The organism is Aeromonas sp. R9-2 (genome assembly GCF_040908025.1).
Classification (GTDB): Bacteria; Pseudomonadota; Gammaproteobacteria; order Enterobacterales; family Aeromonadaceae; genus Aeromonas; species Aeromonas veronii.
The window spans coordinates 285,508-342,767 of record NZ_JBFOCX010000020.1; the positions used below are offsets into that span (position 1 = coordinate 285,508).

General features: G+C 59.5%; 55 protein-coding genes. 33 read left to right on the forward strand and 22 right to left on the reverse strand.

The window, feature by feature from the left end:
- Positions 1-5: 5 nt before the first annotated feature.
- From AB5Y71_RS07360 to lnt, 4 genes are all read left to right on the forward strand, one after another.
- Complete coding sequence (locus AB5Y71_RS07360) at positions 6-1,055, forward strand: PhoH family protein (RefSeq protein ID WP_368171301.1); 1,050 nt, start codon at positions 6-8, stop codon at positions 1,053-1,055.
- Positions 1,052-1,516, forward strand: coding sequence for an rRNA maturation RNase YbeY (ybeY, locus tag AB5Y71_RS07365; RefSeq protein ID WP_005354089.1), 465 nt, complete (start codon positions 1,052-1,054; stop codon positions 1,514-1,516). The genes AB5Y71_RS07360 and ybeY overlap by 4 nt, the downstream gene beginning before the upstream one ends.
- A 95-nt stretch (positions 1,517-1,611) precedes the next feature.
- Positions 1,612-2,496, forward strand: coding sequence for a CNNM family magnesium/cobalt transport protein CorC (gene corC, locus AB5Y71_RS07370; RefSeq protein ID WP_005354092.1), 885 nt, complete (start codon positions 1,612-1,614; stop codon positions 2,494-2,496).
- A gap of 148 nt (positions 2,497-2,644) precedes the next feature.
- Positions 2,645-4,189 carry an apolipoprotein N-acyltransferase gene (gene lnt, locus AB5Y71_RS07375; protein WP_204482716.1) on the forward strand — a complete coding sequence of 515 codons (1,545 nt, stop codon included), beginning with the start codon at positions 2,645-2,647 and terminating at the stop codon, positions 4,187-4,189.
- 66 nt (positions 4,190-4,255) lie between these two features.
- On the opposite strand, the gene AB5Y71_RS07380 is transcribed toward lnt, so the two are convergent.
- The 3 genes from AB5Y71_RS07380 to AB5Y71_RS07390 all read right to left on the reverse strand — a co-directional run bounded on the left by AB5Y71_RS07380 (position 4,256) and on the right by AB5Y71_RS07390 (position 7,961).
- Entirely contained in the window at positions 4,256-5,440 is a 1,185-nt protein-coding gene (locus AB5Y71_RS07380; RefSeq protein WP_368171302.1) for a MerR family transcriptional regulator, read from the reverse strand.
- A gap of 177 nt (positions 5,441-5,617) precedes the next feature.
- Positions 5,618-7,348: a single-stranded-DNA-specific exonuclease RecJ gene (gene recJ / locus AB5Y71_RS07385; protein WP_368171303.1), complete on the reverse strand. Its 1,731-nt coding sequence runs from the start codon at positions 7,346-7,348 to the stop codon at positions 5,618-5,620.
- Entirely contained in the window at positions 7,314-7,961 is a 648-nt protein-coding gene (locus AB5Y71_RS07390; RefSeq protein WP_005335146.1) for a disulfide isomerase DsbC N-terminal domain-containing protein, read from the reverse strand. Before AB5Y71_RS07390 ends, recJ begins: the two co-directional genes overlap by 35 nt.
- Positions 7,962-8,277: 316 nt before the next feature.
- Between AB5Y71_RS07390 and mscL the strand changes: the two genes are divergently transcribed.
- Both mscL and AB5Y71_RS07400 read left to right on the forward strand, forming a co-directional pair.
- Positions 8,278-8,688, forward strand: coding sequence for a large-conductance mechanosensitive channel protein MscL (gene mscL, locus AB5Y71_RS07395; protein WP_005354103.1), 411 nt, complete (start codon positions 8,278-8,280; stop codon positions 8,686-8,688).
- A gap of 86 nt (positions 8,689-8,774) precedes the next feature.
- A complete protein-coding gene (locus tag AB5Y71_RS07400) occupies positions 8,775-10,310 on the forward strand; it encodes a diguanylate cyclase (protein ID WP_139460536.1) in 1,536 nt (511 codons plus the stop codon).
- Here AB5Y71_RS07400 and xerD read toward each other — a convergent pair.
- Positions 10,307-11,206 carry a site-specific tyrosine recombinase XerD gene (xerD, locus tag AB5Y71_RS07405; protein ID WP_368171304.1) on the reverse strand — a complete coding sequence of 300 codons (900 nt, stop codon included), beginning with the start codon at positions 11,204-11,206 and terminating at the stop codon, positions 10,307-10,309. The genes AB5Y71_RS07400 and xerD overlap by 4 nt on opposite strands.
- A 250-nt stretch (positions 11,207-11,456) precedes the next feature.
- On the opposite strand from xerD, the gene fldB reads away from it, so the two are divergent.
- The 3 genes from fldB to AB5Y71_RS07420 all read left to right on the forward strand — a co-directional run bounded on the left by fldB (position 11,457) and on the right by AB5Y71_RS07420 (position 14,918).
- Positions 11,457-11,975, forward strand: coding sequence for a flavodoxin FldB (gene fldB, locus AB5Y71_RS07410; protein ID WP_005335151.1), 519 nt, complete (start codon positions 11,457-11,459; stop codon positions 11,973-11,975).
- A 202-nt stretch (positions 11,976-12,177) separates the two neighbouring features.
- Positions 12,178-13,578, forward strand: a complete 1,401-nt coding sequence (locus AB5Y71_RS07415) for a TldD/PmbA family protein (protein WP_368171305.1) — start codon at positions 12,178-12,180, stop codon at positions 13,576-13,578.
- Positions 13,578-14,918: a TldD/PmbA family protein gene (locus AB5Y71_RS07420; RefSeq protein WP_201942430.1), complete on the forward strand. Its 1,341-nt coding sequence runs from the start codon at positions 13,578-13,580 to the stop codon at positions 14,916-14,918. The genes AB5Y71_RS07415 and AB5Y71_RS07420 overlap by 1 nt, the downstream gene beginning before the upstream one ends.
- 84 nt (positions 14,919-15,002) lie before the next feature.
- Here AB5Y71_RS07420 and AB5Y71_RS07425 read toward each other — a convergent pair whose 3' ends face one another.
- On the reverse strand, positions 15,003-15,497 hold the full coding sequence (locus AB5Y71_RS07425) for a zinc ribbon-containing protein (RefSeq protein WP_058059281.1): 495 nt from the start codon (positions 15,495-15,497) through the stop codon (positions 15,003-15,005).
- Between the two features lie 145 nt (positions 15,498-15,642).
- On the opposite strand from AB5Y71_RS07425, the gene leuS reads away from it, so the two are divergent.
- The 14 genes from leuS (at position 15,643) to lipA (ending at position 30,111) form a co-directional block, all read left to right on the forward strand.
- A complete protein-coding gene (gene leuS, locus AB5Y71_RS07430) occupies positions 15,643-18,219 on the forward strand; it encodes a leucine--tRNA ligase (protein WP_236293657.1) in 2,577 nt (858 codons plus the stop codon).
- A 113-nt stretch (positions 18,220-18,332) separates the two neighbouring features.
- Complete coding sequence (lptE, locus tag AB5Y71_RS07435; RefSeq protein WP_005335160.1) at positions 18,333-18,815, forward strand: LPS assembly lipoprotein LptE; 483 nt, start codon at positions 18,333-18,335, stop codon at positions 18,813-18,815.
- A complete protein-coding gene (gene holA, locus AB5Y71_RS07440; protein WP_042054737.1) occupies positions 18,815-19,852 on the forward strand; it encodes a DNA polymerase III subunit delta in 1,038 nt (345 codons plus the stop codon). The genes lptE and holA overlap by 1 nt, the downstream gene beginning before the upstream one ends.
- Positions 19,846-20,496, forward strand: a complete 651-nt coding sequence (gene nadD, locus AB5Y71_RS07445) for a nicotinate-nucleotide adenylyltransferase (protein ID WP_368171306.1) — start codon at positions 19,846-19,848, stop codon at positions 20,494-20,496. The genes holA and nadD overlap by 7 nt, the downstream gene beginning before the upstream one ends.
- Before the next feature lie 103 nt (positions 20,497-20,599).
- Positions 20,600-20,941: a ribosome silencing factor gene (rsfS, locus tag AB5Y71_RS07450; protein ID WP_005335165.1), complete on the forward strand. Its 342-nt coding sequence runs from the start codon at positions 20,600-20,602 to the stop codon at positions 20,939-20,941.
- A 19-nt stretch (positions 20,942-20,960) separates the two neighbouring features.
- Entirely contained in the window at positions 20,961-21,428 is a 468-nt protein-coding gene (gene rlmH, locus AB5Y71_RS07455; protein ID WP_005335166.1) for a 23S rRNA (pseudouridine(1915)-N(3))-methyltransferase RlmH, read from the forward strand.
- Between the two features lie 103 nt (positions 21,429-21,531).
- Entirely contained in the window at positions 21,532-23,454 is a 1,923-nt protein-coding gene (mrdA, locus tag AB5Y71_RS07460; RefSeq protein WP_005335168.1) for a penicillin-binding protein 2, read from the forward strand.
- Positions 23,447-24,550 (forward strand): rod shape-determining protein RodA, encoded by a 1,104-nt coding sequence (gene rodA / locus AB5Y71_RS07465; RefSeq protein ID WP_005335170.1) that lies wholly within the window; start codon positions 23,447-23,449, stop codon positions 24,548-24,550. Before mrdA ends, rodA begins: the two co-directional genes overlap by 8 nt.
- Positions 24,550-25,548, forward strand: a complete 999-nt coding sequence (mltB, locus tag AB5Y71_RS07470; protein WP_368171307.1) for a lytic murein transglycosylase B — start codon at positions 24,550-24,552, stop codon at positions 25,546-25,548. The genes rodA and mltB overlap by 1 nt, the downstream gene beginning before the upstream one ends.
- Positions 25,490-26,470 carry a septal ring lytic transglycosylase RlpA family protein gene (locus tag AB5Y71_RS07475; RefSeq protein ID WP_064339576.1) on the forward strand — a complete coding sequence of 327 codons (981 nt, stop codon included), beginning with the start codon at positions 25,490-25,492 and terminating at the stop codon, positions 26,468-26,470. Before mltB ends, AB5Y71_RS07475 begins: the two co-directional genes overlap by 59 nt.
- Positions 26,471-26,656: 186 nt before the next feature.
- Positions 26,657-27,853, forward strand: coding sequence for a D-alanyl-D-alanine carboxypeptidase family protein (locus AB5Y71_RS07480; protein WP_005335176.1), 1,197 nt, complete (start codon positions 26,657-26,659; stop codon positions 27,851-27,853).
- Between the two features lie 292 nt (positions 27,854-28,145).
- Entirely contained in the window at positions 28,146-28,409 is a 264-nt protein-coding gene (gene ybeD, locus AB5Y71_RS07485) for a DUF493 family protein YbeD (protein WP_005335178.1), read from the forward strand.
- 62 nt (positions 28,410-28,471) lie between these two features.
- On the forward strand, positions 28,472-29,149 hold the full coding sequence (gene lipB / locus AB5Y71_RS07490; protein WP_368171308.1) for a lipoyl(octanoyl) transferase LipB: 678 nt from the start codon (positions 28,472-28,474) through the stop codon (positions 29,147-29,149).
- On the forward strand, positions 29,146-30,111 hold the full coding sequence (lipA, locus tag AB5Y71_RS07495) for a lipoyl synthase (protein ID WP_005335190.1): 966 nt from the start codon (positions 29,146-29,148) through the stop codon (positions 30,109-30,111). Before lipB ends, lipA begins: the two co-directional genes overlap by 4 nt.
- 105 nt (positions 30,112-30,216) lie before the next feature.
- On the opposite strand, the gene AB5Y71_RS07500 is transcribed toward lipA, so the two are convergent.
- Both AB5Y71_RS07500 and AB5Y71_RS07505 read right to left on the reverse strand, forming a co-directional pair.
- A complete protein-coding gene (locus AB5Y71_RS07500) occupies positions 30,217-30,780 on the reverse strand; it encodes an NUDIX domain-containing protein (protein WP_139409040.1) in 564 nt (187 codons plus the stop codon).
- A 7-nt stretch (positions 30,781-30,787) separates the two neighbouring features.
- A complete protein-coding gene (locus AB5Y71_RS07505; RefSeq protein ID WP_040066801.1) occupies positions 30,788-31,588 on the reverse strand; it encodes a DUF2989 domain-containing protein in 801 nt (266 codons plus the stop codon).
- Between the two features lie 211 nt (positions 31,589-31,799).
- Between AB5Y71_RS07505 and AB5Y71_RS07510 the strand changes: the two genes are divergently transcribed.
- Together AB5Y71_RS07510 and AB5Y71_RS07515 are read left to right on the forward strand one after the other, a co-directional pair.
- Positions 31,800-33,233: a glyceraldehyde-3-phosphate dehydrogenase gene (locus AB5Y71_RS07510; RefSeq protein ID WP_139460546.1), complete on the forward strand. Its 1,434-nt coding sequence runs from the start codon at positions 31,800-31,802 to the stop codon at positions 33,231-33,233.
- A gap of 89 nt (positions 33,234-33,322) precedes the next feature.
- Entirely contained in the window at positions 33,323-33,616 is a 294-nt protein-coding gene (locus AB5Y71_RS07515; RefSeq protein ID WP_160881379.1) for a YeaC family protein, read from the forward strand.
- A 135-nt stretch (positions 33,617-33,751) separates the two neighbouring features.
- On the opposite strand, the gene ansA is transcribed toward AB5Y71_RS07515, so the two are convergent.
- The gene (gene ansA, locus AB5Y71_RS07520; RefSeq protein ID WP_005335195.1) at positions 33,752-34,759 is read right to left on the reverse strand and encodes an asparaginase; all 1,008 of its coding nucleotides are present in this window, start codon (positions 34,757-34,759) and stop codon (positions 33,752-33,754) included.
- A gap of 446 nt (positions 34,760-35,205) precedes the next feature.
- On the opposite strand from ansA, the gene gltS reads away from it, so the two are divergent.
- A complete protein-coding gene (gltS, locus tag AB5Y71_RS07525; protein ID WP_005348115.1) occupies positions 35,206-36,405 on the forward strand; it encodes a sodium/glutamate symporter in 1,200 nt (399 codons plus the stop codon).
- A gap of 240 nt (positions 36,406-36,645) precedes the next feature.
- Here the strand turns inward: gltS and AB5Y71_RS07530 are convergent, their stop codons facing one another.
- Complete coding sequence (locus AB5Y71_RS07530) at positions 36,646-38,517, reverse strand: methyl-accepting chemotaxis protein (protein ID WP_368171341.1); 1,872 nt, start codon at positions 38,515-38,517, stop codon at positions 36,646-36,648.
- Between the two features lie 256 nt (positions 38,518-38,773).
- Here AB5Y71_RS07530 and prfB point away from each other — a divergent pair.
- From prfB to AB5Y71_RS07555, 5 genes are all read left to right on the forward strand, one after another.
- A protein-coding gene (gene prfB, locus AB5Y71_RS07535) for a peptide chain release factor 2 (RefSeq protein WP_368171309.1) occupies positions 38,774-39,872 on the forward strand; the annotation gives its coding sequence in 2 pieces (ribosomal slippage) (positions 38,774-38,848 and positions 38,850-39,872; 1,098 coding nt in all).
- A gap of 16 nt (positions 39,873-39,888) precedes the next feature.
- Positions 39,889-41,424, forward strand: a complete 1,536-nt coding sequence (gene lysS / locus AB5Y71_RS07540) for a lysine--tRNA ligase (protein ID WP_005335201.1) — start codon at positions 39,889-39,891, stop codon at positions 41,422-41,424.
- A gap of 211 nt (positions 41,425-41,635) precedes the next feature.
- Entirely contained in the window at positions 41,636-43,423 is a 1,788-nt protein-coding gene (locus AB5Y71_RS07545; RefSeq protein ID WP_368171310.1) for an assimilatory sulfite reductase (NADPH) flavoprotein subunit, read from the forward strand.
- Positions 43,423-45,147, forward strand: a complete 1,725-nt coding sequence (gene cysI / locus AB5Y71_RS07550) for an assimilatory sulfite reductase (NADPH) hemoprotein subunit (RefSeq protein ID WP_120415549.1) — start codon at positions 43,423-43,425, stop codon at positions 45,145-45,147. The genes AB5Y71_RS07545 and cysI overlap by 1 nt, the downstream gene beginning before the upstream one ends.
- On the forward strand, positions 45,137-45,931 hold the full coding sequence (locus tag AB5Y71_RS07555) for a phosphoadenylyl-sulfate reductase (RefSeq protein ID WP_120415548.1): 795 nt from the start codon (positions 45,137-45,139) through the stop codon (positions 45,929-45,931). The genes cysI and AB5Y71_RS07555 overlap by 11 nt, the downstream gene beginning before the upstream one ends.
- 79 nt (positions 45,932-46,010) lie before the next feature.
- Here AB5Y71_RS07555 and folA read toward each other — a convergent pair whose 3' ends face one another.
- The 5 genes from folA to AB5Y71_RS07580 form a co-directional block, all read right to left on the reverse strand.
- On the reverse strand, positions 46,011-46,502 hold the full coding sequence (folA, locus tag AB5Y71_RS07560) for a type 3 dihydrofolate reductase (RefSeq protein ID WP_041235107.1): 492 nt from the start codon (positions 46,500-46,502) through the stop codon (positions 46,011-46,013).
- 24 nt (positions 46,503-46,526) lie between these two features.
- Positions 46,527-46,994 (reverse strand): threonine/serine exporter family protein, encoded by a 468-nt coding sequence (locus tag AB5Y71_RS07565; RefSeq protein ID WP_026035076.1) that lies wholly within the window; start codon positions 46,992-46,994, stop codon positions 46,527-46,529.
- Positions 46,991-47,116 (reverse strand): hypothetical protein, encoded by a 126-nt coding sequence (locus tag AB5Y71_RS07570; protein ID WP_005335209.1) that lies wholly within the window; start codon positions 47,114-47,116, stop codon positions 46,991-46,993. The genes AB5Y71_RS07565 and AB5Y71_RS07570 overlap by 4 nt, the downstream gene beginning before the upstream one ends.
- Positions 47,113-47,910, reverse strand: coding sequence for a threonine/serine exporter family protein (locus AB5Y71_RS07575; protein WP_005348133.1), 798 nt, complete (start codon positions 47,908-47,910; stop codon positions 47,113-47,115). The genes AB5Y71_RS07570 and AB5Y71_RS07575 overlap by 4 nt, the downstream gene beginning before the upstream one ends.
- 235 nt (positions 47,911-48,145) lie before the next feature.
- Positions 48,146-48,481: a DUF3135 domain-containing protein gene (locus AB5Y71_RS07580; RefSeq protein WP_005335213.1), complete on the reverse strand. Its 336-nt coding sequence runs from the start codon at positions 48,479-48,481 to the stop codon at positions 48,146-48,148.
- Positions 48,482-48,874: 393 nt separating this feature from the next.
- Between AB5Y71_RS07580 and mog the strand changes: the two genes are divergently transcribed.
- Positions 48,875-49,405, forward strand: coding sequence for a molybdopterin adenylyltransferase (gene mog, locus AB5Y71_RS07585; RefSeq protein ID WP_120415546.1), 531 nt, complete (start codon positions 48,875-48,877; stop codon positions 49,403-49,405).
- An 83-nt stretch (positions 49,406-49,488) separates the two neighbouring features.
- Here the strand turns inward: mog and AB5Y71_RS07590 are convergent, their stop codons facing one another.
- From AB5Y71_RS07590 to trmB, 6 genes are all read right to left on the reverse strand, one after another.
- Positions 49,489-49,890, reverse strand: a complete 402-nt coding sequence (locus AB5Y71_RS07590; protein ID WP_040066783.1) for a DUF2541 family protein — start codon at positions 49,888-49,890, stop codon at positions 49,489-49,491.
- A 167-nt stretch (positions 49,891-50,057) separates the two neighbouring features.
- Positions 50,058-50,267, reverse strand: a complete 210-nt coding sequence (locus AB5Y71_RS07595; protein ID WP_005335219.1) for a YgdI/YgdR family lipoprotein — start codon at positions 50,265-50,267, stop codon at positions 50,058-50,060.
- A gap of 211 nt (positions 50,268-50,478) precedes the next feature.
- Positions 50,479-51,774, reverse strand: coding sequence for a sulfurtransferase (locus tag AB5Y71_RS07600; RefSeq protein WP_368171311.1), 1,296 nt, complete (start codon positions 51,772-51,774; stop codon positions 50,479-50,481).
- A gap of 29 nt (positions 51,775-51,803) precedes the next feature.
- Positions 51,804-52,724: a glutaminase B gene (glsB, locus tag AB5Y71_RS07605; protein WP_005348151.1), complete on the reverse strand. Its 921-nt coding sequence runs from the start codon at positions 52,722-52,724 to the stop codon at positions 51,804-51,806.
- Positions 52,725-52,846: 122 nt separating this feature from the next.
- Positions 52,847-53,179: a YggL family protein gene (locus AB5Y71_RS07610; protein WP_005348158.1), complete on the reverse strand. Its 333-nt coding sequence runs from the start codon at positions 53,177-53,179 to the stop codon at positions 52,847-52,849.
- A gap of 48 nt (positions 53,180-53,227) precedes the next feature.
- Entirely contained in the window at positions 53,228-53,941 is a 714-nt protein-coding gene (gene trmB, locus AB5Y71_RS07615) for a tRNA (guanosine(46)-N7)-methyltransferase TrmB (protein WP_005335228.1), read from the reverse strand.
- A 349-nt stretch (positions 53,942-54,290) separates the two neighbouring features.
- Here trmB and AB5Y71_RS07620 point away from each other — a divergent pair, with 349 nt between their 5' ends.
- Positions 54,291-55,472 (forward strand): PLP-dependent aminotransferase family protein, encoded by a 1,182-nt coding sequence (locus tag AB5Y71_RS07620; protein WP_120415545.1) that lies wholly within the window; start codon positions 54,291-54,293, stop codon positions 55,470-55,472.
- A 73-nt stretch (positions 55,473-55,545) separates the two neighbouring features.
- Here the strand turns inward: AB5Y71_RS07620 and AB5Y71_RS07625 are convergent, their stop codons facing one another.
- Both AB5Y71_RS07625 and AB5Y71_RS07630 read right to left on the reverse strand, forming a co-directional pair.
- Entirely contained in the window at positions 55,546-56,844 is a 1,299-nt protein-coding gene (locus AB5Y71_RS07625) for an EAL domain-containing protein (protein ID WP_368171342.1), read from the reverse strand.
- Positions 56,769-57,155, reverse strand: coding sequence for a hypothetical protein (locus tag AB5Y71_RS07630; RefSeq protein ID WP_368171312.1), 387 nt, complete (start codon positions 57,153-57,155; stop codon positions 56,769-56,771). Before AB5Y71_RS07630 ends, AB5Y71_RS07625 begins: the two co-directional genes overlap by 76 nt.
- Between the last annotated feature and the right edge of the window lie 105 nt (positions 57,156-57,260).

Genomic DNA, 57,260 nt, shown 5'->3' on the forward strand with positions numbered 1-57,260 from the left:
ATATTTTGAGCCGACACATCTCGACCCTGAATCTGCATCTGGAGCCCGCCGACAACCAGCGCCTTGCCAGCCTGTGCGGCCCCTTCGATGACAACATCAAGCAGCTGGAGCGCCGCCTCGGCGTCGAGATCAGCTACCGTGACAGCCACTTCCAGCTGGTGGGCAAACCGGCCCAGCTGGATGCCGCCGCCGTCATCCTCAAACACCTCTATGTGGAAACCCAGCCCCTCAAGGGTGGCAAGGTGACCGACATCACTCCCGACATGGTCCATCTGGCTATTCAGGAGTCGCGAGTGCTGGAGCAGGATGACGAACCGGCGCCGAGCATCCCCTATGGCAAGGAGGTGACGGTCAAGACCAAGCGCGGTCTCATCAAGCCACGCAGCCCAAATCAGGCCCAGTACATTGCCAATATCGTGCGCCACGATATCTGCTTCGGCATAGGCCCGGCCGGTACCGGCAAGACCTATCTGGCGGTCGCGGCAGCAGTGGATGCGCTGGAGCGTCAGGAAATTCGCCGCATTCTGCTGACCCGTCCGGCGGTGGAAGCGGGGGAGAAGCTGGGCTTCCTGCCCGGGGATCTCTCCCAGAAGGTGGATCCTTACCTGCGCCCGCTCTACGACGCCCTGTTCGAGATGCTGGGCTTTGAGCGGGTCGAGAAGCTGATGGAGCGCAATATCATCGAGGTGGCGCCGCTCGCCTATATGCGCGGAAGAACCCTCAATGACGCCTTTATCATTCTCGATGAGGCCCAGAACACCACCACCGAGCAGATGAAGATGTTCCTCACCCGCATCGGCTTCAACTCCAAGGCCGTGGTCACCGGCGACATCACCCAGGTAGACCTGCCGCGCAACGCCAAATCCGGCCTGCGCCACGCGCTGGAAGTGCTGCCAGGGGTCGATGGTCTGTCGTTCAACTTCTTCGAGTCCAAAGACGTGGTGCGCCACCCGGTGGTGGCCCGTATCGTGCAGGCTTACGAGGCATTCGATGCCAAACAGGCAACCGAGAAGGTGGCCGGCCAAACAAACTCCAGCAAAGAGAGTGAGCAATGAGCGTAACCCTGGATCTGCAACTGGCCAGTGCCAGCACTGACGGCCTGCCCACCGAAGCCCAGCTGCAAGGCTGGCTCGACGGCACCATTCTCGGCTTCCAGCAGGAGGCAGAAGTGACGGTGCGTATCGTCGACGAGGCGGAGAGCAACGAGCTCAACCTCACCTATCGCGGCAAGGACAAGCCCACCAACGTGCTCTCCTTCCCGTTCGAGGCGCCACCCGGTCTGGAGCTGCCGCTGCTCGGCGATCTGGTGATCTGCCGTCAGGTGGTAGAGCGCGAGGCCGAGGAGCAGGGCAAGCCCCTCATGGCCCACTGGGCCCACATGGTTGTGCACGGCAGTCTGCATCTGCTAGGTTATGACCATATCGAGGATGAGGAAGCCGAAGAGATGGAAGCGCTTGAGCGCGACATCATGCAGGAGCTCGGTTTTGCCGATCCTTATCTGAACGACGAAGAGTAAAGAACCGGATGGTCATCGTCTTGAAACAGCAGATGGCCATCCTTATATAACCCGAACTATTTCAAGTGTGTTTAAGCGAGTAACCAAGAGAAAAAATGACCGACGATCACCCTAGTACCGGCTCGCCGAAGAAAACCTGGCTCGACAAACTCAGCCAACTCTTCCAGGGCGAGCCAAAAGACCGCAATGATTTGGTAGACGTGATAGCCGATGCCGAAGAGCGCGACCTCATCGATCAGGACACCAAGGACATGATCGAGGGGGTGCTGGAGATCGCCGATCTTCGCGTGCGCGATATCATGATCCCCCGCTCCCAGATGGTGACCATCGAGAAGTCCCAGCCGGTGGATGCAATCCTGCCGGTGATTATCGAGTCCGGCCACTCCCGCTTCCCGGTGATCAACGAGGACAAGGATCATGTGGAGGGGATTCTGCTCGCCAAGGATCTGCTTCCCTTCGGGTTTGGCGGCCATCACGCCAGCGAGCCGCTGCAGCTCGAGAAAATCTTGCGCCCCACGGTGATCGTACCGGAAAGCAAACGGGTTGACCGTCTGCTCAAGGAGTTCCGTGAAGAGCGCTACCACATGGCCATCGTGGTCGACGAATTTGGTGGCGTCTCCGGTCTGGTGACCATCGAAGACATACTGGAACTGATCGTTGGCGAGATCGACGACGAGTTTGACGACATCGAGGATGAGCCGGACGAGATCCGCCGCCTCAGCAAGCGGGTCTTCTCCATCAGCGCCCTGACCGAGATCGAGGATTTCAACGACTTCTTCGGCACCAAATTCAGCGATGAAGAGGTGGATACGGTAGGCGGTCTGGTGATGCACGCCTTCAGCCACCTGCCAAAGAAGGGCGAGGAGATCGAGCTGGACGGCTACCTGTTCAAGGTGATGCATGCCGACCGGCGCCGTCTGCAGCAGCTGCAGGTGAAGATCCCCGAGCACCACGCGGCGGCGCAATCCGAGCCGCAATAAGCAGATCCGCTCGATGTGTGAAACAACGCCCCGACCTCGGGGCGTTGTGCTCTCTGCCACCGGCATCGAGGCTCGCCGTTGCCCCGCTTACAGGTTAAGATACCGGCCATTCGACCCCAGTTTCACACCAAGACGAGCACCATCGCCCGTGAGATTATCCCCTGTTACTTCCAAAATTCTGTTAAGCCTCAGTGCATTGGCCTCTGGTGCCATCGCCGTGCTGGCCTTCTCCCCCTTCGGCTACTGGCCGCTGGTGATCCCCTCCCTGCTTGGCCTCTACGCCCTGCTGGACAAAGCCACGCCGAAACAGGCCGCCTGGCGCGGTTTTGGCTACGCCATGGGACTCTTTTTACCGGGGCTGTGGTGGATCCATGTCAGCATGACCGAGTTTGGCGGCATCCCGCTGCCGGTCGCCTTTGTGCTGCTGGCCGGGCTCTCCGCCTATCTGGCACTCTACCCGACGCTCGCCTGCTGGGTCTTTGCCCGCTTCTTTGGCGGCCGTCACTGGAGCCGCTGGCTGCTCGCCTTCCCGGCACTGTGGTTGGTAGCTGACTGGCTGCGCGGCTGGGTGATGACCGGCTTCCCCTGGCTCTGGTTTGGCTACAGCCAGATCGACGGCCCGCTCAAGGGATTTGCTCCCATTCTCGGGGTACAGGGCATCACCCTAGCACTGCTATTCTCCGCCTCCGCCATTTGGCTGGTGTGGAAATCCCGCTCGCCACTGTGGCTGGCGGTGCCCGCCCTGCTGGTGGCCGGTGCCCACGGTCTGATGCAGCTCAACTGGGTGACCCGTGGCGAGCCGGTCAAGGTGGCGCTGGTGCAGGGCAATATCGCCCAATCCCTCAAATGGGATCCGGAGGCGCTGGCCCCCACGGTGCGCACCTATCAGGACTTGAGCCGCGAGAATCAGGATGCCGACATCATCATCTGGCCGGAGTCGGCGATCCCGGCCATCGAGAAGGCGATGGGCCCCTATCTGGAGAATCTGGACAAGGCGATGAAGGTGAACGATACCGGCCTGCTGGCTGGGATCATCCACTACGACGAGCAGCAACAGCGCTTCTACAATACCGTGCTCGGCATGGGGGTGCAGGATGCGGATGGCAAGGAGTCCTACTTCTACAACCACCCCAACCGCTACAACAAATACCACCTGCTGCCCATCGGCGAGTTCGTGCCCTTTGAAGATCTGCTGCGCCCCATCGCCCCCTTCTTCAACCTGCCGATGTCCTCCTTCAGCCGGGGTGACGAGGTGCAGCCCAACCTGATCGCCAAGGGGCTCAAGTTTGCCGCCGCCATCTGCTACGAGATCATCTTCCCGGAGGAGGTACGCCGCAACGTCAATGCCGATACCGACTTCCTGCTGACCGTCTCCAACGATGCCTGGTTCGGCACCAGCATCGGCCCGTGGCAACATATGGAGATCGCTCGGATGCGCGCGCTGGAGCTGGCTCGTCCGCTGCTGCGGGACACCAACACCGGCATCACCATCGTGACCGAGATCGATGGCAGCATCATCGGCCAAATCCCGCAGTTTGAAGCGGGCGTGCTGCGCAGCGAGGTACGTCCCGCCCACGGCGAGACCCCCTACATGCGCTTTGGCAGCTGGCCCCTCTATGGCCTGACCGTGCTGCTGCTGGGTCTGGCGCTGGCGCTGCGCCCCAAGGCGCACCCCTGGGCCCGCGAGCTGTAATGGCCATCCGCAATCCCTGATAAACAACGAGGCGCCCGCAGGCGCCTCGTTGTTTACGACAACTTATCACGCATCTTTTTGCAGGCAGCAGATCACATAGCCGTAACTGCCCAGATATTGGCGGTGGATGGCCACTTCCCGGTTCAAGTCCTGCCAGGCGGCACTCTCCCCCAGCTCGTCTCGATAGCGCACCAGATTGACCTCGATAGGGTCCAGATAGTTGTTCCAGGCGCTCATCGGCAACGGAGTGTGTGACAGGCAGCGGTAGCCTGCCGCTTGTATCGTCTCAAGCAGGCCCGCCAGCGTCTGCATGGCGGGATAATCTTGCTGCCAGAATGCCAACGCCTCCTCGGGCGGGTTATCGGTCAGCCAGACCGCCTCACTGAGCACGATGCAAGCCTGCGGGCTCGCGAGCAGCGGGCGCCACGCCTTCAGTGCATTGGCAACCCCCATCACATAAGCGCTCCCCTCTGCCCAGATGAGGTCGGCCGGGGCCAGCTCGTCCGGCAGTGCCGCCATGTTGGCGCAGAGGGTGGAGACATGCTCAAAGCCCGCTGCACGGGCGGAGTGCGCCACGGCGGCCAGTGCCTCCTCTTCCAGATCGATGGCTACGATGGCGGCATCGGTCACCTGAGCCAGCGCCATGGTCGAGGCACCGCGCCCGCAGCCCATGTCGAGGATCCGGCGCGGCCGGATGGGCAAGGCGGCAAACTGCTGCTGGGTGAAGGAGCGATCCCCCGGCCCCCAGTAACTCATGCCATCCAGCAGCTGGATAAAGTCCTTGATGTAACGCTCATGTTCATTCATGTCTTTGCTCAACCATTGCAAGTGGTAGCGATCTTTCTCGCTAAAACCCTGTTTCATCACCCACGCGAAGTAGGCCTCCGGTGCCTCGCGCTGCAGTTGCAGCTGCCAGACCTTGAATTCCTCACCGGAGCGCGGGCGCAGCCCTGCCAGATCCGCCAACAGATCCCGGGCACGCTGCATCCGCGCCAGCTCCTCATCCAGCTCCCTGACCCGGGCCTGCAATGCCGCTTGATCTATCTCGCCAGCCAGACAGGCGAGGCACTGCTTGAGGCTGAGACCACCCGCCTGCAGGGCCTGCACCATATGCAGTCGTTGCAGATCCCCCTCGTCATAGTGGCGATAGCCGTTGGCGGCCCGGGTGCCGGCAATCACCCCCAGCTTCTCGCAATAGAGCAGGGTGGAGCGGGCGAGGCCGCAGCGGCGGGCCAGTTCGGATATTTTCATGGCAATTACTCACGGTGCGGGCCCTCAGGTGACCCGATAGAGACGAGCTTAAACTGTGAAGCTATAGACGGGTCAACGCCCTTTTCCAGAAATCCGCCAACAAAAACGGCCACCCGAGGGTGGCCGTTGTCAGCGCTATCTGTGATAAAGCGGCGATAGAGCAGCTATGCTACCGGCTCAGAGACCGGCTGCCTCCAAATGCTCCACCAGCAGCTGCACGCTGCGGTTGCCACGCCACTCGTTGACGTCAAGCCGGTAGACAAGCCGCACCCGCTTGACCGAGGCATCGGGCCAGCGCTTGAGATCGACGCCAAAGGCGATGGCATCCACCGCGTGACCGGAATCGGTTGTCAGCATCATCTTGAGGTGCTTCTCCCCCACCAGCCGCTGCTGCACCAGCACGAACTCGCCGTCAAACAGTGGCTCGGGGAAGGCCTGACCCCAGGGGCCGGAGGCGCGAATCAGCTCCGCCAGCTCGATATTGAGTTCGTCCGGCAACAACTCGCCATCGGTGAGCAACACCCCGGTCAAAAGCTCCGGTGTCACCAGCTCGCTGATGACCGCCTCAAAGGCCCGACCGAACGCCTCGATATTGGCCTTGGGGAGGGTCAGCCCCGCGGCCATGGCGTGGCCGCCAAACTTGCCCATCAGGCCTGGATGACGGGTATCGAGCAGTTCCAGCGCATCGCGCAGGTGCACCCCGGGAATGGAGCGGCCGGAGCCCTTGAGCTCGGTCTCGCTGCTCTCGGCAAAGGCAATGACCGGGCGGTAGTACTTCTCCTTCACCTTGGAGGCCACCAGCCCCACCACCCCCTGATGCCACTCATTGCGGTGCAGCACTATGCCCGACGGCACCTCGCCATCGCGAAACCGGATCTGCTCCAGAGTGGCGAGGGCCTCCTGCTGCATCCCCTGCTCAATCTCCTTGCGCTCCTGATTGAGGCTGTCCATCTCGGCCGCAAGCTGGCGTGCCAGATTGAGATCATCGCAGAGCAGACAGGCGACCCCAAGGGACATATCATCGAGGCGCCCTACCGCATTGAGGCGTGGCCCCAGCGCAAAACCGAGGTCGGCGGCGGTGAGGCGGCGACCATCGCGGCCCGACACATCCACCAGCGCCTGAATGCCGGGGCGACAGCGGCCGGCCCGGATCCGCTGCAAGCCCTGATGGACCAGGATGCGGTTGTTGCCATCGAGCGCCACCACGTCGGCGACCGTACCAAGAGCCACCAGATCGAGGTAATCCGCCACATTGGGGGCTCGCAACCCTTGCCGTTCGTACCAGCCGAGCTGACGCAGATGGGTGTTGAGGGCCGCCATCAGGTAGAAGGCCACCCCCACCCCGGCCAGCGACTTGGAGGGGAAATCGCAACCGCGCTGGTTAGGGTTGACGATGGCATCGGCATCAGGCAGCTCCTGACCCGGCAAATGGTGATCGGTAACCAGTACCTGCATACCAGCCGCCTTGGCAGCCGCCACCCCGGCGATGCTGGAGATGCCGTTATCCACCGTGATCAGGAACTCGGCGCCGCGCGCCACCGCCAGCTCGACAATTTCGGGGGTAAGGCCGTAGCCAAACTCGAAGCGGTTGGGCACCAGAAAATCGATGTGGCGACCGCCCATGGCGCGCAGGGCCAGCACACACAGGGCGGAGCTGGTGGCACCATCGCAGTCGAAGTCGCCGACGATAAGGATCCGTTTCTGGGCAGTCAGGGCATCGGCCAGCAGCGGCACCGCCTGCTCCATCCCATAGAGGCGCTGGGGCGGCAACAGCTGGCTGGCGCTGCGCTCCAGCAGGGCGGGATCCTCTACGCCACGGCTGGCGAAGATTTGGCGAAGCAGGGGATGCAGGGTGGCAGGCAGATGGGAATCATCAACTCGCGGACGACGACGGATTTGCAGGGACATCAATATGATCCAGTATCTTGAGCAGCTGTTCGGGGCTCTGATACCCGCGCACCAGATCCCCGTCGGAGGAGACCCAGGCCGGCAGTACCTTGACCCCCAACCATTGGCTCAGGCCAATATTTTGGATAAGGGTCTCACTACATGCCGTTTGAGGCAAATAGGCTTTTAACGGATCATTTTGCAGCAGGGGATCGCTGCACCAGTCGGCGGCCCGTTCGGCGTGATCAATCACCGGATAGAGAGCCACGCTCACCCCGGATGCCTGCAGGTGTTGCAAGGTGCCGGAGAGCTGACGACGCTTTGCGTCCTGCTCGCCGAGAAACAGCGCGACCCGGTGACGCTCATCCCGAGCCTTGAGCACGATGGGGGCATGGGCCACCTGTGCCAAGCCAAGTCGGCGCTGCTCGCGCATACCCGAGATGGTCAGGTTCTTCATGTCGCGGGTCATATCCAGCATGACCCCCTGCACCACATAATCCCCTTTGGCATCGCTGTAGAGCACCCCCTGCGAGGTGCCCAGCATATACAACCCTGCGATCGGGGTCGGTTCAACCAGATAGACGGGGACCCCCAGCCGGGCCGTGATGGTCTGTTTCAAGGCTTGGGTATCCATCCCCGCTCTGGCAGCAAATGTGCACAAAAGCATCATTCCCAGTAGTAAATACTTCACTTGTTTACTCACGTGGTATGAATGAATCGACCCAGCAAACTACAGCAGCACAGCTCATCATTCAACCAGCTACTTACCAAAAAATTAATATCACTTTGTACCAAAAAAATGGCTCCCCCCGATTGCCAAGGACTCATAACGCCCGCAAGCTAGTCAGGACGACAGGAACAACGCGGCTTAGCCTCTGTTTTTCCTGACGAGAGTTCGCCCTTTGGCAAGGGTAATCAACGCGCTATCTTGTTTAATTTCGGAGGAAATAATGAGTCTGATTCAAGAGTTCAAAGCCTTTGCCGCCCGCGGCAACGTCATCGATATGGCGGTCGGTATTATCATTGGTGCCGCCTTCGGCAAAATTGTCTCCTCTTTTGTCGGTGACGTGATCATGCCGCCCATCGGCCTGATCCTGGGCGGCGTGGACTTCAGCGACCTGGCGGTCACCCTGAAGGCCGCAGAAGGGACAACACCTGCCGTGGTCATCGCCTATGGTAAGTTCATCCAGACCATCATCGACTTTCTGATCATCTCTTTTGCCATCTTCATGGGACTGAAAGCCATCAACACCCTCAAGAAGAAGCAGGAAGAGGAAGCCGCTGCCCCGGCAGGCCCGACCAAGGATCAGGAGCTGCTGACCGAGATCCGTGATCTGCTGAAATCTCAACAGGAGCGTTAAGCCGACTCCCCAGACTGGTGTGTATGTGTGTCACGATGCCCATGGGCTATGGTTAGATGGCGTAAAGTTATATAGGCGTCGTGACTATGCAAACCTCCACTGCTGCAAACTCCAATCACAGCTTTATTCTCCGTTTTCTTTTGCTGCTTGCACTGCCACTTGTTTTGACCACATTGGGTAGTGCGTACCTTTTTGCCGTCATGCAAAAAAATACCTTGCTGAATACAATGCGATTTTTCAACGACAGCACTGGCCAGCAATGGGATAATTCTATCGCCTCGGTAGAGCGCCAAATAAATATATTCATTGGTGATATAGACAAGAATACAGGTGACTTACCGCCAGCCTTAAAATCTCGCTATCATGACATATGGAAGTATATGCTTTACCCAGAAGGCCCCGTGAAAACCGTATATTATTCATTACGCAACAATGAACAACTCAGCTTCTCTCTTCACCCATTACCAGAGACAATCAATCATGCTGAAAGACCGTGGTACCGTAATGCGATTAATCATCCTGGCACAAGTGTCTGGAGCGCCCCTTATATTGATGCAGTAGAAAAAACACCAGTCGTTACCCTCTCCCATGCCGTCTTGAATCAACAGGGGGAGTTTCTTGGCGTGATAGGTATAGATCTTAACCTTAAGGTATTTTCTGCAAGAATTGGGCGTATTCTTGAGAGCAGTGACAAGGTGACTTACATGCTGTTTGATAGAGAAAGCCAGATGATCATCGCACACAGCGACCCGCTGGAAAATGGCAAGACGCTGACAAAAACTTGGTTAGCAGAAATAAAAGGTAGAAATGGTACACTGATGGATAACGACGGGGACCTCATTTCGTTTCATGCTCTACACAAAAATCCATCATGGCTGGTTATCACTATTTTCCCTTTCAAGAGCAGTATTTTGATTGGAGAAATCCTCCCGAACATATTTATCACCCTTGTATTGTCACTATCGATATTCACACTGGTTGCCATTATTTTCAGACAACGTCTGGAGCATACTATCAGCACATTAGTACAAGTTGTTAGACAATTGCGTATTACCCCTCCGGGGCAACAGATTATTATCCCCAAGCTGGCTGGCATAGAGGAGCTGGAGGATGAAATCGTGATGATTTCAGACAAAATGCAGGCCGAAACAGAAAAATCGCTGCGTGATGCATTAACCGGCTTGTACAACCGCCGTCATTTGGAAGAGGCGCTCGCCACTCTACATAAAGAAAATAGCCAATACATATTGGCAATTATCGACATTGATAACTTCAAAAAAATAAATGATACCTATGGTCATCCCATCGGTGATGCCGTTTTGAAACGCACTGCCCAGCTTGGTAGCCAATTGCTGGAGGAACAGGCAACCCTGTGCCGCTTTGGGGGGGAAGAACTGGTCGCTATTTTTGAACAGACTGATATTGCCAACGCGCAGAAGTTGATGGAGCAGTGGCGTATCAGCATGGGGCAACAGGATTGGCGTGAAAAGGGCCTAAGCGTCTCCTTTAGCGGTGGCATTGCCGAATCCCTGAATGATGCCCCAGACAGTGTGATGGCCCGCGCCGATGCAGCCCTGTATCAGGCTAAACAAGCGGGCAAAAATCGCCTGCAACAGGCTTAAGCACGGGGGTGGTGCTCCCCGTGCAGCGCCTTGAGTCGCTCGTTGGCCACATGGGTGTAGATCTGGGTGGTGGAAAGATCCGCGTGACCCAGCAGCATCTGCACAACCCGCAGGTCTGCGCCGTGGTTGAGCAGATGGGTGGCAAAGGCGTGGCGCAAGGTATGGGGGGATAGCTCGCCGTTAATCCCGGCCCGCAGGGCATAGAGCTTGATGCGATGCCAGAAGGTCTGGCGGGTCATCATACGGGCCTGCTTGGAGGGAAACACCACATCCGAGCTGGTGCCCCCCAGCAGCAGGGTGCGGGCCTCGTGGTAGTAACGCTCCAGCCAGTGCATCGCCTCCTCTCCCATGGGTACCAGTCGCTCCTTGTTGCCCTTGCCCACCACACGCACCAAGCCCTGACGCAAACTGACATGCTCGGCGGTGAGCCCCACCAGCTCGGAAACCCGCAAGCCGGTGGCGTAGAGCAGCTCCAGCATCGCCTTGTCCCGCAGCTCCAGCGGGTCGTCCACCAGCGGCGCACTCAAGAGTGCCTCCACTTCCGCTTCGCTTAAATCGGAGGGGAGTTTTTTCGGCAGCTTGGGCCCCTCCAGCAGCACGGTCGGATCGTCACTGCGCAGCTTCTCGCGGTTGAGATACTGGTAAAAGCGGCGCAGGGCCGACAGGAAGCGGGCGGTGCTGCTGGCCGCAAACTGGTGATCGACCCGCCAGGCGAGGTAGTGCTGGATCTCGTCCATCCCCGCCAGCAGCAGCGAGCTCCCCTGCTCGTCGAGCCAGAGGGAGAACTTCTCCAGATCGCTGCGATAGGAGCTGACCGTGTTGTCAGACAATCCCCGCTCCAGCCAGAGGGCGTCGAGAAAGGGTTCAATCAGGGGATGGGGGTCGGGTTTGCTCATGGTGCGCTGCAATCAGGGGATCGATGGCCCATTGTAACGCGCCAACTCCTTGGAAAGACAAGGCACTTTCATTGGAAAGATAAGGCACGTTTGCCACACCCCTTGCCGGGCGGTGAAGGTCGAATGGCAATCTGCTAGACTGGCGCCCTCCCCTTACGTTACCCATCGTGTTGCCAACATGGCGCAGCCCACACGAGCATGCGAGAACGCGCCAAAAGCAAGCGAGAAAGCGCCAACAGAGAGTAGAGCGATGAAGATTGGTCTGTTTTACGGTTCCACCACCTGCTACACCGAGATGGCTGCCGAGAAGATCCGCGCCCTCATCGGCCCCGAGCTGGTGGATATTCACAATATCAAGGATGTCTCCCTGCGCCGGATGGAGGATTACGAGATCCTGATCCTCGGCATCTCCACCTGGGATTTTGGCGAACTGCAGGAGGACTGGGAGTCCCGCTGGGAAGATATCGCCGATCTCCATCTGGAGGGACGCATCGTGGCCCTGTTTGGCCTCGGCGATCAGCTCGGTTATGGCGAATGGTTCCAGGACGCCCTCGGCATGCTGCACGATCAGCTAGTGCCAAAAGGGGTCAAGCTGGTGGGTTACTGGCCCAACGAAGGGTACGAATTCGATGCCTCCAAGGCACTTATCGACGATGGTCGTCACTTCGTCGGGCTGGCGCTGGACGATGCCAATCAATATGACCAGACCGATCCGCGCATCGAGCAGTGGGTCGAGCAGATCCTGAGCGAAATCCACGCCCTGCTCTGACCTTTCCCACGTTTTGGCAAAACGACCCTGAGCGCCTGGCCCTGGCCGCCGGGCGCAGTTATCGCACCGATTTTCTCAATCGGTATCATCGCATGACGCTATAGCGACTTTTTTGTGCTGGTCTGCAACAATGGACTCGACATCCCATAACAATCAGAGCCGGATGTCGGAAGCAAACGGACAGACCAGAAAAGGATATTCTATGACCCCATTCTCCCTGTTGGCCCCCGCCATCGCCCGTGACGTGCTCGATCACGCGCTTGCGCTGGGTGCCGATTTTGCCGAGCTGTTTGTCGAGCGCAAGCGCCGCAGCCAGCTCAGCCTGCTCTCCAGCCAGATAGAGAACATCAGCGGCGGCCTCGATTTCGGCATCGGCGTGCGCCTCTGTTACGGCCACAAGGTGCTCTACGGCTACACCAATCTGGCCAACCGCGACGAGCTGCTGCGCATCGTCACCCTTCTGGCGGCCAAAGACCGCCGCGACCCCGTGGTGACCGCCACCGCCTTCGATTTCACCCGCCTGAGCGATCGCAACCCTGTGGCCCTGCCCCTGTCCGCAGACAAGCTGCTGGAGCAGAAGATCGCCTATCTGCACGCCATGGATGCGGCGGCCCGCGCCGAGAGCGGCAAGGTGAGCCAGTTCTCCGGCAACGTGCTGGGCTGGGAGCAGGAGGTGGAGATCTTCAACAGCGAAGGGGTGCAAGTGGCCGATCGCCGCCACTACAACCGCATCATGGCCCAGACCATCGCCATGGAAGGGAGCGAGCAGAGCGTCGGTTACGAGGCACCGGGGGCCCTGATGGGGTGGGAGCATGCCGATCGCATCGATCCGCGCGAGCTGGCGCTCACCGCCACCCGTCAGGCACTGGTGAAACTGGGCGCGGCTCCCTGCCCGAGCGGCACCCTGCCGGTCATCATGGAGAACGGCTTTGGCGGCGTCATCTTCCACGAAGCGTGCGGCCACCTGCTGGAGACCACCTCGGTGGCCAAAAAGGCGTCGGTATTCCACGACAAGATGGGCCAGCTCATCGCCAATCCGGTGGTCAATGCGGTGGACGAGGGACTGCAAGGCAACGCCTGGGGCTCCATCAACGTCGATGACGAGGGGATGGCGACCCAGCACACCCAGCTCATCAAGGACGGCGTCCTGACCGGTTTTCTGGTGGACAGAATGGGCGCCCTCAAGACCGGTTATTCCCGCACCGGATCGGGTCGGCGCGAATCCTACAAGTACGCCCCCACCTCGCGCATGCGCAACACCTATATCGAGCCGGGCAACCACAGCCTCGACGATATGCTGGCCACGGTAGAGCACGGCATCTACGCCAAGAAGATGGGGGGCGGCTCGGTACAGCCCGGCACCGGTGAATTCAACTTCAATGTGCAGGAGGCCTACCTCATCGAGCACGGCAAAATCACCAAACCGCTCAAATCAGCCACCCTGATCGGTACCGGCCCGCAGGTGCTGAAAGAGATCTCCATGGTGGGCCGCAATCTGGCGCTGGCCGCCGGTATGTGCGGCTCAGTCTCGGGCTCGGTCCCCACTTCGGTGGGCCAGCCGGCGCTGAAAGTGGACAATATTCTGGTGGGAGGGAACGCCTGATGAGCCAACTCGACATGAACCAACTGCTCACCCGCCTGCTGGATAAAGTGGCCGACCTCGGTGCCGAGGCAGACATCATCGCCAATCAGGAGAGAGCCTTCTCCCTCAAGGCAGACAAGGGCGAGCTGGGTGAATACAAGGTCACCAGCAGCCAGCAACTCGGTATTCGCCTGATCAAAGAGGGTCGGGTCGGCATCGCCTACTCGGAATCCCTCGATGAGCTGGCGCTTGATGCCATGCTGCAAGATGCGCTCGATGCCAGCCGCTTTGCCAAGGTTGACCCGGATCAGCGCATCTCGGTGGCCAATAGCCGGATCACCACAGATTGCGCCGAGATCAACCAGCCCGATACCACGCCGGTTGAGGAGAAGATCGCCCTGGCCCTGCGCCTCGAATCTGACATGCTGGCCATGCCCGATGTGAGCGGCGCCCCCTACAACAGCTTCTTCGAAGGGGAGAGCCAGCTCTGGCTCGCCAACAGTCAGGGTACCCTCTGCCAGCACGGCGAGTTCAGCGTCGGCTGCTACACCTCGGCGCTGGTGGAACGGGATGGCCGCCAGTCGATGCACTCGCAGGGGCAGTATGGCCGTCGCTTCGACGAGCTGGATAGCCAGGCCCTGATCGAGCAGATCTACGCCATCGCCGATGGACTACTGCCCGGTGAAGCGGTGCCGAGCGGTCGCTACAGCGTCATCTTCAGCACCAACTGCTTTGCCAGCCTGTTTGGCTGCTTTCAGGGTGTGCTGTCGGGCAAGTGGGCCCAGCAGGGGATCAACCCCTGGCGCAGCAAGGTCGGCCAGAGCGTGGCGTCACGCTGGCTTACTCTGGAAAGCCGGGTCTATATGCCTGGCGGCATGAACATCAAGGCGTTTGATGGCGAGGGGGCAGCCAGCTCGGATCTGCTGCTGATTGGCGAAGGGGAGCTGAAAACCCTGCTCCACAACAGCGCCACCGCCCGCCACTTTGGCGTCGCCAGCAACGGCTCGGCCGCCCGCGGCGCTCGCAGCGCCCTTGATGTAACCGCTCGCCACCTGGTGTTTGGCGCGGGCCCCCACTGTGAAGCGGAGGTGCAGAGCGGTGACTATCTGGAGCTGGTCAAGCTGGACGGCCTGCATTCCGGTGCCGATGCGGTGAGCGGCGACTTCTCCTTTGGCGCGTCAGGGTTCCTCTGCCGCGATGGAGTTCGCCTGCAACCGGTGCGCGGCATCACGGTAGCAGGCAACTTCTACCGCCTGCTGGGCGAGCTGGAAGCGGTCGGCGATACCCTGCACCACAACGACGGCAAGGGCTTCTACGCGCCGCAGATCCGTTTTGGTGGCCTCTCCGTCGCGGGCAAGTAAACGCCCCAACGAAACCTGCAAGCAAGAAAAAGGCGCCTGATGGCGCCTTTTTGCTCGTTATCTCGTCCGCATTGATGGCATGACTCAGGGCGAGAGCGGCTCGCGGTGATATTCGGCGCAGCCACATTCGGGGCAGGTATCGAGCTGCTGGGGGTGCAGCACGGTATGGCGCCAGCCACACTGGTCGCACACCATGACCCCCAGCCCCACCCAGTCACCCGCTTCGTAAACACCCTTGTGCTCCAGCTCATCGGCCAGCTCGCGCCACTCCACTTGGGCGCGGTCGGTCACATCCGCCAGCCAGGACCAGGCGGTGTCTTTGAGGGCCAGCATAAAGGCAGACTCTTCCACCTGCGCACTATCCTCATGGCGCCCCTCGTCATAGTTGCCCAGATCACGCTTCACGTACTCGGCGATGAGCGCCAGTTCGTCCTGAGTGAGGTCACTTGCTGCCTCCAGATAGGCCTGCACCTTGGCAATCATCCGGTTGAGGCGCTCCCCCTGGAACTCTTCAGTCTCTTGCCACTGTTTTTGCAGCTCGGCAATGAAGGCTTCGTACCCTTTTTGACGTTTGTCCATGGCTCTAACTCCTCTACTAAACCCTGATCTGGCCCGGCTTAAGGCCCAAGGGACGCTGGCGGTTGTTGCCGCCGCAGGATATGGGTATTCTATTGCGATTTCCCAGCTGATTTATCTATTCATTTCACAGATCCGGATGTCACCAATGCAAGAGCAATACGTTCCCCAATCAATCGAACCAGCAGTGCAAAAGCACTGGGATGCCAAGAAAACCTTCAAGGCCGTGGAGAAGGTAGACAAGGAGAAGTTCTACTGCCTGTCCATGTTCCCCTATCCGTCTGGTCGACTACACATGGGGCACGTTCGTAACTACACCATAGGTGATGTGATCTCCCGTTATCAACGCCTCAATGGCAAGAACGTGCTGCAACCCATAGGTTGGGATGCATTCGGTCTGCCGGCCGAGAACGCAGCGATCAAAAACAATACCGCACCGGCACCCTGGACCTACGAAAACATCGAATACATGAAGAACCAGCTGAAGATGCTGGGTCTGGGTTATGACTGGGATCGTGAAGTCGCCACCTGCAAACCGGATTACTACCGCTGGGAGCAGTGGTTCTTCACCAAGCTCTACGAGAAGGGTCTGGTCTACAAGAAGACCTCCTCCGTCAACTGGTGCCCGAACGACATGACAGTGCTGGCCAACGAGCAGGTGGTCGACAACTGCTGCTGGCGCTGTGACACCCCGGTGGAACAGAAAGAGATCCCCCAGTGGTTCATCAAGATCACCGACTACGCCGAAGAGCTGCTGAACGACATCGACAATCTGGAAGGCTGGCCGGAGATGGTCAAGACCATGCAGCGCAACTGGATTGGCCGCTCCGAAGGGGTCAACATCAGCTTCAATATCGAGGGTCAGGCTGAGCAGCTGGAGGTCTACACCACCCGTCCGGACACCTTCATGGGCGTCACCTATGTCGGTATCGCCGCTGGTCACCCGCTGGCGCTGCAAGCAGCCCAGAACAATCCTGAGCTGGCCGCTTTCATCGAAGAGTGCAAGAACACCAAGGTAGCCGAAGCGGAACTGGCTACCATGGAGAAGAAGGGCATGGCCACCGGCCTCTACGCCATTCACCCGCTGGATGGCCGCAAGGTACCGGTCTGGGTCGCCAACTTCGTGCTGATGAACTACGGCACCGGCGCCGTGATGGCGGTTCCGGCCCACGATCAGCGTGACTTCGAATTCGCCACCAAATATGGCCTCGACATCAAGGCGGTGATCAAGCCGGTTGATGGCGACGTCGACGTGAGCGAAGCCGCTTACACCGAGAAGGGCGTGCTGTTCAACTCCGGCGAGTTCGACGGTCTCGACTTCCAGGGCGCCTTCGATGCCATCGCCAGCAAGCTGGAAGGGCTCGGCAAGGGCAAGCGTACCGTCAACTACCGCCTGCGTGACTGGGGCGTCTCCCGTCAGCGTTACTGGGGCGCCCCCATCCCGATGCTGACCCTGGCTGACGGCACCGTAGTGCCGACGCCGGAAGACCAGCTGCCGGTGCTGCTGCCGGAAGATGTGGTGATGGATGGTATCCAGAGCCCGATCAAAGCTGACGCCGAGTGGGCCAAGACCACTTACAACGGTCAGGAAGCGTTCCGCGAGACCGATACCTTCGACACCTTTATGGAGTCCTCTTGGTACTACGCCCGCTACTGCTCCCCGGACTACGACAAGGGCATGCTGGATCCTGCTGCTGCCAACCACTGGCTGCCGGTGGATCAGTACATCGGCGGTATCGAGCACGCCTGTATGCACCTGCTCTACGCCCGCTTCTTCCACAAGCTGCTGCGTGACGCCGGTCTGGTCAACAGCGATGAGCCGTTCAAGCGTCTGCTCTGTCAGGGCATGGTGCTGGCCGATGCCTTCTACTACAAGGACGAAAAAGGCGGCAACGTCTGGGTCAGCCCGACCGACGTCAAGGTAGAGCGTGACGAGAAGGGTCGCATCACCAAGGCCATCGACAACGAAGGCCGTGAGGTAATGCACTCCGGCATGACCAAGATGTCCAAGTCCAAGAACAACGGCATCGACCCGCAGCTGATGGTCGAGCGTTACGGCGCCGATACCGTCCGTCTGTTCATGATGTTCGCCTCTCCGGCCGAGATGACCCTGGAGTGGTCCGACTCCGGCGTAGAGGGGGCCCAGCGCTTCCTGCGTCGCCTGTGGCGCGTCACCTTCGAACACGTTTCCGGTGGCGCCGTTGCCGCTCTGGATGTGGCTGCTCTCACCAACGAGCAGAAAGCGGTACGCCGTGAACTGCACAAGACCATCGCCAAGGTGAGCGATGACGTGGGTCGCCGTCAGACCTTCAACACCGCCATCGCCGCCATCATGGAGCTGATGAACAATCTCTCCAAGCTCGGCAACGACGAGCAGGACCGCGCCCTGATGCAGGAAGCGCTGGAAGCTGTGGTAGTCATGCTCTACCCCATCACCCCGCACATCGGCTTCGAGCTGTGGAAGATGCTGGGCAAGGGCGACGACATCGATCACGCAGCCTGGCCGGTGGCCGATGAAGCGGCCATGGTCGAGACCGAGAAGCTGGTGGTGGTGCAGATCAACGGCAAGATGCGCGGCAAACTGACCGTGCCGGCCGAGATCAGCCAGGCTGATGTCGAGAAGCTGGCGATGGCCGATGCTTCCGTGCAGAAGTTCACCGACGGTCTGACCGTGCGCAAGGTGATCTATGTACCTGGCAAGCTGCTCAATATTGTCGCTAACTAATTGGCTGCCAACTGATTGGTTACCAACTGATCATTGCCAATCTGTGACAGCAAACGGATGATAACGGCGGGCCCTGCGCCCGCCGCTTTCCCTTAATGCAAAGAGGATTTTCTATGGGCACCATCTTCACCCGCTGGATGGCCATCGTGCTGGCTGGTCTGCTGCTGCAAGGCTGCGGCTTTCACATGCGCGGCAACGGCATTCCGAGCGAGCTGATGACCATGAAGGTCGTGGGCGACAACAAGAGCGACTTCTACCGGATGGTTACCACCCGCCTGAAGGCCTCTGGCGTGACCCTGGCCGACAAGGAGGGCATTCCGGTGCTCACTCTGGGCGGTGTAGGCAGCACCAGTCAGGTTGCCTCGGTCAACGCGCTGGGGACGGACACCGAATATGTGCTGGGCTTTGGCACCCAGTTCACCATCTCGGTGCCGGGCAAGCCGACTCAGGTCTTCCCCATCAACTTCAACCGCAGCTTCCTCAACAAGCCTGATGCAGCACTCGCCTCCTCCCGTGAGCAAGAGCAGCTCAACCGCGAGATGCAGGAGCAGGCGGCCAATCAGGTGATCCGGCAGTTGAGTCAGGTCAGCTTCTGATGCGGATCTACCCGGAACAATTTGGTGACCACCTCAAAGCAGGGCTTCGGCCCTGCTATCTCGTTTTTGGCGACGAGCCCCTGTTGCGACTGGAGGCCATCGATGCCATCCGTCAGGTCGCCCGCAAGCAGGGTTTCGATGAACGCCACACCTTCGTGGTGGAACAGGGGCTGGACTGGAATCAGGTCTACGATGCCTGTCAGGCCATGAGCCTCTTCTCCGCCCGCCAGATCATCGAGCTGGAGCTGCCCGCCAAGGTGGACAAGGATCTGGCCGCCCGCATCAGCGAAATCGGCAAGCAGCTTCATCCCGACCTGCTGCTGGTGCTGAGTGGCGGTCGCCTCAACCAGACCCAGATGAAGGCAGCCTGGTTCGACAAGCTCTACCAGATTGGCACCTATGTGCCGGTCAACCATCCGGAGCCCAAGTTCTTCCCGCGCTGGATGAGCGCCCGTTTTGCGCGTTTCGGCCTCAAGGCGCTGCCGGATGCCATCAACTTCATGTGCCACTCCTACGAGGGCAACCTGCTGGCCGCCAGCCAGGAGATCGAGAAGCTGACCCTGCTCTCGCCGCCCCAGCCCATCAGCGTCACCTATCTGCAAGAGACCATTATCCGCCACGCCCACTTCACCCCGTTCCAGCTGGTCGATACCCTGCTGGAGGGCAAGGTGAACAGGGCCCAGCGCATTCTGGCCGCTCTGCGGGCCGAAGGTACCGAGCCGGGGATGCTGGCCTGGACCCTTTGCCGCGAGCTGGAGCAGCTGACCGAGCTGTCGCTGGCGATGCGCAACGGCCAGCCGCTGGGTGAGCACTTCAGCCGCCTGCGCATCTGGCAGAGCCGCCAGCAGCTCATTCAGCAAGCACTGACCCGACTGCCATTTGCCAAGTTGCAGCAACTGTGGCAACTGATGGCCCAGCTGGACGATGCCCAGCGCCGCTTCGATACCGAACAGGCGTGGCTGATGCTGCAGACCATTGCCCTCGGCTTTCGTGATGGCACCCCGCTGCCGCTGGTGATGGAGAGCAGCCCGTGCTGAAGGCGCCCATTGGCCTGCTGGGAGGCACGTTCGATCCTATCCATATCGGCCATCTGCGCCCGGCCATCGAGGCGCGCGATGCCCTCGGGCTGGCCGAGATGCGGCTGATCCCGAACCATATCCCGCCCCACCGTGCCAATCCGTTCTGCTCAAGCGAACAGCGCCTCGCCATGGTCAAACTGGCGGCGGCAGAGAACCACCGCTTTGTGGTGGATGAGCGGGAGCTTAGACGAGACAAGCCCTCTTACACCATCGATACCCTGATCGAGCTGCGTCATGAACTGCCCGATACGCCGCTCTGTTTTCTGATGGGGATGGATTCCCTGCTGAGCCTGCCAAGCTGGCACCGCTGGCAGGAGCTGCTCGACCATGCCCATCTGGTGGTGAGCGTGCGGCCGGGCTGGCAACCGGATTATCCGGCCGGGGTGGCACAGCTGCTGGCGCGCCATCACACCGCGGATGCCAACGCGCTGCATCAGCGTCTGGCCGGTCATATCTGGCTGGCGGACAACCAGCCCATCGAACTGTCAGCCACCCGACTGCGAGCCTTGCTGGATGGGGGGCAAGACACGCGCTACCTCTTGCCCGAGTCGGTTGCGCACTATATTGATCAACAGGGGCTCTACCGCGCAAACCGCCGCTAGCCCCTGTCGTAATCCCGCCCCACCCGATGGGAAACGGGAATGACCATGATATAATCCGCCGCCCTGACGCAAACGCTGCGCGCCGGAATACAGGAGAGACTCATTGCAAGGCCAAGAATTGCATGCCTTTATCATCGACAAGATCGATGACATGAAAGGCCGCGACATTATCACCCTCGATGTACGCGGCAAATCCAGCATTACTGACACCATGATCATCTGTTCCGGCAACTCCAGTCGTCACGTCAGCGCCATTGCCCACCATCTGGCCAGCGAGGCCCGCCACGCGGGTCTGGATCTGCTGAGCGTGGAAGGACAACTGAGCGGTGAATGGGTGCTGGTAGATATGGGCTCGGTGATCGTGCATGTGATGCAGGATGAACATCGTGACTTCTACCAACTGGAAAAGCTGTGGAGCGGTGCCGCTCAAATGAATACGCAATAAGAGCACAAGTGTAACGACCATGAAGATCCAGTTGATTGCGGTGGGCACCAAGATGCCCGCCTGGGTAGAGCATGGCTTCGAAGAGTATCGTCGCCGCTTCCCCAAAGACATGCCGTTTGAACTCGTCGAGATTGGCGCAGGCAAGCGGGGCAAAAATGCCGACATTCCGCGCATCCTGCAGAAGGAAGGGGAAGCCATGCTGGCGGCTGCGGGGCGCTCGCGCATCGTCACCCTCGACATTCCGGGCAAGCCCTGGACCACGGAGCAGCTGGCGACCCAGCTGGAGGCGTGGAAACTCGATGGCCGCGATGTCGCGCTGCTGGTAGGCGGGCCGGAAGGCTTGTCACCCGAGTGCAAGGCTGCCGCCGAACAGAGCTGGTCACTGTCACCGCTCACCCTGCCCCATCCGCTGGTGCGGGTGCTGGTGGCAGAGAGCCTCTATCGGGCCTGGAGCATCACCACCAATCATCCGTATCATAGAGAGTGAGCCATGCGTCTCTGGAGTCTCACCTCTCATATTCCCCCCTATCACAGAGAGTGAACAATGCAGTTCCTGCTCTTATTGCCCCCAAGGGTCTTGAGGTAAAGGCATGCTGAAACAACGCATCGAAATGCGCGATCACAGTGCCGAGGGCAATCTGTTCTTCCGGCGCACCCTGGTAGCCTACATCGGCATCGTCGTGCTGATGCTGGTGCTGCTGGGCAATCTCTATTATCTGCAGGTCGAGTCCTACGACACCTACCAGACTCGCTCCAACTCCAACCGCATCCGCGTGGTACCGGTGGCGCCGCCACGGGGCCTCATCTATGACACCAACGGTGTGCTGCTGGCGGAAAACCGCCCGGTCTACAGTCTGGAAATCGTGCCGGAAGAGACCAAAGATCTCGAAAAAACCGCCGACCAGCTAATCACCCTGCTGGGTCTGCCGGAAGGCACCAAGGAGAAGTTCCTCGCCGAAGTGAAGCGCCAGCGCCGCTTCAAGCCGGTCGCCCTCTACGAGAAGCTGACCGAATATCAGGTGGCCCTCTTCTCGGTCAATCAGCATAACTACCCGGGCGCCAGCATCGAGGCCTACCTCAAGCGCTACTACCCGTTTGGTGACACCCTCACCCATGCTTTGGGCTATGTGGCCAAGATCAACACCCGTGACGTAGAGCGCCTCGAGAAGGAAGAAAAACTCGCCAACTACGCGGCCACCAAGGATATCGGCAAGCAGGGGGTGGAGAAGTATTACGAAGATGAGCTGCACGGTGTGGCGGGCTATCAGGAGGTCGAGGTGAACAACCGCGGCCGGATTGTCCGCACCCTCAAGTTCCAGCCACCTATTCCGGGCAAGGATATCTACCTCAATATCGACGTCCGGATGCAGCTCAAGGCCCAGCAACTGCTGGCTGGCCAGCGCGGAGCCATCGTGATGATGGACCCGAAAACCGGCGCTATCCTGGCCCTGGAGTCGAGCCCCAGCTATGACCCCAACCTGTTCGTGACCGGCATCTCCAGCGCCAACTACTCGGCGCTGCTCAACGATCCGGCGCGGCCACTGGTGAACCGCACCACTCAGGGCATCTATGCCCCTGCCTCCACCGTCAAGCCCATGATGTCCATCATGGGTCTCAACGAGGGGGCCATTACCCCGGGCTACCGCTATTTCGGCGGCCCGAGCTTCTCCATTCCCGGTACCACCAAAAAGTTTCGCGACTGGCGCCGCTGGGGTCATGGCTGGCTCGACGTCTATCGCGCCATCGAGGTCTCGGCAGATACCTATTTCTACGATCTCGCCTATCGGGTCGGCATCGACAAGATCCACAGCTACATGACCAAGTTTGGCTTCGGTCAGTACACAGGGGTCGATCTCTATGAAGAGACCAAGGGTGTCATGCCGTCCCGTGACTGGAAGATGGCCCGCTGGCGCCAGCCCTGGTATCAGGGTGACACCATCTCTGTCGGTATCGGTCAGGGCTACTGGAGCGCCACCCCGCTCCAACTGGCCAAAGCGATCAGCATCCTGACCCAGAATGGTCACGACGTCACCCCGCACCTGCTCAAGAGCACCGCCTCCCAGGCGGGGGTGGTCGATGCCCCCATCAACCCCAATATCGCCCTCAAGCTCAAGAACGACAGCTTCTGGAAAGTGGCGCAGGATGGGATGTGGCGAGTCAACCATGGCAGTGAAGGCAGTGGCCGTCACTCGTTTGCCAAGGCGCCTTACTCCTCAGGCGGTAAATCGGGCACAGCCCAGGTAGTCGGTTTGAAGGAAAATCAGGTTTACAACATCAAGACGGTCAAGGCGGAGCATCGCGATAACGCTTTGTTCGTTGCTTATGCCCCCTTCGAGGCACCCAAAGCGGTGGTAGCTCTGGTACTGGAAAACTCCATCGGAGGTGGTGGTGGTCGAGCTGCATCGCCCATTGCTCGCCAGATGCTGGATGCCTATCTGCTGCCCCCTGATCCGCAACTGCCACCGGCACCGGAAAAGCCGTCCCAACCGAGTGAGGTCGCCCCCAATGAGTAATTCTGCCCGCCAGCAGAGCATCTGGTACAAGCTGCATATCGACTTGCCCCTGCTGCTCGGTCTGCTGGCCGTGATGACCCTCTCCATGGTGGTGCTCTACTCCGCCTCCGGTCAGGATATGGACTCCATCGTGCGCCAGCTGGTGCGCGGTGGTCTCGCCTTTGCCCTGATGATCGGCCTGGCCCAGCTGCCCCCCTCCCTCTACGCCCGCTGGTCGGTGCCGCTGTTCGCCGTGGTGGTGCTGATGCTGATTGCGGTGGACGTATTCGGCCACATCGGCAAGGGGGCCCAGCGCTGGCTCGATCTGGGCTTTATGAAGTTCCAGCCCTCCGAGGTGATGAAGCTCTCCATGCCGATCATGGTGGCCGCCTGGCTCAGTCGCCACTCGCTGCCACCCAAGTTCAGCCATGTGGTGATCGCCCTCATCATGGTGCTGCTGCCCACCCTGCTGATCGCCGCCCAGCCTGACCTTGGCACCTCCATTCTGGTGGCCGCCTCCGGCTTCTTCGTCATCTTCCTGGCGGGGCTCAGCTGGTGGCTGATCGGCTTGGCGGTCCTGCTGATGCTGGCCTTTATGCCGGTACTCTGGTTCTTCCTGATGCACGACTACCAGCGCCAGCGGGTGCTGATGCTGCTCGACCCGGAGAAAGACCCGCTCGGGCGCGGCTATCACATCATTCAGTCCAAGATTGCCATCGGCTCCGGCGGCGTCTTTGGCAAGGGGTGGCTGCAAGGGACCCAGTCCCAGCTGGAGTTTCTGCCCGAGCGCCATACCGACTTTATCTTCGCGGTATTCAGCGAGGAGTTCGGTCTGGTGGGGGTTGCCCTGCTGCTGGTGCTCTACCTCTACGTCATCAGCCGCTGCCTGTTTATCTCGATGCAGGCCCAGAACAGCTTCGAGCGACTGCTGGGTGGTGCCATCACCCTCACCTTCTTCGTCTATGTGTTCGTCAACATGGGCATGGTGAGCGGCATCTTGCCGGTGGTGGGGGTACCCCTACCGCTGGTGAGCTATGGCGGCACCTCCATGGTGACCCTGATGGCCGGATTCGGTATCCTGATGTCCATCCAGACTCATAGAAGACTGCTCGCCTGATGAGACGGGTTGGATTGCTGCTTTCTCTCACCACCACGATGGCGACCGCCGCCGTGGCGCCGGATCGGTTGGCCCTGCTCGCCGAACAGCAGCAGGTACCGCTGGCGGAGCTGCAGGCTGCCGTCGCCCGAGCCCAGTTACGGCAGGAGGTGCTCGACACCATCAGCAAGCCGTGGGAGGCCAAACCCTGGCATCGCTACCGGCCGCTGTTCGTTACCCCGGATCGCATCCGTGACGGCCAGCAGTTCTGGCAACAGCATGCCGCCACGCTGGCCCGCGCGGAGCAGACCTATCGGGTGCCCGCCTCGCTCATCGTGGCCATCATCGGAGTCGAGACCTTCTACGGTCGCCAGATGGGCCGCCATCCGGTGCTCGATAGCCTCTACACCCTGGGATTTCACTACCCCGAGCGGGCCGACTTCTTTGCCAAGGAGTTTGCCCAGCTGGTGGTGCTGGCCAAAGAGGAAGGGTGGCAACTCGATACCCTCAAGGGCTCCTATGCCGGCGCCATGGGGATGGGGCAGTTCATGCCCTCCAGCTATCGCCACTATGCCGTCGACTTTGACGGGGATGGCAAGCGGGACCTGTTTGCCAACCCGGTCGATGCCATCGGCAGCGTGGCCAACTATTTTGCCAGCCACCAGTGGCGCTGGGGCGAATCCGTGGTGGAACCGGCCCAGATCGGGTTGATGGCAGTCGAACCTCTACTCAGGCCTGAGCCCGAGTTAACACAACAGTGGTCAGAACTGGCGGCGGCAGGGATTGAGCTCGCCACGCCGCTGGCCCCACAGACGCCGGTCAAGTTACTGGCGTTTGCCCAAGCCGATGGACCGGAATACTGGGTCGCACGGCATAACTTTTATGTGATCACCCGTTACAATCGCAGCCCACTCTATGCGATGGCGGTGTATCAACTTAGCCAAGCCATTCAGGAAGCGTATGCATCTTCGTCACAAACTCCTCCCGCTCAGCCTGAGCTTGTTGCTGGCCGCCTGTAGCAGCCAGCCGGAACAGAGCGCCCCCGTCGAGCCGCAAGCACCGGTCAGCAAGCCACCCGTTATCGAGATCCCGCAAGCCACCGGCGCCATTCCGCGCCCCGAGCCCCTGAGTGCCAGCGGCAACCGGGACTACTGGATTGGTAAGCAGAAGCACGAGGTGTGGCGCGACATCAAACACTACAGCGAAGAGGGCACCGCCAGCTGGCTGTCGCCGGATCTGGACGGCCAGAAGACCGCCAACGGCGATGTGCTGGACAGCAAGCTGTTCAGTGCCGCCCACCGCAACCTGCCCATCCCGAGCTATGTGCGGGTCACCAATCTGGACAACGGGCTGGAGACCATAGTGCGGGTCAACGACCGCGGCCCGTTCAACAGCCCGCGCCTGATCGACCTCTCCTACGCAGCGGCCAAGCAGCTGGAGATGGTCGACAGCGGTGAGGCCCGAGTACGGCTGGAGCTGATCAGCGACACCCCGGATCAGATGGTGATCATGGAGCCGATGAAGCCCATCGAAATGACTCCGACCACTCCGGCTGCGGCCTCCAACACGCTGTCGCAAGATGGTTTTCTGGGTGAACCGACGGCGCTGGCGATGGCCACTCCCGCTGCCGAACCAGCTCCCGTCAAGGCACCCGCCGCCAAGCCCGCCAAAGCGGCACCGGTCAAACCAGCGCCAGCTAAGGCTGCAGCGCCCGCCAGCAGTGGTGATGGCAAGATGATCCAGGTACTGGCCAGCGGCTCCCGGGATCGGGCCGAGGCGATGGGCAAGGTGATGACCCAGCGTTACGGCGTACCCTACCGAATCGATGCCCATGGCGCCATTTTCCGGGTGCTGATTGGCCCGGTCGCCGCCGACCAGCAGGCAAGTGTGCTGGAAAAAGTACGTCAGGGCGGGCTGGAACAGGCCTTTATCGTGCCCTGATCGCCCCACTTTGCCGCGGATGTGACTAACCGCTTACTCACTGTCATCACGTCGTTTTATGGCGTGATGACAGGGAGTGATGGATAAAAAACCAGTTCTGATCGCCATCTCGGGCTATAACCTGCGGGCGCATCTGGTATAGTTAGGCCCGCATTTTATCCCCATCTGGCTCGCAGGAATTTCAAGATGTCCAAATTTGCCCGTTCAGTTCTTCTGGCCTCACTGATCAGCGTAACCGCCCAGGCCAATACGCCGGTGCCGACACCGACCCCGAATGCCATGCCCATGGTGGTTCCCGCCGCGCCGGAGATCTCCGCCAAGGCCCATATTCTGATCGACTACTACTCAGGTCAGGTGCTGGCCGAGCAGAACGCCGAAGAGCGTCTGCCGCCCGCCAGTCTGACCAAGATGATGACCTCCTACATCATCGGCCAGGAGCTGCTGAAGGGGAACATCAAGCGCACCGACATGGTGACCATCAGCCAAAACGCCTGGTCCAAGAACTACTCCGACTCCTCCAAGATGTTTATCGAGGTGGGCAAGCAGGTCTCCGTCGATGATCTCAACAAGGGCATCATCATCCAGTCCGGCAACGACGCCTGTGTAGCCATGGCTGAGTTCCTGGCAGGCAGCACCGACTCCTTCGCCAGCCTGATGAACAGCTGGGCCGCCAAGCTCGGTATGAACGACAGCCACTTCATGAACCCGCACGGTCTGGATGCGGAAGGTCACTACAGTACCGCTCACGACATGGCCCGTCTGGGTCAGGCGCTGATCCGCGACCTGCCGGAGGAGTACAAGATCTACTCCCAGAAATCCTTCGTCTTCAACGGCATCACCCAGCACAACCGCAACCGCCTGCTGTGGGATCAATCCCTGCAAGTGGATGGCATCAAGACCGGCCACGTCAGCCAGGTCGGCTATAACCTGGTCTCCTCTGCCACCAACAACGAAGGCATGCGCCTGATCGCCGTGGTACTGGGCGCCAGCAGCGAAGCCTCCCGCGCCGCCGAGAGCAAAAAACTGCTCACCTATGGCTTCCGCTTCTTCCAGAGCCTGACCCCGTACAAGGCAGGCACCGAGCTGGTCACCCAGAAGATCTGGATGGGCGACAAACCGGAAGTGAAACTGGGCGTCGACAAAGATGTCTCCGTGCTGGTCACCCGCGGTCAGGGTAACAACCTGAAGGCTGACTTCCAGCTCGACAGCGAGCTGAAAGCGCCGCTGGCCAAAGGTCAGCGCGTCGGTACCGTGTTCCTGAAACAGGGCGACAAAGAGATCAAGCAGGTGCCGCTGGTAGCCCTGGAAGAGGTGCAGGAAGGTGGCTTGATGAGCCGTCTGTGGGACTACCTGGTACTGCTGGTCACCAGCTGGTTCAAGTAATCCAACGCACAATCCTCACCAAACAGCGGCGCCAACAGGCGCCGCTGCTGTCTGTGACGGACAAAGGCAGTGAATAACCCTGTAAACTGCAGGTTCCGCCTTACCCTGATTTGTGGTAAAAAGCAGCACTTCCATCCTTGTCTGACCGATCCTGGCCTTGATCCCGGTCCGGGCAGCGCCCATATAGTGATGAGCCGTGCCCATATAGACTTGAAATGGCGGCCTCCACGGGCCATCGGCCACTAGCCATCCAAGATGAAGTCATCCCGGTGATGACGCAAAAGGTGAGTAAATGAATACCAAGTTTGATGAACTGCTGGAGTTTCCCTGCAAATTCCCGTTCAAGGTACTCGGCGTTGCCGACCCGGCACTGCCGGAAATGGTGGTTGAAGTGCTGCAGCAGCACGCCCCCGGCACCTACAGCCCGACAGTCCAGCCCAGCTCCAAGGGCAACTACCACTCGGTCCGCGTGACCGTGACTGCCCAGAGCAAAGAGCACATCGAAGCGATGTACCACGCGCTTGGCAAGATCGAGCTGGTGAAATACGTACTGTAATTTCTCTCTCGCCCCGTTCTGCGGGGCGACTGTTTTTGGCCGCAGCACGCCGCGAGGACGCCATGTCATCCCAGATCCCCGCCCAGTCCAGCCTGATTGTCAGGCAGCTGGGTCGCCGCCCCTACCAGCCGGTATGGGACGCCATGAAAGCCTTCACCGACAACCGCACCAGCGACACCCTGGACGAGTTCTGGGTGGTCGAGCACGATCCCGTCTACACCCAGGGTCAGGCCGGCAAGGCCGAACACCTGCTCAATCCGGGCAATATCCCGGTGGTGCAGAGCGATCGCGGCGGTCAGGTGACCTATCACGGCCCGGGCCAGCTGGTGCTCTACGTACTGGTGGATGTCCGCCGCTGCAAATTCTCGGTTCGCGAGCTGGTGACCGCGCTGGAGACAGCCATCATCAATACCCTCGCCAAAAGCGATATCCAGGCTTATGCCAAGGCCGATGCCCCCGGGGTCTATGTGAAAAATGACCTTGGCATGGAGGCAAAACTGGCCTCGCTCGGTCTGCGCATCCGCAAGGGGTGCTCGTTCCACGGGCTGGCCCTCAACATCAACATGGACATGACCCCCTTCCTGCACATCAATCCGTGCGGCTATGCGGGCATGGCCATGACCCAGACCAGCGCTCTGGGCGGCCCGCAAAGCGTGGCCGAGGCGCAATCCATTCTGGTGGCCGAACTGGCCCGCCTGATTGGCTATCAAACAATAACAAACACCGAGAGTGAATCATGAGCAAACCCGTTCGTATGGAGCCGGGCGTCAAGCTGCGCGATGGCGACAAGATGGCCCTGATCCCGGTGAAATTCATGCCGGATCCCAACGAAGAACTCCTTCGCAAACCGGACTGGATGCGGATCAAGCTGCCTCCCTCCAGCCAGAAGATCGAACACATCAAGAGCACCTTGCGCAAGAACAAGCTGCACTCGGTCTGTGAAGAGGCCTCCTGCCCCAATCTGGCGGAATGCTTCAACCACGGCACCGCCACCTTCATGATCATGGGCGCCATCTGCACCCGCCGTTGCCCCTTCTGCGACGTGGCCCACGGCCGCCCGCTGGCACTCGATCCGGAGGAGCCGAAGAAGCTGGCGCTGACCATCAAGGAGATGAACCTCAAGTATGTGGTGATCACCTCGGTGGACCGCGACGATCTGCGCGACGGCGGTGCTCAGCACTTCGCCGACTGCATTCGCGAGATCCGCGAGCACAGCCCGCAGACCCGCATCGAGATCCTGACCCCGGACTTCCGTGGCCGAATGGAGCAAGCGCTGGAGGTGTTCCGCGAGACCCCGCCGGATGTCTTCAACCACAACCTGGAAACCGCGCCGCGCATGTATCGCGTCGCCCGCCCGGGTGCCGACTACAAGTGGTCGCTGGAGCTGCTGCGCCGCATCAAGGAGATGCACCCCCACGTACCGACCAAATCCGGTCTGATGATGGGCCTTGGCGAGACCAACGAAGAGATCGTCGAGGTGCTCAAGGATCTGCGCGCCCACGGCGTCAACATGCTGACCCTGGGTCAGTATCTGCAGCCGAGCCGCCACCACCTGCCGGTGAAACGCTACGTGCCGCCAGCAGAGTTTGACGAGCTGAAAGATGTCGCCATGGAGTTGGGCTTTACCCACGCCGCCTGCGGTCCTTTCGTTCGCTCTTCCTACCATGCTGATCTGCAAGCCAAGGGCGAAGAGGTCAAATGATCTCGCACGACAGAGAGGCCAAATAACCGCCTCCATCTCAATTTAAAAGAGCGCCTATTGGCGCTCTTTTTGTTGGTGTCACTGACCGTTGCGGCTTGATCTACTTCAGTAGCCGTGGTCGAAGATCCCCTGCTGATGCCAGCGTTGCAGCTGGGCCAGCACCCGGGTCTCTCGCGCCGTCCACTGGGGACAGGGCCCCGCCAGCTGGGTCTTGTTGGTTTGCAGCGCTTCGTCGAGGGCAAACCAGCCGGGCACGAAGCCAAGGCGGATCTCGTAGGGCTGTGGCTGCGGGGCCACCAGCTGATCGCCAATCCGGCACAAGTAGTAGAGCGAGCGGATGCAGTAGGCATCGAACCCCGGCTCGCGGGCGGCGCGATATTCACGGGTCTCGCCAAGCAGGCCCCCCACTTCCCGCAGCTCGGCACCGCACTCCTCCAGCAGCTCGCGAGCGAGTGCCACATGGTGGCTCTCCCCCGCTTCAATGCCGCCCCCGGGGAACATCAGATCGCCATTGACCCGGGAGTGCACCAGCAGCAGCTCGTCACCACGGGGCACCACGGCGCGCACTGTGAGGCGCTCCAGAGTACGGCCATCGGTACGTACCTCGCCATGAACGAAAGAGAGATCGAACGGATTGGGCCAGCAGCTGGCCGGAGAGAACGTCGTCATCACTGCATCAGGGCCGGTAGTTGCCATGCTTGAGCTGCTCGACAATTTCGGCAGCCCGCACATCGTAACCATCCTGCTCTGTCTTGCTCAGGGTGTGGTAGATGCCAAAACGCTTGGCTGAGACCTCGGGGCTATCCTGAAACGACTCGCTCACCTTGCCCCACAGATAGGCCAGCCCATACTGTTTCTGGCCCATATAGAGGGTGCTGAGGGAGGTGAATATGCGGCTGTTCACCTTGTCCCCCTCCTGATAGAGGGAGAGCCCGTGCTGCAAGGTGGCAATGGCCTTTTCGGGGTCGCTCTTGGCGTAGATACCGCCGAGCGCCAGTTGCAGCTCGGGTTCATCCAGCGCCTTGGTGCCTTCCAGCGCCATAAACTGCTGGCGAGCCAACTCGTTGGTGTTGTTGGTCCAGTGCCAGAGCAGCAGGTAGGGATCTTGTGAATTGCGGGTCGCCGCATCGAGCTGGGCCAACTGATCCCCGGCCGCCAGCATGCCCTCGACCCGTGGACTCTTCTGCTCGCGGGCATTCTTGTACTCGATGTTGGTGGAGCGCTCGGCACATTTGAGATAGCGCTCAAGGTTGCGCATCAGCTCGTACTTGCGCCGATCCGTCCCCTCTTCCTTGAGATAGAAGCGACTGCGGATCACATCGGTACGCTCGTAGCGGCACCAGCCATCGTCCACCAGATCCTGACAGAGCTCGGCATGGTTGCTGCAGATATTGTGGATCCGATCGTCATTGCAGCCAGCCACGGCAAGGCCGACTGAAAGCATGATGAAGGTCTGTCGCAGGGGGAAATTGGCCATGGTTCACATCTTGTTGGTAACGCGGGTTGGTAACAACTGGCGCCTTTACGGGCCACCTCCGGCTAGCAAACCGGTTACATATCCATTACAATGCGCGCGCCATATAAGGCCGCGATTGCAGAATAATATAACGAAATATACACCCCTACACTGATCTGCATTCGACGAATTTTCTATTTACACCAACAACGTGAAATAAAGGATCTGGTCAATGACCCACGAGCACTACTTGCAAGCGTGGCAGGAGAGCCAGGAGCTCGCCGAAGCCATGCAGCCCTTGATTGGTCGCCTCTACCGACAACAAGGGGTCGAGATCACCCTCTACGGCCGCCCGCTGCAAAACGCCTCCACCATCGATATCCTCAAGGCCCACCGGGTCGTCCGCCGCCACCAGGGCGCCCCCCTCCCCATCCAGCAAAGCTTCCCCCTGCTTCAGGCCATCGTTGCCCTCAAACCCACCGCCGCCGAGGTTGACCTTGGCAAGCTGGCAGTCGGCTACTGGCAGGATCATCAGGATGAAGCGGGGATCGAGGACTATCTGCAAGCGCGACTGGCACCGGCCCTTGGCCGCAGCCAGATGCCGCAGCCGACCGACGTGGTGCTCTACGGCTTTGGCCGCATCGGCCGCCTGCTGGCCCGCCTGCTGATCGAGCGCACCGGCGCTGCCAATCCGCTGCGTCTGCGCGCCATCGTGGTACGCGGTGGTCGCGACGGAGATCTGGAAAAACGCGCCAGCCTGCTGCGCCGCGACTCGGTGCACGGCCCCTTCAATGGCTCCATCGAGGTGGATGTGGAGCGCAGCGCCATCATTGCCAACGGCACCTTCATTCAGGTGATCTACGCCAATAGCCCGGCCGACATCGACTACACCGCCTACGGCATTCACGATGCGCTGATCGTCGACAACACCGGGGTATGGCGTGATGAAGCGGGCCTCTCCGAGCACCTGAAAGCGCGCGGTGCTGGCAAGGTGCTACTGACCGCCCCCGGCAAAGGGGAGATGAAGAACGTGGTGTTCGGGGTCAACCATGAGGTGATAGGCCCGGATGACAGGATCATCTCCGCCGCCTCCTGTACCACCAACGCCATCACCCCGGTGCTCAAGGTAATGCAGGAGCGGTTCGGCATCCGCCACGGCCACGTGGAGACGGTCCACTCCTACACCAACGATCAGAACCTCATCGACAACTACCACAAAGGCGAGCGCCGCGGTCGCAGCGCCGCCCTCAATATGGTGATGACCAGCACCGGCGCCGCCAAGGCGGTGGCCAAGGCGCTGCCCGAGCTCAAGGGCAAGCTGACCGGCAACGCCATCCGGGTGCCGACCCCCAACGTCTCGCTGGCGATTATCAATCTGTCGCTGGAGCAGGCCACCGATCGGGAGAGCCTCAACGCCTATCTGCAGCAGATGGCGTTAAGCTCGGCCCTGCACCGCCAGATCGACTTCAGCGCCAGCAGCGAGCTGGTCTCCTCCGACATGGTGGGTTCCCGTTATGCGGGCATCGTCGACTCCCAGGCGACCATCGCCGAGGGGGATCACTGCGTGCTCTACGTATGGTATGACAACGAGTTCGGGTACAGTTGTCAGGTAGTGCGGGTGATGGAGCAGATGGCTGGCGTAGTCCGCCAGGATCTACCTGCATAGACCCCGATAGAGTCTACCTGCACAGCCCGCCAGGATCTCTGCCGGGCTGACCCCGAAGTTTATGGCTCAATAGTTCAAGGAGAGGCCGGATGTCGTTTCAACAGGGTGAGTTTTTGCAAGCAATCATGCAGATGCCCGCAGAGGTGTACGAGCGGCTCAAGACCGCAGTCGAGCTGGGCAAGTGGCCCGATGGCAAGCCCCTCACCGACGAGCAGAAGGCCACCTCCCTGCAAGCCGTGATGGCCTGGCAGGCGATGCATCTCGACAATCCCGAACATATGAACATCGGCCGTGACGGCGAAATCGTGATGAAGAGCAAGAGCGAACTCAAGCGTCAGTATCGCGACGAGGAAGAGATAGTCCGGGTCGACCTCAACCACTGAGTCTTACCCGGCAGGCCGCTCGCGGCGGCCACAACAGAGAGGGGAGCCATAATGGCTCCCCTCTTTTTTCCTAACTTATCACCCCTCGTCACCGGTGCAATGCGCTGCGCTTATTGCACCCTACCGCAAGGGTTATCAGGGAGTCAGCTCCCCGCGCAGGGACTGCTGCATCAGCTCGCGAATGCGGTGGGATGGCAAGTCCTGGCTCAACAGGAAGTGGAGCTTGGTGAGTGCAGCCTCGGCGGTCATGTCAAAGCCCGAGATCACCCCGGCCCGCGACAGGGCGTTGCCGGTGGCATAACCCCCCATATTGACCTTGCCGTGCAGGCACTGGCTCAGGTTGACGATGATGACGCCGCGGGCCGAAGCCTCGGAGAGCAGCGCCAGCATGGCCGGGTTCTGCGGCGCATTGCCGACCCCGAATGACAGCAGGATCAGCGCCTTCACCGGCTGTTGCAGGATGTTGGCGATCACCTCGCTGGAGATCCCCGGATAGAGGGTCACCACGCCGATCGGCTGGGGGGTGATGTCGTGCAGCACCAGCGGCCGCTCGGAGGGCACACCCAGCTCACCCGCTTCCAGCGAGATGGCGATCCCGGCGTTGAGTAACGGCGGATAGTTGGGGGAGTCGAAAGCGTGGAAGCCGTCTGCGTGCACCTTCTTGCTGCGGTTGCCGCGATAGAGCTGATTGTTGAAGAACAGCGTCACCTCGTGGATCGGGTAGTTGGCCGCAATATAGAGGGCGTTGAGCAGGTTCTGCTGACCGTCGGAGCGCAACTCGGCCAACGGGATCTGGGAGCCGGTGATGATGACCGGCTTGTGCAGATCTTCCAGCATGAAGGAGAGCGCCGAGGCGGTGAACGACATGGTGTCGGTGCCGTGCAGGATCACGAAGCCATCGTATTTCTCGTAGTTGTCGCGAATATCCTCGGCGATGCGCTGCCAATCCGCCGGGGTCATGTCGGAGGAGTCGATGAGGGGCGCATATTCGTGGATATGGTAATCCGGCATCTCGGGACGATGGAACTCGGGCATCCGGGCCAGACAGTCTTCCATAAAGCCCGCCATCGGTACATAACCGTGGTCGGAACGCTGCATCCCAATGGTGCCGCCTGTGTAGGCAATGTAGATAGACTTCTTCACACCCTCTCCTCTTGATGAAGTGAACACCGCCGGAACATGAACCATGTCGGGGTGGACCACAATGTCAACGCCCGCCAGCGCCTCTGCGTGCAGCGGAAACCGGCGAATTATAGAGACTGGCGCCCCAAATGACAGCCGTTCCATGCACCCTTTTCGGCTTTTCTGCCCTCTACCCACATAGTGTTAAATGTCATAATAAACCACTAAAACGAGCATTAATACGACAAAGATGGAATTAAACGATGCTTTTTGCTACAATCTGCCGGATTTTACTAAAATCTCATCTGGATGCCTGAGCATTTCAGGCCCGCACAAGCCCCATCTTTCCTGGGGCGGGGAGATGTTTCCCCTTCTTTGCTGGCACATAAGCCACACTGTTTTCATCCCGGCTGAATCTGTAAGTCTTTTGCTATGAAAGACACAGCCAATCAACATGGGAGTACTGAATGTTACAACTTGATTCCTACGCAACGCTGGTCGCTGCCACTCTGGTATTGCTGCTTGGCCGGGTGTTGGTTACCCGAGTCGGGCTGCTGCGTACCTTCAACATCCCCAAACCGGTAGCCGGCGGCCTGGTGGTCGCGCTGGTACTGCTACTGCTGCGCTCCACCCTGCAGATGGAGCTGCAATTTGATACCAGTCTGCAAACCCCGCTGATGCTGGCCTTCTTCGCCTCCATCGGTCTCTCCGCCGATCTCGCCAGCCTGAAACGCGGCGGCAAGGCGGTGGTTACCTTCCTGATGGTGGTCACCGGCCTGCTGCTGGTGCAGAACAGTCTGGGTGTCGGTCTGGCGACCCTGCTCGGTCTGGATCCCCACATGGGGCTGCTGGCCGGCTCCATCACTCTCTCCGGCGGCCACGGCACCGGGGCTGCCTGGAGTGCCACCTTCTCCGAAAAATACGGGGTGCAATCCGCCGCTGAGCTCGCCATCGCCTGTGCCACCTTCGGTCTGGTGCTGGGCGGCCTGATCGGTGGCCCGGTCGCCCGCTATCTGGTGAAGAAAGTGCAGGTGCCCGGTGAGGAGCACAATCAGGATGAGGCCCCCCAGGGCTTCGAAATGCCGGATATGGAGCGCCCCCTCACCACTTTCAGCGTTATCGAAACGCTGGCATTGATCGCCATCAGCCTCAAGGGCGGCGAGCTGCTCTCTGCTTCCCTCAAAGGGGGCGCCTTCGAGCTGCCGATCTTTGTCTGCGTGCTGTTTGTCGGCGTGTTGCTGCGCAACGTCCTGACCCTGCTGAACTGGCATGAGGTGAGCGATCGCGAGGTCTCCCTGCTGGGCAACGTCAGCCTGTCGCTGTTCCTCGCCATGGCACTGATGAGCCTGAAATTGTGGGATCTGGCCAGCCTGGCGCTGCCCATCTTCATCCTGCTGGCCGCCCAGACAGTGGCCATGGCGCTCTATGCCATCTTCGTCACCTTCCGGGTGATGGGCAAAAATTACGATGCGGCCGTGCTGGCGGCAGGTCACTGCGGCTTTGGCCTCGGGGCCACCCCGACCGCGATTGCCAACATGCAAGCCATCACCCAGCGCTTCGGTCCCTCCCACCTGGCGTTTCTGGTGGTGCCCATGGTGGGGGCCTTCTTTATCGACATCATCAACGCCATGGTGATCAAGCTGTTTATGGCGATGCCATTCCTGTAATTCCCTTTCCGTCAGACGTATATGATCAGAGCCCACCTTTCGGTGGGCTCTTTGTTTGTTCTCTACTCGCCAGCTGACGCAGGCAGAGCCGGGGCACATATCCGCTACCCGGGTGACCCGTGAGCAACTCAGAAAACCCGAAATCCCCACATCCCGCACTCCCCCGAACAACAAAAAGCCCCGCACTCGACAGAGGGCGGGGCTTGTTTATCTCAGCCGGAACAGGCCGTGAGTTGCACCTTACAGGATAAAGGTCGACACCTGCTGGTTAAGATCAGCAGCACGCCCTTTGAGGCTGTGGGCCTGATCCAGATCGCGCATGGCGGCAGCGGTGATCTCGTCACTCACATCCTTGATGGCGGTGGTGTTCTGGGTGATCTCGCCGGTCACCTGGGTCTGCTCCTCGGCAGCGGTGGCGATCTGACCCGCCATGTCGGAGATGAGGGAGATGGCGCTGGTGATCTCTTCCAGTGCGCGCACCGCCTGATCCGCATCCTGCACGCTGTTGTCCGCCAGCCCCTGACTGGTCTGCATCAGGCTCACCGCGCGGGCGGTGGTCTGTTGCAGGGTCTCGATGGTGGACTGGATCTGCTGGGTGGAGTCCTGGGTACGACGTGACAGCACCCGCACCTCGTCAGCAACCACCGCAAAACCACGACCCTGCTCACCGGCGCGAGCCGCTTCGATGGCTGCGTTCAACGCCAGCAGGTTGGTCTGCTCGGCAATCCCCTGAATGGTGGAGAGGATGCTGGTGATGGCCTGCGCATGACGGCTCAGCTCGCCGATCACCTCGGTCGCCTGCCCTACCTCTTCAGCCAGACCATTGATGGACTGACGGGTCTTGTTGACCAGCATCTTGCCCTGCTCACTGCTCTGGGCAGATTGCTGGGCAGCGGCGGCGGTGTTTTCGGCGTTACCGGCGATCTCCATGGTGGCGCTCGCCATCTCGGTGACCGCCGTGGCGACCATGGTCACCTCCTGCTGCTGACGCTGCAACTCGTCCACCGCGGCCTGGTTGGTCACCAGACTGCGCTCGGCATCGGCGTTCAACTCGTTGGCCAGCTGACGGATATTGCCGATCAGCTGATGCTGGCTGCCGACGAAACGGTTGAAGCTGTTGGCCAGTTGGCCCACTTCGTCGTTGGCGTCGATCTTGATGCGCTGGGTCAGATCGCCATTACCATCGGCAATGCGGGCCAGTGCCTGGGAGACCTTGGTGAGCGGGCCAAGCAGCATGCTGACCAGCCAGGAGATAGCGAGGATGCTCCCCACCAGCACCAGCAGCGCCATCCCCAGCTGGGTCATCAGCAGGGAGGAGAGCGGCGCTTCCAGCGCTGCCTTGTCCAGCACCAGCACCAGTTCCCAATCCGTGTCGGGGATATCAGCCGCCCACAGCAGCTTGTCGCGACCTTCGCTGTCGAAGTAGGCCGGAACCAGATCCTTGCTCGACTTGCTCTGCTCGATCAGCGCATTGGTCAGATCGTTGTCGATCTCGCTGGCCGGTTTCATCGCCTTGGCGGCATCCTTGTAGGCGATGATGGTGCCATCCTTGTGCATCATGATGGCGAAACCATCGGCAGGCAGTTGCATCTTGGTCACGTCTTCCACCAGCGAAGCGATGGAGAGGTCACCACCGACTACCCCGCCAGAAACCGGCTGGGCCAGGGTCACCACCATGATGTTGTAGGCCACGTCGAGATAGGGCTTGGTGACAATCAGGCCACCTTTGCTCATCGCCTCCTGATACCAACCACGAGAGCGCGGATCGTAGCCATCGCGGTTGATGGACGGATCGGAGTCATTCATCTTGCCGCTGCTCTCACCGAAATAGGTGAGCTGGAAACGGCCGGAGACTTGTGCCTGTTGCAAGGCATTGAGGGGGTCGGCACTGGCCTTGTTGCCGAGCGCCTGAATAACGTCGCGACGGGCGGCGAGCCAGTCGCTGACACGCTCGGCCTGCTGGGTACCCAGCCGTTGCAACTGCTCCTGGCTGCCTTGCAGCAACAGGGATTTCTGGCTGCTATAGCTCTGCCAGGAGAGCAACAAAATCACCAACGAAAGGGCGATCACCACTGACAACAGTATCTTCTGCTTGAGTGACAGGTTTTTCATCATGTGTTCTTCTTATTGAGGTGAGGAGCGGGTTTTTCCCTGAATTGCACAACACTACACGTAGTCATTAGCGACCCGAATGGCCAAAACTGAACCTGAAAATGGGTCGGCGGGCGATATTTTCTACCGAGGTGGAGAAAAGTGCACCAGAAATTGACGGCATGAGCCGCACAAGCCAAGGCAACCCTGTTTATTCCTTCCACAATTGGCTAGAATATCCCGTTTTTAAATCACATCGACCCTGAGAGTTTTCACGATGTTCGAAGTTAATCCCGTATTAAATAAACTTAAGGAGCTGTCTGAGCGGACCGAGCTTCTTAGGGGGTACCTTTGACTATGACGCCAAGAAAGAGCGTCTAGAAGAGGTCAACGCCGAGCTGGAACAGCCGGACGTATGGAATGAACCCGAGCGCGCACAGGCGCTGGGTAAAGAGCGCGTTGCGCTGGAAAACGTGGTCGGCACCATCGACACCCTGACCCAGGGCGTGGATGACGTCGAGATGCTGGTGAGCCTGGCCGTGGAAGGGGAAGACGAAGAGACCTTCAACGAAGCCATCGCCGAATCCGAACAGCTGGAAGCCAAGTTGGTGGATCTCGAGTTCCGCCGCATGTTCTCCGGCCAGCACGACGGCTCCGACTGCTATATCGACATCCAGTCCGGCTCCGGTGGTACCGAAGCACAGGATTGGGCCAACATGGTACTGCGCATGTACCTGCGCTGGGGCGATGCCCACGGCTACAAGCCCGAGCTGATTGAATGCTCCGAAGGCGACGTGGCTGGTATCAAATCCGCCACCATCAAGTTCACCGGCGAATATGCGTTCGGCTGGCTGCGTACCGAAACCGGCGTACACCGTCTGGTTCGCAAGTCCCCGTTCGATTCCGGTGGCCGTCGTCACACCTCCTTCTGTTCTGTGTTCGTCTACCCCGAGATCGACGACGATATCGATATCGATATCAACCCGGCGGATCTGCGGATCGACGTCTACCGTGCCTCCGGTGCCGGTGGTCAGCACGTTAACCGAACCGAATCTGCGGTGCGTATTACCCACGTTCCGACCGGTGTCGTGGTACAGTGCCAGAACGACCGTTCCCAGCACAAAAACAAAGACCAGTGTATGAAGCAGCTGAAAGCCAAGCTCTATGAGCTGGAAATTCAGAAGCAGAACGCTGAGAAACAAGCCCTGGAAGAGACCAAGTCTGATATCGGTTGGGGCAGCCAGATCCGTTCCTATGTGCTGGATGACTCCCGTATCAAGGATCTGCGCACCGGCGTCGAAACCCGTAATACCCAATCGGTGCTCGACGGTGACTTGGACAAGTTTATCGAAGCCAGCCTGAAATCAGGTCTGTAAACAAGCAGGAATCACCATGTCTGAACAAACCATCACTCCGGAAGTCGACCAAACTCTCGAACTCAACAACGAGATGACCGAGCGTCGTTCCAAGCTGGCCGCCCTGCGCGCCCAGGGTAATCCTTTCCCCAACGACTTCCGTCGCGACAGCCTCTCTGGCGATCTGCACGCAGAGTTCGACGACAAAAGCGCCGAGGAGCTGACGAGCCTGGGTAAACGGGTGAAGATTGCCGGTCGCATCATGACCCGCCGGATCATGGGCAAGGCTTCTTTCGCCACCCTGCAGGACATGGCCGGCAAGATCCAGGTCTACGTCACCCGTGACGACCTGCCGGAAGGTTTCTACAACGAGCAGTTCAAGAAGTGGGATCTGGGCGACATCGTGGGTGTCGAAGGTACCCTGTTCAAGACCCAGACCGGTGAGCTCTCCGTTCACGTTTCCGATATCCGCCTGCTGACCAAGGCGCTGCGTCCGCTGCCCGAGAAGCACAAAGGCCTGACCGACCAGGAAGCTCGCTGCCGCCAGCGCTACCTGGATCTGATCGCCAACGAAGAGTCCCGCAAGACCTTCATGATCCGCACCCAGGTGGTTGCCGGTATCCGCAAGTTCTTCAACGAAAAGCGCTTCATGGAAGTGGAAACCCCGATGATGCAAGTCATCCCGGGTGGTGCCTCCGCGCGTCCGTTCGTCACTCACCACAATGCGCTGGACATCGACATGTACCTGCGTATCGCTCCGGAGCTCTATCTGAAGCGTCTGGTGGTCGGTGGTTTCGAGCGTGTCTACGAGATCAACCGCAACTTCCGTAACGAAGGCATCTCGGTGCGTCACAACCCCGAGTTCACCATGATCGAGTTCTACATGGCCTACGCCGACTACATCGATCTGATGGACCTGACCGAAGAGCTGCTGCGCACCCTGGCGCAGGACATTCTGGGTGACACCAAGATCCGTTACGCCAAAGAGGGCGAAGAGGGCCTGACCATCGATTTCGGTCAGCCGTTCCAGCGCCTCACCATGGTCGAGTCCATCCTGAAGTTCAACCCGGATGTAACTCTGGACGATCTGGCTACCCTCGAGAGCGCCAAGGCCGTTGCCAAGCGTCTGCACATCGAGCTGATGAAGGGCTGGGAGCTGGGCCACGTGATCACCGCGATCTTCGAAGAGACCGTGGAGCACATGCTGCTGCAACCGACCTTCATCACCGAGTACCCGGCCGCCGTTTCTCCGCTGGCCCGCCGCAACGACGTGAACCCGGACGTAACCGACCGCTTCGAATTCTTCATCGGTGGCCGCGAGCTGGCCAACGGCTTCTCCGAGCTGAACGATGCAGAAGACCAGGCCAAGCGCTTCCAGGATCAGGTTGATCAGAAAGAAGCAGGCGACGACGAAGCCATGTTCTACGACGCCGACTTCGTCACCGCGCTGGAACACGGCCTGCCGCCGACTGCCGGTCAGGGTATCGGTATCGACCGTCTGGTGATGCTGTTCACCAATAGCCACACCATCCGTGACGTCATTCTGTTCCCGGCCCTGCGTCCGCAGAAATAAGGCCCACAGAAGTTAGCTAAATCCCTTGGGTCAATCCCAAGCGTGATAGCCCATAAAAACGCCCCGCAACAGCGGGGCGTTTTTCTATCTCCTTTACCGCCAAATCACTTTATAAATTCAATAATGGAATAAAGAAGATATTTTTATTCTTTGTTGTTATCCAACACGCCCTTTAATCTGGCCAAAAATCAGACCATGGAAGACGCGTGTGATGCAATTGAAGGATTCCCCATTCAACCTTTCCCCCCTCTCTGACGAGCAGCAACGTCAGCTGGGTCAGGTACTCTCGACCCTCAATACCCAGCAACTGGCCTGGGTGAGCGGTTATCTCTACGGCCTCTCCCAGACCGGTCACCAAGGCGTTGCAGCCAGCGTCGCCGTGGCTGCGCCCAGCGGCAGCCTGACCATTCTCTACGGCTCCCAGACAGGCAACGCCAAAGGGGTCGCCAGTGCCATCAAGGCGCAGGCCGAGGCCCGCGGCCTCCCCGTCACCCTAGCGTCGATGGCCGACTACAAACCCAAGCAGCTCAAGAAAGAGAGCCACCTGCTGGTGGTAGTGAGCACTTACGGGGAGGGTGAACCACCTGAAAGCGCCGTCGATCTGTTCGAGCAACTTAAAAAAGGCAAGATTGGCAAGCTGGACGGGCTCAAGTTCGCGGTACTGGGGCTGGGTGACAGCTCCTACGAATTTTTCTGCCAGACCGGCAAAGATTTTGACAACTTCCTCGCCACCGCTGGGGCCGAGCGCATTTATGAGCTCGCCAGCCTCGATGTGGATTATCAGGATGCAGCCAAGAGCTGGAGCGAACAGGCACTCAATGCCATTGCAGCGATGCTCTCTATCGGTGCTGCCAGCAGCGTAGCCAGCGCGGTGCAGCAGGCGGTTGGCCACAGCCAGTACAGCAAGGAGAATCCCTTCCCTGCCCGCCTGTCGGTCAATCAGAAGATCACTGGCCGGGATTCCACCAAGGATATCCGCCATATCGAGATCAATCTGGCAGACTCCGGCCTCACCTATCAACCGGGTGATGCCCTCGGCGTCTGGTTCGACAACGATGCAGAACTGGTTAATGAAGTGCTAGCCCTGACCGGCCTCTCCGGCGATGAAGCCACGGCCCACGGCTCCCTGCGCGCCGCATTGTCCAGCCACTTCGAACTGACCCGGCTGCACGGTGGCTTTATCACAGGACTCGCTGACATATCGGAGAACGCGGCGCTGAAAGACTTGGCCGGTGACAAGGCCCAGGTCAATGCACTGGTGGCCTCCGCTCAGGTGGTGGATGTGCTGAAACGCTTCCCGACCGCCCTCACGACCGAGCAGCTGATCGGGTTGCTACGTCCCCTCACCCCGCGCCTCTACTCCATCGCCTCCGCCCAGAGCGAAGTGGAAGAGGAGGTACACCTGACCGTCGGCGTGGTGCGCTACCCACAGGAAGATGGCACAGTGCGCTCTGGCGCAGCCTCCTCCTATCTGGCGGATCGGCTGATTGAGGATGGCGAGGTACGGGTATTCGTCGAGCACAACGACAACTTCCGCCTGCCTGCCAACCCGGATACCCCCGTCATCATGGTGGGTCCGGGCACCGGCATCGCCCCGTTCCGCGCCTTTATGCAGGAGCGGGAAGCTCAGGGCGCGGAAGGCAAGAACTGGCTCTTCTTCGGCAACCCCCACTTTACCCAGGATTTCCTCTATCAGGTGGAGTGGCAACGTTATGTGAAATCGGGACTGCTGTCGAAGATCTCGCTAGCCTTCAGCCGGGATCAGGCCAACAAGATCTATGTGCAGGATCGTCTGCGCGAAGCGGGCAAGGAGCTCTACCAGTGGCTGGAAGCAGGCGCTCACTTCTATGTGTGTGGTGACGCCAACAAGATGGCCAAGGATGTGCAGGAGGCCCTGCTGGATATAATTGCCGAACACGGTCACAAGAGCCGTGAGGAAGCAGAAGAGTATTTGAGCGAATTGCGTCGTGCCAAACGTTATCAAAGGGATGTCTATTGATGAGCAAACAACCTCTTTCTCACCCAAAAGCGGGACCGGTCGAAGGGCCGCTGGCCGACAACGAGCGCCTCAAGCGCGAGAGCAACTTCCTGCGCGGCACCATAGAGCAGGATCTGCAGGATCCGCTCACCGGCGGCTTCAACGGCGACAACTTCCAGCTGATCCGCTTTCACGGCATGTATCAGCAGGATGACCGCGACATCCGCCCGGAGCGCGCCGCCCAGAAGCTGGAACCGCTGCACAACGTCATGCTGCGTGCCCGCCTGCCGGGTGGGATCATCACCCCGGCCCAGTGGCAGATCATCGACAAGTTCGCCGAAGAGCACAGCCTCTACGGCAGCATCCGCCTGACCACCCGTCAGACCTTCCAGTTCCACGGGGTATTGAAGCGCGACATCAAGCTGATGCACCAGACCCTTCACAGCACCGGCATCGACTCCATCGCCACCGCCGGCGACGTGAACCGCAACGTGCTCTGCACCAGCAACCCGGTGGAGTCCGAGCTGCATCAGGAAGCCTACGAGTGGGCCAAGAAGATCTCCGAGCACCTGCTGCCCAAGACCCGCGCCTACGTGGAAATCTGGCTGGACGGTGAAAAACTGGGGCAGGATGAAGAGCCGATCCTGGGTTCCAACTACCTGCCGCGCAAATTCAAGACCACTGTGGTGATCCCGCCCCACAACGACGTGGATATCCACGCCAACGATCTCAACTTCGTGGCGATTGCCGAACACGGCAAGCTGGTAGGCTTCAACGTGCTGGTGGGCGGCGGCCTGGCCATGACCCACGGCGACACCAGCACCTACCCGCGCAAGGCGAGCGACTTTGGCTTTATTCCGCTCTCTCACGTGCTGGAGGTGGCGGCCGCCGTCGTCAGCACCCAGCGCGACTGGGGTAACCGGGTTAACCGCAAGAACGCCAAGACCAAGTACACCCTAGAGCGTGTCGGCGTCGAAGCGTTCAAGGCCGAGGTGGAGAGCCGCGCTGGCATCCAGTTCGGACCGGTTCGCCCCTATGAGTTCACCAGCCGTGGCGATCGCTTCGGTTGGGTCGAGGGGATCGACGGCAAGCATCACCTCACCCTGTTTATCGAGAATGGCCGCCTGCTGGACTTCCCGGGCAAGCCGCTCAAAACCGGCATGCTGGAGATCGCCAAGGTGCATCAGGGGGATTTTCGCCTGACCGCCAACCAGAACCTCATCATCGCGGGCGTGCCTGCCGGCGAGAAGGCCCGCATCGAAGCCCTGGCGCGCCAGTACGGCCTGCTGGATGACGGCGTGAGCGAGCAGCGCAAGCAATCCATGGCTTGTGTGGCCCTGCCCACCTGCCCGCTGGCGATGGCCGAGGCGGAGCGCATGCTGCCAGCGTTTGTCACCGACATCGAGAGCTTACTCACCAAACATGGGCTGGCGGATGACGCCATCATCTTCCGGGTCACTGGCTGCCCCAACGGCTGCGGCCGCGCTATGCTGGCGGAAGTGGGTCTGGTGGGCAAGGCGCCGGGCCGCTACAACCTGCATCTGGGGGGAAATCTGGAGGGGACCCGCATTCCGCGCCTCTATCAGGAGAACATCACCGAGCCGCAGATTTTGGCCGAACTCGACGTCCTTATCGGCCGCTGGGCCAAAGATCGCCACGCTGGCGAGTGCTTCGGTGACTTCGTCATTCGCGCCGGCATCATAGCCCCGGTCATCGACTCCGCGAGGGACTTCTATGCCGCTTAATCAGCCGCTTAATGTCACTGAAGATGGCCGCCTTGACCTGCAGGCGCTGCTGGCCCTCGGCCGTGAGGAGCAAGTCGAGGCGCTGGCGCCCCTCAACCAGGAGCTGGATACCATGAGTGCCCCCGAGCGGGTGCGCTGGGCCCTGGCAAATCTGCCGGGGGAGCATGTGCTCTCCTCCAGTTTCGGTATTCAGGCGGCGCTGATGCTCCATCTGGTAAGTCGCGAACGGGCCGACGTGCCCGTGGTGCTTACCGATACCGGTTATCTCTTCCCCGAGACCTACCGTTTCATCGACGAGCTGACCGAGCGCCTCGCACTCAACCTGAAGATCTATCGGGCCGAGTTGTCACCGGCCTGGCAGGAGGCGCGATTTGGCCTCCTGTGGGAGCAGGGGGTAGAGGGGATCACCCGCTACAACCAGCTCAACAAGGTGGAGCCGATGGACCGCGCCCTGCGGGAGCTGGGGGCCCAGACCTGGTTCTCCGGCCTGCGCCGGGAGCAGTCCGGCAGCCGTGGCAAGCTGCCGGTGCTGGGCATCCAGCGCGGCCGCTTCAAGTTCCTTCCGGTGATCGACTGGAACAACAAGGACGTCTTCTACTACTTCAAAGAGTTCGACCTCCCCTACCATCCGCTGTGGGAGCAGGGCTACCTGTCGGTGGGCGATGTCCACACCACCGCCAAGTGGGAACCGGGCATGAGCGAGGAGCAGACCCGCTTCTTCGGCCTCAAGCGCGAGTGCGGTTTGCACGAGGAAAATGGCGAGAACGACGGCTCAGGCATCTAATCACGTCTTGAAAACCCAACAGAACAACAAGGGCATCCGAAGATGCCCTTGTTGTTATTTGCCCATTAGCATTCGCCCGTCAGCGGCGCAGCCAGGTCTCAAAGCTATAGGGGTGCGGGTTCTTCTCATCGGCAGGGTGGCTCTCGCAATCAACGCGTTGCCACTGACCATCGTCAAAAGCAGGGAAGCGGGTATCCCCCTCCACCGCCAGATCGATGCGGGTCAGGTAGAGACAATCCGCGCTCGGCAACATCTCGGCATAGAGATGACCACCACCGATCACCATCAACTCCTCCACCGAGCTGCCTGCCAACAGCGCCAGCGCCGCCTCGACGGAGCCCACCACCTCAATGCCCTCAGCCTGATAGTCGGGATTGCGGCTGATCACCAGATTGCGCCGTCCGGGCAGCGGTCGACCGATGGATTCGAAGGTCTTGCGCCCCATCAATACCGGTTTACCGAGGGTGACACGCTTGAAGTGGGCCAAGTCAGCAGGCATATGCCAAGGCATCAGGTTATTCTTGCCGATCACCTGCTTTTTCGCGAGGGCAGCAATCATAGAAATCTTCACGGTATCAGTATCTCACTTCACCATTCATATAATGGGGCGGTTACGATACACGACCAGAGACGGAATAGCCAAACCGAAACTGAGGGCACCGACGATAAACAGCGCCTTGAGGCCGTTCTCCACCGCACTCTGGATCAACTCCATGGTCACGCCGTTGATATTGAGCTCTACCACCGCAATCATGGTCTTGAACGCATAACTGCCCGGGATCATCGGAATGATGGAGGCAACGCTGAACACCGGACGCGGCGCCAGCAGACGGCGAGACCAGTAGACGCAGACAAAGCCGACCGTGGTAGCCGCCGCCAGCGTCGCCCACTCGATGGGCATGCCATAGTGGATCAGCAGGGTACGCAGGCTGTGGGCCAGCGCGCCGCCCATGGCGCAATACTTCAGCATCCGTGGCGGCACGTTGAACAGCATGGCAAACCCCACCGCCGGGATGGAGGACCAGAAGGCATCCTTGGCCAGTAGCCAGAGCAAATCCATCATACTTTCCACCCCCAGATCCCCGTGACCGACATGGCGAGAATGATGCCGGTATTGATCCGTGCGCTGATGGTGAGCAGGGCAACCCCGTTCCCGCTGGCCGATACAGAGTCGACAGCCTTCATACCTTCCACCCCCAGATCCCGGTGACCGACATGGCCAAAATGATACCTATGGCGGCGCTAATGGTCAGCAGGGTCGCAGTCCCCCAGCGGGCCAGCCCCATGTTGAAGTAGCCCTTAACCATGTCGGAGACCGCATTGATCAGCGGAAAGCCCGGCACCAGCAGCAGCACGCTAGCCGCCATGGCGAGATAGGGCTGGTCACCCCAGTTAAAAAAGGTGGCGCTGGAGGAGAGCAAGGTGGCAATAAAGCCGGTGGCGGCAAAGTTGATGAGCGGGCTATGGTGATGGCGGGCCATCAGCTGGCGCACCCGCATCGCCACGGCAGACGAGAAACAGGTCACCAGGAAGATGGGCCAGTCACCGCCAAACAGCAGGCTAAAGGCACCACAGGAGAGCCCCACCATGGGGACCACCAACCAGGGGTGATAGTGGAAAGGGACGATGGCTTCGAGGCGCTGGCGCACTTCACGGGCACCGATCAGCTCTTTTTCCGCCATGATGCAGATCCGCTGGATCTCGCACACCACCTGCATGTTGATGCCATGTTCGCGCACCCGCCGGGTAGTGGTAACACAGCCCCCCTGATAGAGACTGGTGAGCACGATGGCACTGGAAGAGATGGCCATCTCAACACTCTCCAGCCCCAGCGCCATCCCCAACCGCACCGTGGTCTGCTCGATGATCCGGCTCTCCGCCCCGAACTGGGCCAACATCTGACCCACCTTGACGATAATGCGGGTGATCTCTGTCTGTTGCTCCCGCGACAACACCCGTCTTGGTGTGATACTTCTCATAATCCCTTCGAGTCGTAGCAATAAAAATTTCGGCCATATTAGCCTAACTTTTACTGTTATTCATCCACCCCTATCACAACCTGACTAATAAGTTATTACAAGAAGGAGAAAAGAAATTACATCACAAATACATTACGACTAACATTAAAAACCATAACAATCAGGTCGCCAGCAATTCCCTTTATCATGGCCTCACCGATTTGGCTGAAATATCAACCAAGGGGGTTATTGCAGATTATTTGCGACGTTGATAGTCCGCCAGACGGATTATTTTACCACTGCCATCGCTTTCAGGCGGAGGGTCCCCCTCTTCTCTGAACTGACTCATTTCGCTGCGCATCAAATAAAAAGATTCCCGCATCATGTTGGTAATCCGGATACAGCTATCAAGATTGTTTTTCGCCAGACGGCGCTGACCATCAATCTTGAACTGCAACCCGCGCAGACGGCGCTGCTGATCGGGGCTCGCACGGGCCATCAACTGGTCGATCTGCTGCTCCAGAATCGCATCCAGCCGGGAGGGCTCACTCGCAGCCAACTCCTTCAGGGTGTCAAAATCAGGCAACTCCATATGCCCTCCTTGGCGACTATTGCTGGCAACACACTGCGGTACCACACCATCACGTCCCAGCCATATAAATCTGTATATACGACGCGGCTAAAAAGGGTTCAATCCATCCACTGGCGACTAAACCGGACAATGGTCATTACGAGGGTGTCTATCTATTTTAATTGTGTTTGGAAACAAGCGATTATTTTTAATTCAGGCGAGATAAAACACTTATACATTTTAGGTTGTGATTTTCTGTTTTTTATTGCAAATAAAAATCCGGGTGGCCTTATTTTGCTTCATTCGACACTTTATTCTTCCCTCACCGACCCGCGTCATATCCTGACGGTTTAACATATCTCACTGATTATGTTATTTTAATTGCCACTTTTATCGGACATTCAAGAGCAGACCATGAGCAAGGCAAAAATCGGTATCGTCACCGTCAGCGATCGTGCCAGCGCGGGCATCTATGAAGACCTCTCCGGCAAGGCCATCATCGACACCCTGAACGCCTATCTGACCTCGGAGTGGGAACCTGTCTATCAGGTGATCCCCGATGAGCAGGAGCAGATTGAAGCGACCCTGATCCAGCTGGCGGATGAGGAGCAGTGTTGCCTTATCGTCACCACAGGCGGCACCGGTCCGGCCAAGCGGGATGTCACGCCGGAAGCGACCGAGGCGGTGTGTGATCGCATGATGCCGGGCTTTGGCGAGCTGATGCGGGCCGAATCCCTCAAATTTGTGCCGACTGCCATTCTATCGCGCCAGACTGCCGGGCTGCGCGACGATACCCTGATCGTCAATCTGCCAGGCAAGCCCAAATCAATCCGCGAATGTCTGGATGCAGTCTTCCCCGCCATCCCCTACTGTATCGATTTGATGGAAGGGCCGTATCTCGAGTGCGATGAAACTGTCATCAAGCCGTTTCGGCCGAAAAAATAGCGAACCCGACCATAAAAAATAATGGCGAGCCACGGCTCGCCATTATTTTTAACTCATCTGTCTGCGCAGAAAAACCGCATCAATTATTTGCGGCCGAATACTTTTACGCCCGCTTTGCTGCGCTCTGAATTACCGTACACTTCGATTTTTTTCACACAACGGCGCGAGCCCAGTGATTTCCACTCGGTCTCTTTATCACTGCTCATTTCCCGATCGAAACGAATGGTCTTGGTACGATCACCACCATAGGTCACCACCACCCGATCCAGGGTCAAATCACGCTCCGCCTTCACCTTGATATATTTGGTCTGACGGCAAACCACCAAAGGAATTGTCGCACCATGATCACCGGCTCCCAGCAAAATAGTCCGCCCCAGCGTGAACTGATCGTCACCGGCATGGCTGGCTGACGCCACCACCAGCAAGACACCACCCAGCAAGCTGCGTGCAGAAAAACGGGAATTCCAGATAGACATCAAGGACATAACACCTCCAATAAAAAATGGAGTGTGATGATAAGGGTTAAACCATAACGGAAGCTGTATCACGGCTGAATTTGCTGCGAATGGGCGGGGATTAACAGAGAAAACAGCACTACTTTTCGGCAAAAAGAGAAGAGCCGCAGATAGCGGCCCTTGCGGCAAGAGAGCGCTTAGCGTTCCATGATTTGGGTCACGTCATCTTTCTTGATCATCACCTCACGCCCTTCATGATCGTAATAGCGATACATGCCGGTGCTCTCGTCCAGCTTGGGCTTGCTCTCTGTGGTGATCATCTTGCCATCCTTGGTGCTCATGATGTATTGGGAGCTGCATGCCACCAGCCCCAGGGCGCACACCAGGATCATCATCAGTTTTTTCATTGCGGCCTCTTCTGCGATCATCCTCACCACGAGGATGTTTCTTGAAGCCTAGTTCAATCGCACGGCACGGGATGGCGGGATGGCGGGATGAGCAAAGCGGGATCGCCGTCAATAATCAGCGACTTAGCCTAGTTATCTGGCCGGGTGGCGAGCGCAATGAAAAAGGCCGGACATCTCTGTCCGGCCTCTTCTTTCAAGCGCAAGAACGCAATCATGACTTGGCAGGCTGACGCTCACCGGTCACGGTCAGGTTCTTGGGATCAGAACTCCACTCGTACCAACCGCCGTCGTAGACGCTGATCTGTTTCCAGTCCATCAGCCAGGCGTAGAAGAAGGCCTCGGAGGCGCGCCAGCCGGTACCGCAGTAGAATGCAGCCTGCTGGGTCGGCTCGATATTCCACTGCTCCCACATGGCGAGGATCTCGCGGGCCGGCTTCATGGTGCCGTCCGGGTTGTGGAAGTCGCTCATGCTGTTGGCATCCACCCCGCCGTGACCCCACTTGGCCCCCGGGATATCGCCCTTCGGCTTGATGTAGCTGTAACCTGAGGTGTTGCCGACAAACTCGTCCCAGGTACGCACGCTGACCAGTGCGCTATCGGGCTGCTTGAGCAGCTCTTTCGCCTGACTTAGCGTGGTGTAGTACTCGGGGTGAGCGGGAATGGCCACGCCAAACTCCTTCACCGGCTCATATTTGTTGGGCAGACCGGTTTCGGTGCGCAGATGCTGGATAAACCAGGCATCCAGACCACCGTCCAGCAGGCGTACATCTTCTACCCCCGCATACATCATAAGGTGCGCAGCACGGGCGGCCGCCATGGTGTTGCGACCATAGAGGATGACGGTGGTGTCGTGACGGATGCCGTTATCCAGCAGCAGCTTCTTGAGCGCTTCGTCAGAGACCTTGTTCCACAGCGGCTCCTCTTCGAGGCTGTTGGTATCGATATAACCGGCCCCCGGGATGTGGCTGATGAGGTAGGCCTTGGGTGAACCCCAATCAACTTCAAACAGCTTCCAGTCACCCTTGGGCGCTGCGGCGACCGGCTTGCCCTCTTGCAGATCCGCCAACCAGCGCGGATAGACCAGCTGCTGCCAGCGTGCCAGCGACTCGCGCGGTGCGGCTTGCCACCCTTGCAGCTCGAACAGCTGCTTGATCCCCTGCTTGCGCAGCAGACGGGCCACCTCGGCCACTTCGCGGGACGCACCGTAGAGGGCAACCGGACGATCGGCCTTCAGCCCCTTGATCTCGAGCGCCTTTGGCCACTCTTCATCGCTGTATTTCCACTCGGCAGAGAGGTTCTCGGCGCCCGCCACATGGCCGCCCTGCTTCTCCCCTTCCATCGGCCACCCCTGATAGAAGTAGCTGGCGCGGGTATCCAGGATGACAGCCTGTTTGGCCTTGGCATCGGCCAGCGAGAGCGGTGGCAACTCCCCTGCCACGGCGGGCAGGGCACACCAGAGCAGTAAGGTCGCCAGCGCGGCCTGCAGGAAGCGAAGATGTCGTTTCATGGTGGTTTCTCGATTCATAGTGAACAAGGTTAAAAAATGGAGCGACCCAGCCGCTCGGCCAGCAGCTCCAGCGCCGCCGTGCCCGCCAGCGAGTTGCCGGCTTTGTTGAGCTCGGGCGACCAGACACAGACGCAGAGCTCGCCCGGGATCAGGGCGATGATACCGCCGCCAACACCCGATTTGCCCGGCATGCCGACCCGATAGGCAAAATCGCCCGCCTCGTCATAGAGGCCGCAGGTGGCGAGCAGAGCGTTGACCTGCTTGGTGGTGCGGGCGGGCAGCAGCGGTACGCTCTCACCCAGTGGCACACCACGGTTGGCCAGATAGATGAATGCCCGCGCCAGATCGACGCAGCTCATGCGAATGGCACAGGCATTGAAGTAGCTTTGCAGCACCTTGTCCACTTCGTTTTCGAAGTTGCCGTAGGCCTTCATCAGATAGGCGATGGCGGCGTTGCGGGCAGAGTGCTGATATTCGGAGCGAGCGACCACCTGATCCGCCATAATGGCTGGGTTGCCCGAGAGTCGGCGCACCAGCTCTAGGGTACGCTGACGGGGCGCAGTGAGGCGGGTCTCCAGCAGATCGCTCACCACCAGCGCCCCGGCATTGATAAAGGGGTTGCGGGGGATCCCCTGCTCGAACTCGAGCTGAACCAGCGAGTTGAAGGGCTGGCCGGAGGGCTCCTTGCCGACACGGGCCCAGATCTCCTCCTCCTGATAGAGGGTGAGTGCCAGGGTCAGGCTCAGGGCCTTGGAGATACTCTGGATGGAGAAGGGTTCAAAAGCGTCACCAGCGGTGAACAGCTCCCCCTCGACGGTACAGACTGCGATACCCAGCCGATCGGCCGGTACCTGAGCCAGTGCCGGAATGTAGTCGGCCACCTTGCCTTGTCCCAGCAACGGGCGCACCTCTTCAAGGATGCTGGCCAGTAATTCGGATGACAACACCATAAGCAATAAGCGATTCCATGACTAAAACAGCGGTGGAGATCCCATCCCCACTGACAAAAATCCCGCCAGCGGCGGGATTTTTCAGTTACCCACAACAAGGCGCCAGATGCGGCAGCCTTGTATCAGGCCGGTTCACCGTACCAGAGGTCGAACAGCTCGGTAACGACCACGGCTTCCATCCCCTTGCCTTCCAGCCAGGATTTGACGGCAGCGCGGTCTTCTTCGGTACACTTGCCCAGTTGCTGGGTGCAGATCATCCCTTCCCAGGCCAGGTGACCGGAGCCGGCAAAAGCCAGTTTACGGGGTTCAACAACCTCATCGATCATCGCATCGACTACCGCATCGATGGTCTCTTCGGCAGTGCCGACCGGGAAGTTGAAACTGATGTCGAAACCCATTTCCTGGAATTCATCGACGCGCAGTTTCTTGCGCAGGCGGCGGCTACGATTGGCCATGATAGCTCCTCAAGTTAGTTGATACGCTAGGTGTGTTGACGTGCCAGCTTAGCTGACACGCTTGAAAATCAGATCCCAAACCCCGTGGCCAAGACGGTGGCCACGTTGTTCAAATTTGGTCAGCGGACGCCAGTCCGGACGGGGTACCCAGTTGCCGGTGGCAGAGGTATTCTCGTAACCCTCGGCGGCGCTCATCACTTCCAGCATGTGCTCGGCATAGTTTTCCCAGTCGGTCGCCATGTGGAACACGCCACCGATGGCCAGCTTCTGGCGAATGTCCTGGGCAAATGCAGGCTGTACGATGCGACGCTTGTGGTGACGGCTCTTGTGCCAGGGGTCCGGGAAGAAGAGCTGCAGGCAGGAGAGGGAACCGTTCGGGATCATGTGCTCCAGCACTTCCACCGCATCGTGGCAGATCACCTTCAGATTGGTGACACCCGCTTCCTGAGCGGTACCCAGACAGGCGCCCACGCCCGGGGAGTGCACTTCAATGCCGATGAAGTTCTTCTCGGGGGCATTCTTGGCCATCTCCACCAGAGAGGCGCCCATGCCAAAGCCGATCTCCAGCACCACAGGTGCTTCACGGCCAAACAGCGCGACCAGATCGAGCTGCTTTGGCTCGAAATCGATGCCCATGACCGGCCAGAGCTCTTCCAGGGCCTTCTCCTGCCCTTTGGTCAGGCGGCCTTCGCGACGGACAAAGCTGCGGATCTTGCGCATGAACTTGCCGTCTTCGTTAAATACATCTTGGGTCACAGGCATAATGGTCTCGTTATTTCATCAATCCGGGTAATACATCTTGTGTCCGATCCCGAGCGGGACCGCTCGCGGCTCGGCATTTCATCGACCCGCGAAAACAGGGGAGCGAATTATCCCAAGATAGGCCCAAGGCGCAAGTGTTTCGCGCAACAAATATTCCGGCCATCCACTTCCCTGCTCCCTCACTGGCATCACCATACCGACTAACCGTCCAATATAATCCGCAGCAGAGTCGTTCCAGCCCTTTTTTGGCGATTTTTGTGACAATCATTGCCTCATTTCTGAAATCTGATACAAACGGATAACCTGGCGGTCGAATGGAGCGACCGCCCACATGACGAGAGAATTGTCTATGCAGCCGTTTTTTGCCCAGCGCTTCGAGAAGGTCGAGCCTTCCTTTATCCGTGAAATCCTCAAAGTTGCCGCCAATCCGGAGATCATCTCCTTCGCCGGTGGCCTGCCTAATCCCCACCTGTTTCCGGTCAAGGCGATCGATCAGGCCTGTCAGGATGTGCTGCGAGAGCAAGGGGCTGCCGCCCTGCAATATGCAGCGACCGAGGGCTTCGCCCCGCTGCGCCAATATATTGCCGACCGCTATCTGGCCCGCCACGGCATGCAGGTCAATCCGGACAACATCCTCATCACCAGCGGCTCCCAGCAGGCGCTGGATCTGCTGGGCAAGGTGCTGATCGACGAGGGTCAGGATCTCATCATCGAAGAGCCGGGTTACCTTGGCGCCATTCAGGCCTTTTCTGTCTACCAGCCCACCTTCAAGCCGATCACCCTTGAAGAAGATGGACTGGACCTGGCGGCGCTGGATGCGCTGCTGGCAAGCGGATCCAGTGCCAAGCTGCTCTACGGCGTGCCCAACTTCCAGAACCCGAGCGGTGTCTCCTACAGCCGTGCCAACCGCGAGGCACTGGCCGAGCGACTGGTGCGCCACGAGCTGTTGATGGTGGAAGATGATCCCTACGGCGAGCTGCGTTTCGAAGGGGAGCATCTCCCCCCGATTGCCAAGCTGGCACCAAACAATACCGTGCTGCTCGGCTCCTTCTCCAAAACCGTGGTGCCCGCCTTCCGTCTGGGTTGGATGGTAATGCCGGAGTGGCTGCGCAAGAAGGTGACCATCGCCAAGCAGGCGACCGATCTGCACAGCAACGCCTTCAGCCAGCAGGTGCTGCACCGCTTCCTGACCGACAATTCACTGGATGCCCATCTGGAGAAGATCAAGGAGGTCTATGGCCGCCAGCGCGCCGCCATGGAAGCCGCGCTGGCCCGTCACTGCCCGCCCGGCGTCAGCTACACCCGACCGGAAGGGGGTATGTTCCTCTGGCTGACCCTGCCTTCCCACATCAGTGCCATGGCGCTGTTTGACGAGGCGATCAAGGAGAAGGTGGCCTTCGTACCCGGCGCCCCCTTCTATGTACGCCCCGAGATCAAGAATACCCTGCGCCTGAGCTTCTCCTGCGTCGATGAAGCGACCATTGAAGAGGGGGTCAAACGCTTGGCCCGCGCCCTCCAGCGCATGCTCTGAACTCTCAAGCCAAACGGTATCAACAAAAAACCAGCGAGCGATCGCTGGTTTTTCATGCTCCCCATTCACCCGTTCAGCCAAACAGGGTCTTGCAAAACTGCTTCATCGGGATGGGGCGGCTGTAACGATACCCTTGCAGATAGTCAACGTGGCGCGCCCGCAGGTAGTCCGCCTGCGACTGCTTCTCGACCCCCTCCGCGATCAGGATCAATTCAAGTCGCTTCGCCAGATCAATCACGTTTTCAACGATATGGCTGGAGAGTGCATCCGTGCCGATCATCTCCACAAAGCTCCGGTCAATCTTGATTGCATCGACCTGAAACTGTTGCAGATAGGTGAGACTGGAGTGACCGGTGCCAAAATCATCGATAGAGATCAACACGCCCAGTTTGCGCAATTCGGCAAACATCCGGGCGGTTGTCTCATCGGCCACCAGCAGCTCCCGCTCGGTCAGCTCCAGCCCCAAATCTACGGGATTCTCCTTAAACGCGTCGAGAAAGGCCTTGCAGTCAGCCAACAGGTCGAGATCCTGAAAGTGCTTGGCGCTGATATTGAAGCAAAAATGGAACTTTGCCGGCAACTTGCGGGCATAAGGGGAGAAGTGATCGCGCACCTGCGCCATCAACAGACTGGTCATGGGCACGCTCAGCCCGCTATCTTCCGCCAGCGGAATAAAGCGATCCGGCGAGATCATCCCTTGCTTGGGATGCTGCCAGCGCATCAGCACCTCACAGCCACGCCACTGCTCATCCTCACCGGAGACCACCGGCTGCAGGTAGGGGATAAACTCCTCTTCGATCAACGCCCGCTTGAGCTCCTCCGCTGGTGAGCTGCTACGCCCCATCAGCCTGAAGGTACCGAATCCAATCAGCAGCGCCAGCAACGGAGAGAGGAACAAGGTATATCTGGAGTAGCGCCATGCGTGGCTCCAGTAGTCATGCACCGTGACCCGGGTGACGACCTGATAGGGGAAATCGGCCGAAGCGAGGGCAATATAACCCTCTTCTGTCGGAGAGGGCGCCGCCCCGACCTGACCTGAGCCAAACAGTGCCCTCTGCCCCACCACCAGAGCCATCGGGGAGTTCTTGCTGGAGATCTCCAGGGTATTGCGCAGGTAGTAGCCATCTACACCGATCAGCACACTCCCCTTGTCCGTTTCATGACGCAGCACGATCAAGGGGCGATCCGGTGTGACCTCATTGCCTGGCAGCAGTTGCAGCCTGCCATCCACATAGTTGTTCAGAGTGAAGGGGGCATCGTAGTCACCATAGAGCGAGGTGCAGTAGATGTGGCTGCCTACGGCAGATTGGCGGAACGGACATCGGGCACCGTGGCAACCTGTTCGCGCAGCAGTTGTGCCGCCTCCTTGCAGGAGTGACCAAGCATCCCCTCCACATTGATGGCCGCTTGCCGGGCATGGCCGATGGTGCGATCAAACATCATCCGGGCATGCTGCAACCGTGAATCGGCATCACGCTCTATCTCCGTCACCGTCTGCCAGATAACGGCAACAACCCCCAGCAGCAGGATCCCGCCCCCCATCAGCAGCGCCAACAGAATCCTCGAGTAAAGCTGGCGAAGTTTCAAACGACGAAATGGCATGGCGGCCTCTTTGATGCTCGGATAATGGGTGACAGCCTCGGTGGACAGGCGAAAAGGGTCGCCATAATAGCGATTGTTCAACAAATCTCCACCCAACAAAAATCAATCAATTCAAACTATTGTTCAACAATATGTCGTAAGAAGAGGATAGAGTTAAAACCAGTCGAGTGAATAAAACATGCCAAA

Bases quoted from the DNA above. Each gene is read 5' to 3' on its own strand.
- ybeY (WP_005354089.1), top strand. From the start codon at position 1,052: ATGAGCGTAACCCTGGATCTGCAACTGGCCAGTGCCAGCACTGACGGC.
- corC (WP_005354092.1), top strand. From the start codon at position 1,612: ATGACCGACGATCACCCTAGTACCGGCTCGCCGAAGAAAACCTGGCTC.
- AB5Y71_RS07380 (WP_368171302.1), bottom strand. From the start codon at position 5,440: ATGAAAATATCCGAACTGGCCCGCCGCTGCGGCCTCGCCCGCTCCACC.
- recJ (WP_368171303.1), bottom strand. From the start codon at position 7,348: ATGTCCCTGCAAATCCGTCGTCGTCCGCGAGTTGATGATTCCCATCTG.
- AB5Y71_RS07390 (WP_005335146.1), bottom strand. From the start codon at position 7,961: ATGGATACCCAAGCCTTGAAACAGACCATCACGGCCCGGCTGGGGGTC.
- mscL (WP_005354103.1), top strand. From the start codon at position 8,278: ATGAGTCTGATTCAAGAGTTCAAAGCCTTTGCCGCCCGCGGCAACGTC.
- AB5Y71_RS07400 (WP_139460536.1), top strand. From the start codon at position 8,775: ATGCAAACCTCCACTGCTGCAAACTCCAATCACAGCTTTATTCTCCGT.
- xerD (WP_368171304.1), bottom strand. From the start codon at position 11,206: ATGAGCAAACCCGACCCCCATCCCCTGATTGAACCCTTTCTCGACGCC.
- fldB (WP_005335151.1), top strand. From the start codon at position 11,457: ATGAAGATTGGTCTGTTTTACGGTTCCACCACCTGCTACACCGAGATG.
- AB5Y71_RS07415 (WP_368171305.1), top strand. From the start codon at position 12,178: ATGACCCCATTCTCCCTGTTGGCCCCCGCCATCGCCCGTGACGTGCTC.
- AB5Y71_RS07420 (WP_201942430.1), top strand. From the start codon at position 13,578: ATGAGCCAACTCGACATGAACCAACTGCTCACCCGCCTGCTGGATAAA.
- AB5Y71_RS07425 (WP_058059281.1), bottom strand. From the start codon at position 15,497: ATGGACAAACGTCAAAAAGGGTACGAAGCCTTCATTGCCGAGCTGCAA.
- leuS (WP_236293657.1), top strand. From the start codon at position 15,643: ATGCAAGAGCAATACGTTCCCCAATCAATCGAACCAGCAGTGCAAAAG.
- lptE (WP_005335160.1), top strand. From the start codon at position 18,333: ATGGGCACCATCTTCACCCGCTGGATGGCCATCGTGCTGGCTGGTCTG.
- holA (WP_042054737.1), top strand. From the start codon at position 18,815: ATGCGGATCTACCCGGAACAATTTGGTGACCACCTCAAAGCAGGGCTT.
- rlmH (WP_005335166.1), top strand. From the start codon at position 20,961: ATGAAGATCCAGTTGATTGCGGTGGGCACCAAGATGCCCGCCTGGGTA.
- mrdA (WP_005335168.1), top strand. From the start codon at position 21,532: ATGCTGAAACAACGCATCGAAATGCGCGATCACAGTGCCGAGGGCAAT.
- rodA (WP_005335170.1), top strand. From the start codon at position 23,447: ATGAGTAATTCTGCCCGCCAGCAGAGCATCTGGTACAAGCTGCATATC.
- mltB (WP_368171307.1), top strand. From the start codon at position 24,550: ATGAGACGGGTTGGATTGCTGCTTTCTCTCACCACCACGATGGCGACC.
- AB5Y71_RS07475 (WP_064339576.1), top strand. From the start codon at position 25,490: ATGCATCTTCGTCACAAACTCCTCCCGCTCAGCCTGAGCTTGTTGCTG.
- AB5Y71_RS07480 (WP_005335176.1), top strand. From the start codon at position 26,657: ATGTCCAAATTTGCCCGTTCAGTTCTTCTGGCCTCACTGATCAGCGTA.
- ybeD (WP_005335178.1), top strand. From the start codon at position 28,146: ATGAATACCAAGTTTGATGAACTGCTGGAGTTTCCCTGCAAATTCCCG.
- lipB (WP_368171308.1), top strand. From the start codon at position 28,472: ATGTCATCCCAGATCCCCGCCCAGTCCAGCCTGATTGTCAGGCAGCTG.
- lipA (WP_005335190.1), top strand. From the start codon at position 29,146: ATGAGCAAACCCGTTCGTATGGAGCCGGGCGTCAAGCTGCGCGATGGC.
- AB5Y71_RS07500 (WP_139409040.1), bottom strand. From the start codon at position 30,780: ATGACGACGTTCTCTCCGGCCAGCTGCTGGCCCAATCCGTTCGATCTC.
- AB5Y71_RS07505 (WP_040066801.1), bottom strand. From the start codon at position 31,588: ATGGCCAATTTCCCCCTGCGACAGACCTTCATCATGCTTTCAGTCGGC.
- AB5Y71_RS07510 (WP_139460546.1), top strand. From the start codon at position 31,800: ATGACCCACGAGCACTACTTGCAAGCGTGGCAGGAGAGCCAGGAGCTC.
- AB5Y71_RS07515 (WP_160881379.1), top strand. From the start codon at position 33,323: ATGTCGTTTCAACAGGGTGAGTTTTTGCAAGCAATCATGCAGATGCCC.
- gltS (WP_005348115.1), top strand. From the start codon at position 35,206: ATGTTACAACTTGATTCCTACGCAACGCTGGTCGCTGCCACTCTGGTA.
- AB5Y71_RS07530 (WP_368171341.1), bottom strand. From the start codon at position 38,517: ATGAAAAACCTGTCACTCAAGCAGAAGATACTGTTGTCAGTGGTGATC.
- lysS (WP_005335201.1), top strand. From the start codon at position 39,889: ATGTCTGAACAAACCATCACTCCGGAAGTCGACCAAACTCTCGAACTC.
- AB5Y71_RS07545 (WP_368171310.1), top strand. From the start codon at position 41,636: ATGCAATTGAAGGATTCCCCATTCAACCTTTCCCCCCTCTCTGACGAG.
- cysI (WP_120415549.1), top strand. From the start codon at position 43,423: ATGAGCAAACAACCTCTTTCTCACCCAAAAGCGGGACCGGTCGAAGGG.
- AB5Y71_RS07555 (WP_120415548.1), top strand. From the start codon at position 45,137: ATGCCGCTTAATCAGCCGCTTAATGTCACTGAAGATGGCCGCCTTGAC.
- AB5Y71_RS07565 (WP_026035076.1), bottom strand. From the start codon at position 46,994: ATGATGGATTTGCTCTGGCTACTGGCCAAGGATGCCTTCTGGTCCTCC.
- AB5Y71_RS07570 (WP_005335209.1), bottom strand. From the start codon at position 47,116: ATGAAGGCTGTCGACTCTGTATCGGCCAGCGGGAACGGGGTTGCCCTG.
- AB5Y71_RS07575 (WP_005348133.1), bottom strand. From the start codon at position 47,910: ATGAGAAGTATCACACCAAGACGGGTGTTGTCGCGGGAGCAACAGACA.
- AB5Y71_RS07580 (WP_005335213.1), bottom strand. From the start codon at position 48,481: ATGGAGTTGCCTGATTTTGACACCCTGAAGGAGTTGGCTGCGAGTGAG.
- mog (WP_120415546.1), top strand. From the start codon at position 48,875: ATGAGCAAGGCAAAAATCGGTATCGTCACCGTCAGCGATCGTGCCAGC.
- AB5Y71_RS07590 (WP_040066783.1), bottom strand. From the start codon at position 49,890: ATGTCCTTGATGTCTATCTGGAATTCCCGTTTTTCTGCACGCAGCTTG.
- AB5Y71_RS07595 (WP_005335219.1), bottom strand. From the start codon at position 50,267: ATGAAAAAACTGATGATGATCCTGGTGTGCGCCCTGGGGCTGGTGGCA.
- AB5Y71_RS07600 (WP_368171311.1), bottom strand. From the start codon at position 51,774: ATGAAACGACATCTTCGCTTCCTGCAGGCCGCGCTGGCGACCTTACTG.
- glsB (WP_005348151.1), bottom strand. From the start codon at position 52,724: ATGGTGTTGTCATCCGAATTACTGGCCAGCATCCTTGAAGAGGTGCGC.
- AB5Y71_RS07610 (WP_005348158.1), bottom strand. From the start codon at position 53,179: ATGGCCAATCGTAGCCGCCGCCTGCGCAAGAAACTGCGCGTCGATGAA.
- trmB (WP_005335228.1), bottom strand. From the start codon at position 53,941: ATGCCTGTGACCCAAGATGTATTTAACGAAGACGGCAAGTTCATGCGC.
- AB5Y71_RS07620 (WP_120415545.1), top strand. From the start codon at position 54,291: ATGCAGCCGTTTTTTGCCCAGCGCTTCGAGAAGGTCGAGCCTTCCTTT.